The 57,671-nt window shown below is 65.5% G+C and carries 46 protein-coding genes and 1 tRNA gene (1 of these 47 running past the window's edge); 19 read left to right on the forward strand and 28 right to left on the reverse strand.

Features of this window, described 5'->3' with window-relative positions; translation table 11 throughout:
* Nucleotides 1-176: 176 nt before the first annotated feature.
* A complete protein-coding gene (locus tag J7I89_RS20685) occupies nucleotides 177-1,169 on the reverse strand; it encodes a putative protein N(5)-glutamine methyltransferase (protein WP_251045655.1) in 993 nt (330 codons plus the stop codon).
* 223 nt (nucleotides 1,170-1,392) lie between these two features.
* Between J7I89_RS20685 and J7I89_RS20690 the strand changes: the two genes are divergently transcribed.
* Together J7I89_RS20690 and J7I89_RS20695 are read left to right on the forward strand one after the other, a co-directional pair.
* The gene (locus J7I89_RS20690) at nucleotides 1,393-2,463 is read left to right on the forward strand and encodes a beta-propeller fold lactonase family protein (RefSeq protein WP_214974193.1); all 1,071 of its coding nucleotides are present in this window, start codon (nucleotides 1,393-1,395) and stop codon (nucleotides 2,461-2,463) included.
* 188 nt (nucleotides 2,464-2,651) lie between these two features.
* Complete coding sequence (locus tag J7I89_RS20695; RefSeq protein ID WP_214974201.1) at nucleotides 2,652-5,549, forward strand: alpha-amylase family glycosyl hydrolase; 2,898 nt, start codon at nucleotides 2,652-2,654, stop codon at nucleotides 5,547-5,549.
* 3 nt (nucleotides 5,550-5,552) lie between these two features.
* On the opposite strand, the gene malQ is transcribed toward J7I89_RS20695, so the two are convergent.
* Nucleotides 5,553-7,805 carry a 4-alpha-glucanotransferase gene (gene malQ, locus J7I89_RS20700; protein WP_214974203.1) on the reverse strand — a complete coding sequence of 751 codons (2,253 nt, stop codon included), beginning with the start codon at nucleotides 7,803-7,805 and terminating at the stop codon, nucleotides 5,553-5,555.
* 191 nt (nucleotides 7,806-7,996) lie between these two features.
* Here malQ and J7I89_RS20705 point away from each other — a divergent pair, with 191 nt between their 5' ends.
* Both J7I89_RS20705 and J7I89_RS20710 read left to right on the forward strand, forming a co-directional pair.
* Nucleotides 7,997-8,377 carry a hypothetical protein gene (locus tag J7I89_RS20705; protein WP_214974205.1) on the forward strand — a complete coding sequence of 127 codons (381 nt, stop codon included), beginning with the start codon at nucleotides 7,997-7,999 and terminating at the stop codon, nucleotides 8,375-8,377.
* 969 nt (nucleotides 8,378-9,346) lie between these two features.
* A complete protein-coding gene (locus tag J7I89_RS20710; RefSeq protein ID WP_214974207.1) occupies nucleotides 9,347-9,661 on the forward strand; it encodes a hypothetical protein in 315 nt (104 codons plus the stop codon).
* A 34-nt stretch (nucleotides 9,662-9,695) separates the two neighbouring features.
* Here the strand turns inward: J7I89_RS20710 and J7I89_RS20715 are convergent, their stop codons facing one another.
* Nucleotides 9,696-10,034 (reverse strand): hypothetical protein, encoded by a 339-nt coding sequence (locus J7I89_RS20715; RefSeq protein ID WP_214974215.1) that lies wholly within the window; start codon nucleotides 10,032-10,034, stop codon nucleotides 9,696-9,698.
* Between the two features lie 274 nt (nucleotides 10,035-10,308).
* On the opposite strand from J7I89_RS20715, the gene J7I89_RS20720 reads away from it, so the two are divergent.
* Nucleotides 10,309-12,927 (forward strand): GH32 C-terminal domain-containing protein, encoded by a 2,619-nt coding sequence (locus tag J7I89_RS20720; RefSeq protein WP_214974217.1) that lies wholly within the window; start codon nucleotides 10,309-10,311, stop codon nucleotides 12,925-12,927.
* Nucleotides 12,928-13,044: 117 nt separating this feature from the next.
* Here J7I89_RS20720 and J7I89_RS20725 read toward each other — a convergent pair whose 3' ends face one another.
* Nucleotides 13,045-13,338, reverse strand: a complete 294-nt coding sequence (locus J7I89_RS20725) for a putative quinol monooxygenase (RefSeq protein WP_214974219.1) — start codon at nucleotides 13,336-13,338, stop codon at nucleotides 13,045-13,047.
* Between the two features lie 64 nt (nucleotides 13,339-13,402).
* Entirely contained in the window at nucleotides 13,403-14,401 is a 999-nt protein-coding gene (locus tag J7I89_RS20730) for a LacI family DNA-binding transcriptional regulator (RefSeq protein ID WP_214974302.1), read from the reverse strand.
* Nucleotides 14,402-14,565: 164 nt separating this feature from the next.
* On the opposite strand from J7I89_RS20730, the gene J7I89_RS20735 reads away from it, so the two are divergent.
* The 5 genes from J7I89_RS20735 (at nucleotide 14,566) to J7I89_RS20755 (ending at nucleotide 19,518) form a co-directional block, all read left to right on the forward strand.
* Nucleotides 14,566-15,684 (forward strand): substrate-binding domain-containing protein, encoded by a 1,119-nt coding sequence (locus J7I89_RS20735; RefSeq protein WP_214974221.1) that lies wholly within the window; start codon nucleotides 14,566-14,568, stop codon nucleotides 15,682-15,684.
* Nucleotides 15,685-15,829: 145 nt separating this feature from the next.
* A complete protein-coding gene (locus tag J7I89_RS20740) occupies nucleotides 15,830-16,876 on the forward strand; it encodes an ABC transporter permease (RefSeq protein ID WP_214974223.1) in 1,047 nt (348 codons plus the stop codon).
* Nucleotides 16,873-17,667 carry an ATP-binding cassette domain-containing protein gene (locus tag J7I89_RS20745; protein WP_214974225.1) on the forward strand — a complete coding sequence of 265 codons (795 nt, stop codon included), beginning with the start codon at nucleotides 16,873-16,875 and terminating at the stop codon, nucleotides 17,665-17,667. The genes J7I89_RS20740 and J7I89_RS20745 overlap by 4 nt, the downstream gene beginning before the upstream one ends.
* A gap of 111 nt (nucleotides 17,668-17,778) precedes the next feature.
* The gene (locus tag J7I89_RS20750; RefSeq protein WP_214974227.1) at nucleotides 17,779-18,738 is read left to right on the forward strand and encodes a carbohydrate kinase; all 960 of its coding nucleotides are present in this window, start codon (nucleotides 17,779-17,781) and stop codon (nucleotides 18,736-18,738) included.
* A gap of 165 nt (nucleotides 18,739-18,903) precedes the next feature.
* Entirely contained in the window at nucleotides 18,904-19,518 is a 615-nt protein-coding gene (locus J7I89_RS20755; protein ID WP_214974235.1) for a hypothetical protein, read from the forward strand.
* Nucleotides 19,519-19,531: 13 nt separating this feature from the next.
* Here the strand turns inward: J7I89_RS20755 and J7I89_RS20760 are convergent, their stop codons facing one another.
* Together J7I89_RS20760 and J7I89_RS20765 are read right to left on the reverse strand one after the other, a co-directional pair.
* Complete coding sequence (locus tag J7I89_RS20760; RefSeq protein WP_214974237.1) at nucleotides 19,532-21,163, reverse strand: amidohydrolase; 1,632 nt, start codon at nucleotides 21,161-21,163, stop codon at nucleotides 19,532-19,534.
* Complete coding sequence (locus tag J7I89_RS20765) at nucleotides 21,153-22,610, reverse strand: APC family permease (RefSeq protein WP_214974239.1); 1,458 nt, start codon at nucleotides 22,608-22,610, stop codon at nucleotides 21,153-21,155. The genes J7I89_RS20760 and J7I89_RS20765 overlap by 11 nt, the downstream gene beginning before the upstream one ends.
* Before the next feature lie 155 nt (nucleotides 22,611-22,765).
* On the opposite strand from J7I89_RS20765, the gene J7I89_RS20770 reads away from it, so the two are divergent.
* Nucleotides 22,766-23,371 (forward strand): TetR/AcrR family transcriptional regulator, encoded by a 606-nt coding sequence (locus J7I89_RS20770; protein ID WP_214974246.1) that lies wholly within the window; start codon nucleotides 22,766-22,768, stop codon nucleotides 23,369-23,371.
* Between the two features lie 11 nt (nucleotides 23,372-23,382).
* Here J7I89_RS20770 and J7I89_RS20775 read toward each other — a convergent pair whose 3' ends face one another.
* The 11 genes from J7I89_RS20775 to J7I89_RS20825 all read right to left on the reverse strand — a co-directional run bounded on the left by J7I89_RS20775 (nucleotide 23,383) and on the right by J7I89_RS20825 (nucleotide 33,320).
* Nucleotides 23,383-23,967, reverse strand: coding sequence for an HhH-GPD-type base excision DNA repair protein (locus J7I89_RS20775; protein ID WP_214974248.1), 585 nt, complete (start codon nucleotides 23,965-23,967; stop codon nucleotides 23,383-23,385).
* Nucleotides 23,968-23,999: 32 nt separating this feature from the next.
* The gene (locus J7I89_RS20780; protein ID WP_214974250.1) at nucleotides 24,000-25,055 is read right to left on the reverse strand and encodes a HoxN/HupN/NixA family nickel/cobalt transporter; all 1,056 of its coding nucleotides are present in this window, start codon (nucleotides 25,053-25,055) and stop codon (nucleotides 24,000-24,002) included.
* The gene (locus J7I89_RS20785) at nucleotides 25,055-25,891 is read right to left on the reverse strand and encodes an urease accessory protein UreD (RefSeq protein ID WP_214974252.1); all 837 of its coding nucleotides are present in this window, start codon (nucleotides 25,889-25,891) and stop codon (nucleotides 25,055-25,057) included. Before J7I89_RS20785 ends, J7I89_RS20780 begins: the two co-directional genes overlap by 1 nt.
* Before the next feature lie 206 nt (nucleotides 25,892-26,097).
* A complete protein-coding gene (gene ureG / locus J7I89_RS20790) occupies nucleotides 26,098-26,715 on the reverse strand; it encodes an urease accessory protein UreG (RefSeq protein WP_214974255.1) in 618 nt (205 codons plus the stop codon).
* A 12-nt stretch (nucleotides 26,716-26,727) separates the two neighbouring features.
* Nucleotides 26,728-27,441, reverse strand: a complete 714-nt coding sequence (locus tag J7I89_RS20795) for an urease accessory protein UreF (protein WP_214974257.1) — start codon at nucleotides 27,439-27,441, stop codon at nucleotides 26,728-26,730.
* Nucleotides 27,422-27,904, reverse strand: coding sequence for an urease accessory protein UreE (gene ureE / locus J7I89_RS20800; RefSeq protein ID WP_214974259.1), 483 nt, complete (start codon nucleotides 27,902-27,904; stop codon nucleotides 27,422-27,424). Before ureE ends, J7I89_RS20795 begins: the two co-directional genes overlap by 20 nt.
* Nucleotides 27,905-27,913: 9 nt before the next feature.
* Nucleotides 27,914-29,671 carry an urease subunit alpha gene (gene ureC, locus J7I89_RS20805; RefSeq protein WP_214974261.1) on the reverse strand — a complete coding sequence of 586 codons (1,758 nt, stop codon included), beginning with the start codon at nucleotides 29,669-29,671 and terminating at the stop codon, nucleotides 27,914-27,916.
* A complete protein-coding gene (locus J7I89_RS20810) occupies nucleotides 29,668-30,015 on the reverse strand; it encodes an urease subunit beta (protein WP_214974263.1) in 348 nt (115 codons plus the stop codon). The genes ureC and J7I89_RS20810 overlap by 4 nt, the downstream gene beginning before the upstream one ends.
* A 9-nt stretch (nucleotides 30,016-30,024) precedes the next feature.
* Nucleotides 30,025-30,327 (reverse strand): urease subunit gamma, encoded by a 303-nt coding sequence (locus J7I89_RS20815; RefSeq protein WP_214974265.1) that lies wholly within the window; start codon nucleotides 30,325-30,327, stop codon nucleotides 30,025-30,027.
* A gap of 103 nt (nucleotides 30,328-30,430) precedes the next feature.
* Nucleotides 30,431-31,435, reverse strand: coding sequence for a LacI family DNA-binding transcriptional regulator (locus J7I89_RS20820; RefSeq protein WP_214974267.1), 1,005 nt, complete (start codon nucleotides 31,433-31,435; stop codon nucleotides 30,431-30,433).
* 358 nt (nucleotides 31,436-31,793) lie between these two features.
* Nucleotides 31,794-33,320, reverse strand: coding sequence for an alpha-N-arabinofuranosidase (locus tag J7I89_RS20825; RefSeq protein WP_214974269.1), 1,527 nt, complete (start codon nucleotides 33,318-33,320; stop codon nucleotides 31,794-31,796).
* Between the two features lie 179 nt (nucleotides 33,321-33,499).
* On the opposite strand from J7I89_RS20825, the gene J7I89_RS20830 reads away from it, so the two are divergent.
* Nucleotides 33,500-34,678, forward strand: a complete 1,179-nt coding sequence (locus J7I89_RS20830) for a S1C family serine protease (protein WP_214974271.1) — start codon at nucleotides 33,500-33,502, stop codon at nucleotides 34,676-34,678.
* A gap of 49 nt (nucleotides 34,679-34,727) precedes the next feature.
* Here the strand turns inward: J7I89_RS20830 and araA are convergent, their stop codons facing one another.
* From araA to J7I89_RS20865, 7 genes are all read right to left on the reverse strand, one after another.
* On the reverse strand, nucleotides 34,728-36,248 hold the full coding sequence (gene araA, locus J7I89_RS20835; protein ID WP_214974273.1) for an L-arabinose isomerase: 1,521 nt from the start codon (nucleotides 36,246-36,248) through the stop codon (nucleotides 34,728-34,730).
* A gap of 97 nt (nucleotides 36,249-36,345) precedes the next feature.
* A complete protein-coding gene (locus J7I89_RS20840; RefSeq protein WP_214974275.1) occupies nucleotides 36,346-37,026 on the reverse strand; it encodes an L-ribulose-5-phosphate 4-epimerase in 681 nt (226 codons plus the stop codon).
* Complete coding sequence (gene araB, locus J7I89_RS20845) at nucleotides 37,023-38,753, reverse strand: ribulokinase (protein ID WP_214974277.1); 1,731 nt, start codon at nucleotides 38,751-38,753, stop codon at nucleotides 37,023-37,025. The genes J7I89_RS20840 and araB overlap by 4 nt, the downstream gene beginning before the upstream one ends.
* A gap of 255 nt (nucleotides 38,754-39,008) precedes the next feature.
* Nucleotides 39,009-41,249 carry an immunoglobulin-like domain-containing protein gene (locus J7I89_RS20850; protein WP_214974278.1) on the reverse strand — a complete coding sequence of 747 codons (2,241 nt, stop codon included), beginning with the start codon at nucleotides 41,247-41,249 and terminating at the stop codon, nucleotides 39,009-39,011.
* Nucleotides 41,250-41,368: 119 nt separating this feature from the next.
* Nucleotides 41,369-43,798, reverse strand: a complete 2,430-nt coding sequence (locus J7I89_RS20855) for a beta-L-arabinofuranosidase domain-containing protein (protein WP_308159992.1) — start codon at nucleotides 43,796-43,798, stop codon at nucleotides 41,369-41,371.
* A complete protein-coding gene (locus J7I89_RS20860) occupies nucleotides 43,779-44,456 on the reverse strand; it encodes a beta-L-arabinofuranosidase domain-containing protein (protein ID WP_214974287.1) in 678 nt (225 codons plus the stop codon). Before J7I89_RS20860 ends, J7I89_RS20855 begins: the two co-directional genes overlap by 20 nt.
* A 105-nt stretch (nucleotides 44,457-44,561) precedes the next feature.
* Nucleotides 44,562-47,105 carry an alpha-L-arabinofuranosidase C-terminal domain-containing protein gene (locus J7I89_RS20865; RefSeq protein WP_214974289.1) on the reverse strand — a complete coding sequence of 848 codons (2,544 nt, stop codon included), beginning with the start codon at nucleotides 47,103-47,105 and terminating at the stop codon, nucleotides 44,562-44,564.
* A 440-nt stretch (nucleotides 47,106-47,545) separates the two neighbouring features.
* On the opposite strand from J7I89_RS20865, the gene J7I89_RS20870 reads away from it, so the two are divergent.
* The 5 genes from J7I89_RS20870 (at nucleotide 47,546) to J7I89_RS20890 (ending at nucleotide 53,859) form a co-directional block, all read left to right on the forward strand.
* Nucleotides 47,546-48,520 (forward strand): ABC transporter substrate-binding protein, encoded by a 975-nt coding sequence (locus J7I89_RS20870; protein WP_308159990.1) that lies wholly within the window; start codon nucleotides 47,546-47,548, stop codon nucleotides 48,518-48,520.
* 93 nt (nucleotides 48,521-48,613) lie between these two features.
* Nucleotides 48,614-50,140: a sugar ABC transporter ATP-binding protein gene (locus J7I89_RS20875; RefSeq protein WP_214974291.1), complete on the forward strand. Its 1,527-nt coding sequence runs from the start codon at nucleotides 48,614-48,616 to the stop codon at nucleotides 50,138-50,140.
* The gene (locus J7I89_RS20880; protein ID WP_104139689.1) at nucleotides 50,137-51,168 is read left to right on the forward strand and encodes an ABC transporter permease; all 1,032 of its coding nucleotides are present in this window, start codon (nucleotides 50,137-50,139) and stop codon (nucleotides 51,166-51,168) included. Before J7I89_RS20875 ends, J7I89_RS20880 begins: the two co-directional genes overlap by 4 nt.
* Nucleotides 51,168-52,184, forward strand: coding sequence for a galactofuranose ABC transporter, permease protein YjfF (yjfF, locus tag J7I89_RS20885; RefSeq protein ID WP_214974292.1), 1,017 nt, complete (start codon nucleotides 51,168-51,170; stop codon nucleotides 52,182-52,184). Before J7I89_RS20880 ends, yjfF begins: the two co-directional genes overlap by 1 nt.
* Nucleotides 52,185-52,401: 217 nt before the next feature.
* On the forward strand, nucleotides 52,402-53,859 hold the full coding sequence (locus tag J7I89_RS20890; RefSeq protein ID WP_214974294.1) for a family 43 glycosylhydrolase: 1,458 nt from the start codon (nucleotides 52,402-52,404) through the stop codon (nucleotides 53,857-53,859).
* Nucleotides 53,860-53,985: 126 nt separating this feature from the next.
* Here J7I89_RS20890 and J7I89_RS20895 read toward each other — a convergent pair whose 3' ends face one another.
* The 3 genes from J7I89_RS20895 to J7I89_RS20905 all read right to left on the reverse strand — a co-directional run bounded on the left by J7I89_RS20895 (nucleotide 53,986) and on the right by J7I89_RS20905 (nucleotide 56,295).
* Nucleotides 53,986-55,011 carry a LacI family DNA-binding transcriptional regulator gene (locus J7I89_RS20895; RefSeq protein WP_251045656.1) on the reverse strand — a complete coding sequence of 342 codons (1,026 nt, stop codon included), beginning with the start codon at nucleotides 55,009-55,011 and terminating at the stop codon, nucleotides 53,986-53,988.
* A 73-nt stretch (nucleotides 55,012-55,084) separates the two neighbouring features.
* Nucleotides 55,085-56,095 carry a LacI family DNA-binding transcriptional regulator gene (locus tag J7I89_RS20900; RefSeq protein ID WP_214974296.1) on the reverse strand — a complete coding sequence of 337 codons (1,011 nt, stop codon included), beginning with the start codon at nucleotides 56,093-56,095 and terminating at the stop codon, nucleotides 55,085-55,087.
* Nucleotides 56,096-56,222: 127 nt separating this feature from the next.
* Nucleotides 56,223-56,295 (reverse strand) — tRNA-Lys (locus J7I89_RS20905).
* A 235-nt stretch (nucleotides 56,296-56,530) separates the two neighbouring features.
* Between J7I89_RS20905 and J7I89_RS20910 the strand changes: the two genes are divergently transcribed.
* Both J7I89_RS20910 and J7I89_RS20915 read left to right on the forward strand, forming a co-directional pair.
* Complete coding sequence (locus J7I89_RS20910) at nucleotides 56,531-57,190, forward strand: hypothetical protein (RefSeq protein WP_056631802.1); 660 nt, start codon at nucleotides 56,531-56,533, stop codon at nucleotides 57,188-57,190.
* A 256-nt stretch (nucleotides 57,191-57,446) separates the two neighbouring features.
* A protein-coding gene (locus J7I89_RS20915; RefSeq protein ID WP_214974298.1) for a DUF47 domain-containing protein crosses the window boundary here: on the forward strand, nucleotides 57,447-57,671 show its 5' end (the start). Its footprint extends 393 nt past the window's final position; only the first 225 of its 618 coding nucleotides appear in the window; it begins with the start codon at nucleotides 57,447-57,449; its stop codon lies off the right edge, out of view.

Genomic DNA, 57,671 nt, shown 5'->3' on the forward strand with positions numbered 1-57,671 from the left:
CCCTCCTCTGCACCCACCACCACCACCTCATCCACAAAGAACAATGGACCATCCACATACGATCAGGCATCCCCTGGTTCATCCCGCCACCCCACATCGACCCCAAACAAACACCCCGCCGCAACCACCACCACCGAACATGAACCCCGGAACCCACAGTCGGCTGCCGCGCCAGGCTACCGCCGCCCGATGACCACGGTCGCGTCCAGTTCCTCCGAACGGACGATGCGGGGCGTCAGGCCGCCCTGGGCCATGGCCGCCGCGGTCTGCCGGGCCTGACGGCGGCTCGTTTCAATGAGCAGGTGCCCGCCCGTCCGGAGCCATGCAGGGGCCTGCGCGATTACCCTTCGCTGGACGTCGAGCCCATCGGTCCCTCCATCGAGCGAGACTCGCGGCTCGTGCACCCGGGCCTCGTGGGGCATGCTGCTGATGGATGTAGTGGGCACGTATGGCGCGTTGACTGCCAGAATGTCAACGCGGCTTCTCAGCCTGGCCGGCAGCGCCGAGTAAAGGTCGCCTTCATGGACGTGGCCGCCTGCCGGGACAACGTTCCCGCGGGCGCAGCGCACCGCGGAGGGATCGACGTCTGCGGCATGCAACTCAATTCCCGTGACTGCCGCGGCCAACGCGGTACCCACCGCGCCCGAGCCACAGCAGAGATCGACGACAATCCGCTCCTGTCGCGCCGTGTATAGCGTGGACCTAGCCCCGACTCCCGCCGCCCCGGTCGTTCCTGCCGCGTCGGCTGGGGAGGCGGCTCCCGCATTGACCGAGGGGACGGCCTGAAACGCAGTCGACGGGCCGGGCTGCTCTACTGGCGCCACATCGTGCGCCCTTGGCTGATGGACGGCTGAATGTTGGACGGCGCCATCCGGCCCGGCGTCGAACGCCGCAAGCAGCGCTGCCGCCTCGCTAACAAGGAATTCCGTGCGCCGGCGCGGTACGAAGACCCCCGCATCCACCGCGATCCGCAGTCCGCAGAACTCGGCCCAGCCAAGGATATGTTCGAGGGGAAATCCGCCAACCCGGCGGTCGACCGCCGCGGCCAACTCACCTGGGGCAAAGGGGGCGGCTAAGAGGAGATCGGCCTCGTCTTCGGCGAAGACACAGCCCGCGGCGCGGAGCCGGGCGATAACAGCGGAACGGGTCAGGGAGGGGTGAACGGGCATGGATGCGTCCTTCGGTTGAACGATGGGCGCTCCGTGCATCGACTAGCCCCGGCGGTCCGGCCGGCAGCGGGCAGGGAGAACCCAGGCTGGCATTGCGTGAATCGTTCTCACCTCCCGGAGTCCTCAAAACGGCGTCTTCAGAACAGTTCAGGGCCTCAAGTAAGCCCGTCGAAAGTCCATGTTATCTGACGCCAATCCCGGCAATTCTTGGCAGGATGGGACGATGACCCGCAGCGACAATCACACGCTCATCTGGACCGGCTCGTACACCGCGGACAGTGGGGGCCACGGGGCCGGCATCGGAGCCGTCTCGGCTAATCCTGATGCGACACTCACCTGGCTGGGCACGGCTGCAAAGGCGGACTCGCCGTCGTTCATTGCGGTGCACCCGTCGCTTCCCGTGGTCTACGCCGTAGGCGAGACCGCCAAAACCGTCCAGGCCTATCGCCGACGGGGAGAATTCGGGCTCGAAGCGGCTGGGGAGCCGTGGGCCGCCGGCGAGGCTGCATGCCACGTTGCCGTCGATCCAGGGGGCAGGTTCCTGATAGTTGCCTGTTGGGGCGATGGCCAGGTGTTGCTCTACGAACTGGACGCCGACGGCGGCATGACGGCCCGCTATTCGGCGGAGCCGTCTGTGGACCCGCGCGGTGACGCAGAGACCGACGACGGCGGCCGTCCGAGCCGCGCCCACGCCAGCCTGATGCTGGCCGACGGCAGGATCATGACCACGGATCTGGGCCATGACCTGCTGCGTGTGTGGAACTACGTTCCCGGGGCCGGACTTGCTGCGGACCACGAGGTGATGCTTCCGAAGGGCAGCGGCCCTCGGCACCTGGTGCAGCATCCCGGCGGAACGGTGTTCGTGGTGTCCGAGTATTCGATCGAGGTCTTCGCTGTACGGGCGGCATCCGATACCGGGGGGTTCGAACTGGTCGGACGGGGACCGGCAACGACCGGCGGCGCGCAGGAGGGTGACTCCGCGGCCGAAATTGCACTCGCTCCCGACGGCAGGCACGCCTACGTGGGTGTGCGCGGCTCCAACCGGATCAGCGTGCTCCAAGTGGAGGACGGCACAACCGACGGCACAACCGGGCAGCTCCGGCCGCTCGGGGACTTCGCCAGCGGCGGAGATTGGCCGCGGCACCACCTGGTCCGCAATGGCTGGCTTCACGTGGCCCACGAGCGCTCCCACGATGTGACCACATTCCGCCTGGATCCTGATACCGGGCTGCCAGGGGACGTGCGCCACCGGCTCGTTGCGGGTTCCCCCACGGCCTTGGTTGTGGCAAGCTAAGCCAGAAATCGACAAGCCCAATACAGGATTCGTCATTCGCAATACACCTGCTTGACCGCAGGCGTATTGCCGCGTTTCCGCTGCCTGGACATGTCGACCGGCAAGACTGTCAGACCCGACAACCAGACTAGGCACTCCGGGACACATCAGCCCGGATGAGCAGCGTCGCTTCGCGGAAGGCCCCAGCCATGTTCCCTAATCCCCTCTGGAAGTCCTTGCGCCGCGGCGCCGGTGCCTGCGCCGAAAGCGACCCCAGCCGCAGACTAAGCCGCGGCCGCCAAAATCCCTCCAGCGGCAAAGCCGCCCAAACAGCCTCCTTTCGCACGGCCGCGGCGGCGTCTGCTCTCGTCCTTCTGGCTGGCGCCGCTCTTCCCGCCCAAGCCGTGGCCGGAACGCAAAGCCCCGGGTCGCCGTCGGGCACGTATTCCCCGTCCAAGGCCGGGTCGCCGTCGGGCGCTCATTCCCTGCGTGCGCCGGTGACTGACGAGAACTTCTACTTCGTCATGGCGGACCGGTTCAGCAACGGGAACACGGCCAATGACGACGGCGGCCTCGGCCCGGATCCGATGGTGTCCGGGTTCGATCCGCAGCGCAAGGGTTTCTACAACGGCGGCGACCTGAACGGGCTGCTGGACAAGATCGACTACATCCAGGGCCTCGGGACCACGTCCATCTGGCTGACGCCCAGCTTCAAGAACAAGGCCGTTCAACCGGAGGACAACTCGGCCGGCTACCACGGGTACTGGGTCACGGACTTCACCCAGATCGACCCCCACCTGGGCACCAACGCGGAGCTGAAGGCGCTCATCGACGAGGCCCATTCGCGCGGGATGAAGGTGTACTTCGACATCATCACCAACCACACGGCGGACGTCATCGGGTACAAGGAAGGCGCCCGCACCGGCTACGTGTCCAAGGACAAGGAGCCCTACCGCACAGCCGCCGGGGATGTCTTCGATGACCGCGACCACGCCGGCCAGGCGGACTTCCCGGAACTGGACGCAGAGCAATCCTTCCCCTACACGCCGGTGCTTGATGAGGCGGAGAAGAACCTGAAGGTTCCCGCCTGGTTGAACGATCCCACGCTGTACCACAACCGCGGGGACACCACCTTTACGGGTGAGAACTCCTACTACGGCGATTTCTTCGGCCTGGACGACCTGTTCACCGAACACCCCAAGGTGGTGGACGGCATGAAGGACGTCTATCAGACGTGGATCCGGGACTTCGGCGTTGACGGCTTCCGGATCGACACGATGAAGCACGTGAATGACGAGTTCTGGCAGGAGTTCGGCCCCGACGTCCTCAGCTACGCGAAGGAGCAGGGCAAGGACGAATTCTTCATGTTCGGCGAAGTCTTCGACACATCCAAGAGCTTCACTTCGCAGTTCACGACGCGCAACAGCATGCAGGCCGTGCTGGACTTCCCGTTCCAGGACGCCTCCCGCAATTTCGCGTCCCGAAGCCAGGACGCCAGGCAGCTCGAGGCCTTCTTCGCCGGGGACGACTGGTACACCGATGCCGACTCCAACGTGTACCAACTGCCCACCTTCCTGGGCAACCACGACATGGGCAGGATCGGCAGCTTCATCAGCTCGGACAACCCGGACGCGAATGACGCCGAACGCGTGGCCCGCGACGAACTGGCACACGAGCTGATGTACTTCTCCCGCGGCAACCCGGTGGTCTACTACGGCGACGAGCAGGGCTTCACCGGCCCCGGCGGGGATCAGGATGCGCGCCAAACGCTCTTCGCCAGCAAGGTGCCGGAATATCTCGACGACAACCTGCTCGGCACCGACGCCACGCATGGCACCGACAACTTCAACACCGGGCACCCGCTGTACGGCAAGATCAGTGAACTGGCGCAGCTGACCAAGGACCATCCGGCCCTTCGCGACGGCGCCCACCAGCACCGGTACGCGGCCGACGGCCCCGGCATCTACGCGTTTTCCCGAACTGATGCGAAGGACCAACGGGAGTACGTGGTGGCACTGAACAACAGCGAACAGCCCCGGACGGCGACCGTCCCCACGTACATCGCGAAACGCAACTACAGCCTCGTCTATGGCGACGCAGCTGCCGAATCCAAGACCTCAGCGGACGGCAAGCTGACCGTTACGGTTCCGCCGCTGTCAGCGGTTGTCTACCAGTCATCGGGCCGGATTCCGAAAGCCAAAGCGGCGCCCGCGGTCTCACTTCAGGCCCCTGTCTCCGCGGCGGCCAGCGCCACCTCCCAGGGTGATAACGGCAGGATGCAGGTGACGGCCGACGTCGGCGGTACTTCGTTCTACGAGGTGACGTTCGAGGCGAAGAAGGCTGGCGGGCAGTGGGAGCCTATCGGCACGGATGACACCGCCCCGTACCGCGTCTTCCACGATGTTGCAGGACTCAATCCGGGTGCCACGGTGGAGTACCGTGCCGTGGCACTGGATAACGCGGGCCACACATCGGTCAGCAGCGCACGGGCCGCAACGGTTCCGGCACCCGTGCTCACCATCCAGCAACCGGAAGAAGGCAGCACCGTCCAAAGGAACGTGGAAGTGGTTGCCACGGCGGATCCGGAAAAGGCCAGCCATGTGGTGGGCTTTGAACGGAGCGTGGCCGGGGGTCCCTGGACGGCCGTCCGTGAGGGCGATGACTCCTCGCCCGCCTACACAGTGACGGACGATCTCGCCCCGTTGAACCTGGCCGACGGCACAGAGGTGCGCTACCGGGCAACGACGGCCGGCCCCGGATTCAACGTGGTTAGCGGCGTGCGGACCGTGCTGGTCGGAGCCGCACCGCAGCCTGAATCCGTCACAGTGGCGGGCAGCCTCAACACCGAAATGGGTTGCCCGGAAGACTGGCAGCCCGCGTGCGAGTCCGCATTCATGACGCTGGACCCGGTCAGCCGCACCTGGAATCTGACCGCGGATCTTCCCGCGGGCCAATACGAATTCAAGGCGGCCATCAACGGTTCCTGGGACGAGAACTACGGCCAGGACGGCGCGCCCAACGGGCCCAACATCCAGTTGAATCACGACGGCGGTCCGGTCACCTTCCGGTACGACCACACCACTCACGTGATTACTGCAGAGAGCTGAGGCCTAGCCGCGGAGCGACTTGTCCACCGCGGCCAGGAGCGAGTTGAACCGCTCGTTTTCCTCCAGGCTGTCGATCAGAACGGACTCACCGTCGGAATCTGCCAGCGGCACCTGCCAGTTGGGGTACTGGGCCGACGTGGTTCCGGGCTGGTTCTGCACCCGGCGCTCACCCACGGCGTCCACAAGCGCCACACCGAGCAGGACGGACGGGGACTGCGCGAGCAAGCGGTGCAGTGCCTCGATCCGTTCTTGCTCGGTGCCCGGTTCGTCGGCGGGGAGGAGGCCGCGGTGCCGGAGCAGGGCCATCATTTTCTCCAGCTTGGCGTTGTGTTCCCGCCGTTCTTCCTCCGCGGACCGTTCCAGCAGGCCCAGCCCGTTTCGCAGGGTGACGTGATCCCCGGCGAGATAGCCCGCCGTCGGCGGGAGGTCATGCGTGTTGACGCTGGAGAGCGCCTGCACACGGTACCGTTCCGGCGGAAGCGGGGCATCGCCGTCGTTCTCAAACCACAGAATGGAGGTGCCCAGAATGCCCCGTGCAGCGAGGTAATCGCGGACCCACGGCTCGAAAGTGCCCAGATCCTCCCCGATCACCACGGCTCCGGCGCGCTGGGCCTCCAGCGCGAGGATGCCAATCATGGCGTCGTGGTCCAGGCGGACGTAGGCACCGTCCGTAGGCGAGTTGCCCGCAGGTACCCACCAGAGCCGGAAGAAACCCAGGATGTGGTCCACCCGGATGCCGCCCGAATGCTGCAGCACGGTTGCCAGCATCTCCCGGAACGGCTTGTAGCCCGCTTCGGCCAGGCGGGTGGGATGCCAGGGCGGCTGGTGCCAGTCCTGCCCCAGCTGGTTGTACATGTCCGGCGGCGCCCCCACGCTGACGCCCGATGCGAGGACCCCGCGCAGCGTCCAGGCGTCGGAGCTTTGGAGGTCCGCCCCGACGGCCAGGTCATGGACGACGCCGAGACGCATCCCTGCACGAGTGGCCGTCGCCTGGGCGGATTCGAGCTGCTCGTCGCACAGCCACTGCAGCCACCGGTGGAAGTCGATCCGTTCCGAGAGTTCGTTCCTCAGCCTCTCGAGCAGCGGCGAGCCCAGGGCCGCCGCAGGGTCGGCCCAAAACGGGTCATCGGCGTCGAGGTCCTCCCGGACGGCGCACCAGAGGGCGAAGTCGTCCAGGCCCGCACCGGCAGTGCGGCAAAAGTCCTCAAACGCCTGCTGGCGCGACGGCGAACGGCGTGCTTTATAGAGCAGTTCCAGCGCTGCCAGCTTGGCGGCGTACACCCTGTCCCGGTCCAGCCGAGAGGTGTCCTTGTTCAGCTGTCGCGCCTGTTTCCTGAGGCTGTGGATGACTCCCTGCACCTTCGGTTTCAGGTAGGCCAGCTCCGGAATCGCCTCGATCCTCAGGTAGAGCGGGTTGAAGAAGCGCCGCGTGGACGGCGAGTACGGGGAGGGCTCCATCGGCGGCACAGGTTCCGCCGCATGCAGGGGGTTCACCAGCACGTAGTCGGCGCCGTGGGCACCTGCGAGCGCGGCCAGTTCGGCGAGGTCCGCGAAGTCGCCGATGCCCCAGGACCTCTTGGAGCGCACGGAGTAAAGCTGGGTGGCCAGACCCCAGCCGCGGCGCTCCTCCAACGCAGCGGCCGTGGACAGCCGTGCCGGAACCACCACCAGCGTGGCCTCCGCAACCTTGCCATCCGACTCAGCCCGCAGCGTGTGCCACCCCAGACCGGTGTTGTCCGGCATATCGAACGTTGCCCTGCCGATGGTCACGCCATCCACGACGCGCGGCTCCACCAGGATGTCCTCCTGCGGGGCGACGAGCTCCCGCCCGTCCTCCGTGGAGACAGTCACCCGGACAGGGGAACCGTGCCGGACATGGACCGGCACCAGCGCCGGGGAGCCTTCCTGGACCACGACGGCGGGAGGCAGCATCCGCCGCCAGGGCGCCAGCTCTGCTTCGGCCAGTGCCGCCTCGATGAACTGGTCGGTGTGGGCCTGCACGCCCAGGGCGGCCAGTACGCGGACCAGCGTGGCAGGCGCAACTTCATGCGGAAGTCCGTCCCAGCCCTGGTACGACGTCTCCACGCCGTGGACTTCCGAGAGCCAATGCAGCAACTCGGTGCTGACGGATTCGGCCGGCCCGGCACCAGGGTGTGCAGGTTCCACTTGTCCAGGTGCGGCGCCTGGAACCTTCTGGTTCGCGGCTGGATCGGCGGGTGTTCCGGAGGATGCCTCGTGCTGGCTGGGAGCCTTCATTAATGTCCGCCTCGTCTGCTGTGATCGGCCCGAAATTACAGTGCTGCCCGTTGCGGCCGGCCGCCTCTCAGCGTGGGGCGCAACTGTTGGTTCCGATTATTGCAGGGCGACGCCGGGCGGGGTCCAGAGCTACGGGCCATGACGCGCGCATGGCCGCCAAGCAAACTTGGGCAGATGATTAGCTAGGACGCATGGAATCAACATTTGTCCGTTACCAGGCAACCGCGCCCAATGGCCGTGGCAGCTACCCGGGCATCTTCGCCCTGGCTAATGGTTTAGAAAACAGCGGCAAGCTCAGCAGCGAAGACTGGGCTTCCTGGCGGTGCGCAAACAATCATTACGACGCCGCATATGTGGACCCATCGACTGTAGATGAATCAATCTACGACCGTGCAATCAACCCTTTAGCGCAGTCATGGTTCAAGAGCACAGCCACTCATCTCTTGGTCGGCCTGGATTTTTACACCGATCTTCTGCGCCGCTATGACGTTGAATGGCAGGTGCTTTATTCGGATGATCCAGGAATCCTCCTGTACGAAGACGACGTCCAGATAGTCGTCACGCCTCGTTAGCAGGAATGCGTTTGGGGGAGCCATTGCGGGCCGCTGCTGCCGTTCAGCGTAATCTGTGGGCATGACGTCTCTGGCGGCACGATACGAGGCTGGCGAGTGGACCGAGGTGTGGGCGGAGATACGACGTCTGGGGCCCTTGCCAACATCGCGTCGGGCCGAAGTTCAGGAAGTAGCTCATTCGACCATGAGGAGGGCCCGTACACACATCGAACACATCGTGGAGGGTCTCATCCGCCTCGGATTCGAGCCTGCCTCCTCAGATGTTCCCGTGATCGCCCCGCCGCCGTGCGACGTGTTCGACCGGATCGGGAAATTGGAAGACTCACTGGGGCCGCTTCCCGAAGCCCTCAAAGCGAGCATGTGCGAAATTGGAGGCGTGTGCCTGTTGGGCGACTGCCCGCCGCTTGCCCTCCACTATCACGGTGGCCCTCCGTCACGAGCTGCCTCCATGCCTCCAGGCGCGGACTACCCTGATCCTTTATGCCTGCCCGCCGTCGACTTGTCGGAGTTGCCGGACGATCAGGGATTACCCTCGTGGAATACCTCCGCATCTCTGTCAGGTGGGGAGGGCTACCTGGTTATTCGTTCGCCTCTGCGGGCCGGCCCAAAGATCTCGAGCGGCACATGTCACATCCGCAGTTCTAAATTTGGCACTTATGTCTGCCTGAACTGGCACCCGGCTGCTTGGGCACATTTATCACCATCAGCTACGTCGCAGGAAGCGCAACGATACGGGTACGAATTTCAGTATTGCGTGAGCGTTCGTGCCAGCGGAACAACAATAGGGACATGGCGTTCCCTTCCAGGTATCGCGAGAGAAGCAGCAACCGGCGATTCTCCATGTTTGTCGTGGTCGGTGCCGCTTTGATAGCCACTGCCGGCGGTTGCACTTCCTCCTCCAGCTGGGAGCCGCCATGTTTACCGCCCGTTTATTCGGTGAACCCATCGAGCGCCAAACCAGGAGAGACGGTGACAGTCACAGCGCCTGATGCGGACTGCAATCCCCGCTACGGTGCGAATGCCCGCATCCAAGTCATCGTTACCGACGGCAAAGGGATCGAGGTTATCAACACAACGACCCCAATGACCGACGCCGGCGGATTCACCTACACATTCGACGTCCCTGATCACATGGCAGCTGGAGACGCGGCAGTGACCGCCATGCCGTACAACATCGACTGGTGCGACGACACCGGAAGGAATAACCGGGCCGCCGGAGAAACGGTGAAATCTAGAGCGGCATCATGTGCAATGCCCGTGGAGTCACTCAGCATCACGCGCTAAACGATTCGGCGCGGCCTCAACAAGCCGGCGCGGCTCAAGATGCCGTGCAGGCCTTCCGGAGCTCGGCGACGGACTCGCTGGGAACCTGGTCTCCGGCCTGGGCAATCTCCTTGAGCGGGCTCGTGATCTCGGCCGGAACGCCGGCGGTTTCGGCGCCTGCCACGAGTCCGGTCAGTGCTGCCTTGTCCGACGCGCTGACCAGTCCGTCCTCCAGCAAGGCGCAGATCTGGCCCTTCACCTGCTCGGCCGCGGCGTTGGCTACCCCGGTTGCCGCCGAGCTGGCCGCATTCTGTACGGCTTCCTGGGCCTGGCCGCAGCCCGCCAGAAGTACCAGCGCGGGGAGCAAGGACAGTGCGAGGAAGATTCGTTTCATGCTTCCACCCTAACAACCGGCTGACGGCACGCTTCGCAGGCCGACCACGGGGCCGGCGGGGACGCATGCCTAAGCTGACAACGGTATCGAGGTGCCACTTGCCGTCATGGGGCCGCGGAAAGGCTCCGACGCCGCCAGATGGCACCACGGAATTGGACCGTTGACTTGTCTCGTGGACATCACCTAGCGTTCCACTCACTGACAACGTTGTCTGCGGAAGACACGCGCGATGAAGGGCGATTTCAGCGATATGCTCACAAGAAATTCACGAACAATGCAGGCATGTACTGCGCTGGCCATGGCGGGTCTCAGCCTGGCCGCGGCGCTGGCAGGAGCAGCACCGGCTCCGGCAACCGGAACTCTAGGAGACGAGCAGTACCGTCCGGCGATCCACTACACGCCGAAACAGAACTGGATGAACGATCCCAACGGGATGGTCTACTACAAGGGCATCTACCACCTGTACTACCAGCACAATCCGTCGGGAAACACGTGGGGAAACATGTCCTGGGGCCACGCCACGTCCACGGACCTGGTGCACTGGAAGGAGCAGCCGCTGGCCATCCCCACGGATGACCAGCAGGACATCTTCTCCGGGAGCGTGGTGGTGGACAAGCATAACTCGTCCGGATTCGGAACGGCCGAGAAACCTCCCATGGTGGCAATCTTCACCAGCGCCTACAAGGACGCCTCACCGTACCGGGGGCTGCAGGCGCAGTCGCTGGCGTACAGCCTGGACGACGGGCAGACCTGGACCAAGTACGGCGCCAATCCGGTACTCAACCGCAATTCGGCGAACTTCCGCGACCCCAAGGTGTTCTGGTACGACTCCCCCGGAGGTGGCGGCTACTGGGTGATGACCGCCGTCGAGGCTACGGAGCACAAGGTGCTGCTCTACAAGTCCAGCAACCTCAAGGACTGGACGCCGCTCAGCGAATTCGGTCCGGCCAACGCCACGGGCGGGCTGTGGGAATGCCCCGATCTTTTCCCCCTCGCGGTCGACGGCGATCCATCGAACATCAAATGGGTCATGGTGGTGAACATCAACCCCGGCGGCGTGGCCGGAGGGTCGGCAGGCCAGTATTTCGTGGGCAAGTTCGACGGCACCACCTTCACTTCCGAGAGCACGAAGGCCAGCGACGCGCTGCCCGCCGGCACTCCCCTTGCGGGCTTCAACGACGGCACCTACAACGGCTGGACCGTCAAAAACGAACCCGGCAACGGGAAGAACGGGCCGTTCGGGGAGGTCCCCGCGGCCGGAACCCTGGCAGGGCAGAACGCCGTCACCGGTTTCGCCGGCAGCGGCCTGATCAACTCCTTTAACGACGGCGACTGGCCGCTCGGCTCCATGAACTCCCCGGAATTCACGGTGGACAGCGACTACCTCAACTTCCTGGTGGGCGGCGGCCAGCATCCGCGCGTCTCGGACAAGCTGGACAACACGCCGCCGCCAGGGGATCTGCTGTTCAACGGCTTCGAAGTCCCCGACGGTTCCACGATGGCCGACGCCGGCTGGACAGGCACCGGCGACCTCGCCCCCGCGTTCCAGCCCGCCACCGCCGGCGGTGACTTCTTCATCGGCGCCAAGCGCCTCAACACGTTCGAATCGGGTGGAGCTCCCGGCGACGACAGGCAGGGAACCATGACGTCGCCGTCGTTCCTCCTTTCCCGGAACTTCATGAGCATGCTGGTGGGCGGAGGGCACCGCTCCGCGGACTCCGGCCAGGTCCTCGAGGTCCAGCTGCTGGTGAACGGCAATGTGGTGCGCAGCCTCGCGGGCGACGATGCCGGCGCCCTCAACTGGAAGGGCTGGGATGTGTCGGAATTTGCCGGGGAGGAGGCACAACTGCGGATCGCGGACCAGGCAACCGGAGGCTGGGGACACCTCACCCTGGACCACGTCATGCTCACGGACCAGGACGCCGTTCCCCGCTCGGACGAGACCACGGTGAACCTCGTGGTCGACGGCCAGGTGGTCCGGACGGCCACCGGTGCGAACAGCGAAGTCCTGGACTGGGCATCCTGGAATGTCGCGGAGTTCAAAGGGCAGCGGGCCAGCATCAGGGTGGTGGACAACAACCGGTTCGGCTGGGGCCACATTCTTGCCGATGAGTTCGTGGCATCACCCCGGCCGGCAACGCCCCGGGTTCAGACCTACGACTGGCTGGACTACGGCAGGGACTATTACGCCTCGGTTTCGTTCGGCAACATGCCCCAGGACAAGCGCATCATGCTCGGCTGGATGAACAACTGGGACTACGCCAACAGCATTCCGACAACACCGTGGCGCAGCGCCATGTCCCTGCCCAGAGAGGTTGCGCTGACCCAGACGGCAAGCGGTCCGCAACTGACGCAGAAGGCCACCCAGCAGGTGGACGGCCTCGGCAAAGGCGTGAGCTATGCAGAAAAGCGGGCACGGAACATTGCCCCGGGCACCCATGCGCTGCCGTCGGCCGCCTTCGGGCAGGTGCAACGGATCGACGTGACCCTGGCTCCCGGCACGGCGTCGAAGGCGGGAATCACGGTCCTGGGGAACGGCAGCACCTCAACCGTCATCGGCTATGACAAGGCAACGGGAGAGCTGTACGTGGACCGGAGCAACTCCGGGAACACCGGCTTCCACCCGCTCTTCGCCTCGGTGGACTCGGCACCCGTCACGGTGGACGCAAACGGCAACGTGACCCTGCGCATCTACGTTGACAGGTCGTCCGTGGAGGTCTTCGCCCAGAACGGGCTCCAGACCATCACAGACCAGGTTTTTCCCGCGCAGGGGGCAAACCAGGTGGCGCTCTTCGCCGAGGGCGGCACCGCACAGCTGAAGTCGCTGACCGTCACACCGCTGAACGATTCCATGTTCGGGACGGCGGAAAAACCTACTAAGAACCGAGGCTAGGTCCCCGGCAGGTCACCGGAAGCACCGGTTCCTGGGACCCCAGCGAAAGGGCCGGTGCCCACATGAATCATGCGGGCACCGGCCCTCATCGTTGTCGGGCGCAGCCTGAGGTGCGGGTCAGTGAACCGGCTGGAGCCAGGTCAGCACCGAGCCGTCCTCCTCGATGTGATTCGCCAGCTCCTCGTTGAAGGTGGCTCCGTAATCCGCACTGATGTGTTCTTGGAATGCCGCGGCATCTTCATATACCTCGAACACGAAGTACTCCCGAGGATTGTTTTCCCGCGTGTAGGGCAGGAACAGCTTGTTGCCGGGCTCCCTGCGCACCTGCTCGGTCAGTTCGCGCATCATTTCCGCTACGCGGGCTTCGCTGCCGGGTTTCACGGTGAATTCGGCGTACAGCGTTTTGGTCATGGGATTCCCCTCTTGTGGTTCGATATGGGCAGGTTGAACAGTTAGTGTCTGGCCGGGATGCGGCTCAGTGCAGCGGCCGGATCTCGCCGGATCCGCGCTGAATGAGTTCGGTGGGAACGACGTACGTCTGCGGGGCGCGGTCATCGCCGTCGATCCTGGCCAGAAGCCGCTCGGCCGCGAGCTTTCCGATTCGCTCGGGGTGCTGGGCGATAACGGTGATGCCAGGGTCCATCATGTCCGCAAGGGTGAAGTCATCGAATCCCACGAGCGCCACCTTCCTGCTGGCGCCGAGCTCCTTCAGTGCTCGCATGACCCCGAATGTAACGAGGTTCTGGCTGGAGAAGATGGCCGTGGGCGGATTCTCGGAGCTGAGCAGCTCAACGGCCGCCCGGTGTGCAGACTCCTCGTCGTGCAGGCCCTCGAGCACGGGAACGGCGGACGTCGCGATGCCTGCCCTCCCAAGTTCCTCGATAAAGCCCCGCCGGCGTTCGCGGGCTGTCTGAATGTCCGTCCGATCACCGAGATAGGCAAGCTTTGTGTGCCCTTGCGCCATCAGATGGGCGGCGGCCCTGGCGGCTCCGATGGCGTTGTCCGTCACCACGGCATCTGCCTCGATACCCACCGGTTCACGATCGATAAAGACCATGGGCAGGTCCCGTGAGTGCTCCGGAATAACGTAGGACTGGCTCTTGGCAATCGGAGTCAGGACCAGACCGTCAACGCGGCGGCCAAGGAACGCGGCAACCAGGGCCTTCTCGCGTTCGGGGTCGTCGTCGAGGCTGGCGGCAAAGACCGCTATGCCGCGGACCGCCAAGGTGTCCTCAAGCGCCCGGTGGATCTCACCGCTGAACGGGTTGGCAACGCTGGGCAGCAGGAGACCGATGGAGAGGGTCTGACGCCCTGCCCGGCGAAGGCTTCCCGCCGCCATGTCCAGCTGGTAACTGAGCTGCTGGGAGGCGCTGAGGACCCGCTGGCGGGTAGCCTCCGAAACGCCGGCCTCATCGTTCATCACCCGTGAGACGGTCTTGATGCCAACTCCGGCGAGGGCGGCGACGTGGCGCATAGTGGGCCGATTCTTCGCTCCGTCAGGCTGGTAACGATTAGACATCGTTGTCATTATTTGGTCCTTCATCATCGAATTTCTCTTGACTGTACCTTGTGATCTTGATTACATGATGCATGACATCGTTGTCAGGCACCAGAAGTGCCACGAAACCAGGAGATTCAATGTTGAGTTCCAAAGCCCCGCGGACAGTCACCCACCGACTGCTTGCCATCGGTGCAGTCCTGACCCTCGGCACGCTCAGCCTCACCGCTTGCGGCGGGAGTTCCCCAACCACCTCGTCAGCCGGAAGCTCTTCGGCCGAGAAGGTCGGCGTGTCCCTGATTGTCAAGACCACTTCAAACCCGTTCTTCGTTTCCATGCAGGACGGCGCAAAGAAGGCCGCCGAAACAGACGGTGTGGACCTCAAGCTCGCAGCCGGAAAGGCTGACGGCGATGAAGAAACCCAGATCCAGGCAATCGAGAACGCCATCTCCAAGGGCGACAAGGGCATCCTCATCACGCCCAACGGCCCCTCTGTGGTTGATGCCCTGAAGAAGGCGAAGGACGCCGGCCTGTTCGTCATCGCCCTCGACACTCCCCCGGACCCCGCAGACGCCGCCGATATCACGTTCGCCACCGACAACTTCGCCGCTGGTGAACTGATCGGCAAGTGGACCGCCGCCCAGCTCGGTGGGAAAAAGGCCACCATCGCGCTGCTGGACCTGTTCGACGACAAGGTCGTCTCCGTGGACTACAACCGGGACCAGGGCTTCCTCACCGGATTGGGCATCGACACCGCGGACAAGAAGAAGAACGGCGACGAAGCCAAGACCGGCAAGTACACCGGCGGCAAGGGCGGCGACTACGAAATCGTGGGCAGCCAGGCAAGCCAGGGTGCTGAGGACGGCGGCCGCACCGCGATGGAGACCCTCCTTGCCAAGAACCCGAACGTCAATGTGGTCTACACCATCAACGAGCCAGCTGCGGCCGGCGCCTTCGAGGCGCTGAAGTCTGCCGGCAAGGAAAAGGACGTGCTGGTGGTCTCGGTGGACGGCGGCTGCTCGGGCGTCAACAACGTCAAGGCCGGCGTGATCGGCGCCACTGCCCAGCAGTACCCGGTGAAGATGGCGGAACTGGGCGTCAAGGCCATCGTTGAGCTGGCCAAGACCGGCAAGAAGCCGGCCAACTCACCAGGACTGGACTTCTACAACACCGGCGTCGAGCTCGTCACGGATAAGGCCGCCGATGGCGTCAAGAGCATCACCACGACCGAGGCCTCCAAGATCTGCTGGGGCAAGTAGCCACCGTTGACCTCGCACCGCGGGAAGGCGCTGAATATGCAGTACCTTCCCGCGGTTCACAGCAGGAGAATCCGCGGCAGAAATAGCAGCAGCCGCACCCCCAGCCGAACCAGCCCCAGCAGGACCTTGAAGTTCAGGAGCAACAGTGACCCAGCAACAGACCGCAGGCCCGCCCGCCGCAGGGCATGCAGACCCGGCCGAGGAATTCCTCGACCGCCAGACCCCGCTCAGCCGAATCCGCAATATCCTCCACCGCTATCCCGCACTCAGCCCGGCCATTGTCCTGCTTGTTGCGGTGGTGGTCTTCGGGCTCCTCAATGAGAGGTTCCTGCGGGTCGAGAACCTGTCCCTGATCACCCAACAGGTCTCGGTGGTAGGAACCCTCGCAATCGCTCAGACCCTCATCATCCTCACCGCCGGCATCGATCTCTCAGTGGGCGCCGTCATGATCCTCGCGTCCATGGTGGTGGCACAGTTGGCCGTCGGCAGCGGCGCGCCCGCTCCGCTCGCTCTCCTCCTCGGCCTCGTCGTGGGTCTGGCAGCGGGGGCGCTGAACGGTTTCCTGGTCACTAGGTTCCGGCTCCCCCCGTTCATCGTCACGCTCGGAACGCTGAACATCTTTATCGCCCTGACGCTTCTCTACTCCGGCGGCTCCACAGTCCGTGGCTCCAGCATGCCCGGCCTGCTGACATGGATGGGCAGCACGTTCCCGGTCGGCCCCGTGCGGATCTCCACCGGCGTGGTCATGATGCTCCTGCTCTACATCGCCGTCGCGTTCATCCTCGGAAAGACCGCCTGGGGCCGACACGTCTACGCGGTGGGCGATGACAAGGAAGCGGCCCGCCTGGCCGGCATCCCGGTGAACCGTGTCCTGATGAGCGTTTACCTCGCAGCGGGGGCCGTGCTGGCCGTTGGCGCGTGGATCCAGATCGGCCGCACGAACGCAGCCAGCCCCAACGCCGGCGTGGACCTGAACCTCGACTCCATCACCGCCGTCGTCATCGGCGGAACCAGCCTCTTTGGCGGACGCGGCTCCATCTGGGGCTCCCTCCTCGGGGCGCTGATTGTCGGGGTGTTCCGCAACGGCCTGTCCCTGGCCGGTCTGGATGTGCTCTACCAGACCCTCGCCGTGGGCGTCCTCATCATCCTCGCTGTGTCCATCGACCAGTGGATCCGAAAGGTGAAATCATGACCGCCACAGAATTCCAGCCGGCCAAGACCGAGGTCCGCCAGCCGATCCTGCAGGCCAGGAACCTCGTCAAGACTTTCGGCCGCGTCGTGGGTCTGGACGGTGTCAGCCTCGACCTGTACCCGGGCGAAGTCCTGGCGATCATCGGCGACAACGGCGCCGGAAAATCCACACTCATCAAGTGCCTCACGGGGGCCGAGATCCCTGACTCCGGTGAGCTGAAGGTCTCCGGCCAGCCGGTCCACTTCAAACGCCCGCAGGACGCCCGCGTCCACGGCATCGAAACGGTCTATCAGAACCTTGCAGTGTCGCCGGCACTCGACGTCGCCTCCAATCTGTTCCTGGGGCGGGAAGAGCGGCTTCCCGGCCCGCTCGGAAAAATTTTCCGCGTCCTTGACACCAAGGGCATGCGCCGCAAGGCCAAGGAGGAGCTGACCCGGCTCGGCATCTCCACGCTCCAGGACGTGACGGTGCCGGTGGAAAACCTGTCCGGCGGCCAGCGTCAGGCTGTGGCCGTGGCCCGCGCCGCAGCATTCGGTTCCAAGGTGGTTGTGCTCGACGAGCCGACGGCGGCCCTCGGCGTGCGGGAATCAAACCAGGTCCTGCAGCTGGTCCGGGACCTCCGGGACAGGGGCCTGCCCGTCATCCTGATCAGCCACAACATGCCGCACGTGTTTGACGTGGCGGACCGGATCCACATCCAGCGCCTCGGCAAGTGCGCGGCCACCATCACGCCCGAATCGCACAGCATGACCGATGCGGTGGCGATCATGACAGGTGCCGCCACCGCCTAGCCGGCCGCTGTATTAACGCACCACCGTTTTACCGCACCACCGTTTTACCCTCCCCAGCTCCGTCCGCGGGCCTTAGAAAGGTCCGCGGACGGCTCCGTGAAAGGCCCTGCCATGCTCAAGACCCATTCCAGCGCAGTTCCCCAGGCAACCCCCGAGGTCATCGTCATCGGCGAAGCGCTGGTCGACGTCGTCACCTCCCCCGAAGGCACCGTCGAACATCCCGGAGGGTCGCCGGCGAACGTCGCGTACGGGCTTGGACGACTCGGCGTCCGTGCCGCCCTCCTGACATCAATCGGCGACGACGACCGCGGCGCAGCGATCGAGGCGCACCTGAGCAGCGCCGGCGTCGTGCTCCTGCCGGGCTCCAGGACACCGGGCCGGACGGCGTCCGCCACTGCCACTCTCGCCGCCGACGGCTCCGCCCGGTACGACTTCGACATCAGTTGGGAACTCCCTCCGGTGGCCCCGGCGTTCCTTCCCAAGGTGCTCCACACCGGCTCGATCGCCACGTTCCTGGCGCCCGGTGCCGCCGCGGTCAAGGCACTCCTGGAGCAGTCGCACCGGGAATGCATGGTCACCTACGATCCCAACGTCCGTCCTGCGCTGCTGGGCAGCCAGGCCGAGGCCAGGGCCATCTTCGAGGAGCTGATTCCCCTGACGGACGTGGTCAAGCTCAGCGACGAGGACGCACAGTGGCTGTACCCGGGCCTGCAGCTCGAGGACGCCGCCGCGAGGATTCTCGACCTGGGCGCCGGGCTTGCCGTGGTCACCCGCGGTTCCGAGGGGTCGCTGCTGGCCACCCCCGCCACGCAGCTGCACATCCCGGCCATCAGATCGGTGGTGGCTGACACCATCGGCGCCGGCGACTCCTACATGGCGGCGCTGATCTACGGTCTGCTCGCACGCGGGACCGACGGGTTGGCTCCCGCCGTGCTGGAAACCCTCGGACGCATGGCGTCCAAGGCCGCGGCCATCACGGTGCGCCGGCCGGGCGCCAACCCGCCCACGGCTGAGGAGCTGCTCGCGGACCTGCCGGAAGGCGCGGCCGCTCCTGCCGCCGTCGTCGCGTGATCCAGGCACCAGCACCTGCTTCTTGATCTTTCCGCCGCAGTGCCCTAGTGTCCCCAGCTACCAAGGAATCCAAGCGATCACCATTCGGTGACGCGGCCCGGCTGGTGTGACGCTGCGCGGCTGGGCGGCGGCTCGCGACGATCCTGCGCCACCGGGGAGCCGATCATGCCCGAGAAAGAATCTGCACAAGAATCGCCCGACGCCGGTCCCGCCCTCCATCACACTGCGCCTCTGGTAGCGATCGGCTTAACGTGCGGGATTGCCTGGGCCGCAGGATTCCGCGGCTATATGGTCGAACTCGCCGGCCCGGCATCCACATTCGGGTGGTGGGGGACGTTCGGTGCGATCCTCCTGCCCGGGGCCGCTGTCGGCGGGCTCCTGGGCTGGGCGGAAGCACTCCGGCGTGCAGGCGGCCGGCCAGGGTGGCGCTGGCTCGCCCTTGCGCCACTCGTGTTTGCCATCGCGCCGTTGCTCATGCCCGGCGCGGTTGGCGCCCTACTCACGCAAGGCCTCGGTGGAGGCGCAATCGCGGTCGCCCTGATGGCGATCGGCGGGGGCTACGCCTTGTCCCGCCGGGGGCCGCCCTGGGCAAGGCTCCTCTGTGGACTCGTCGGTGCAGCTCTCGCCGCGGCACTGGCACTGGCGGGGCCGGGAATAGCCGGCCCCGCGCTTGCCATCACCGAGCCGCGCGGCGCCTGGGTTGCCGTGCTGGCTGCGTCGTTCATCATGGTGCTTGCTCTCGCCTCGTCGATTCCGCACCGGGCGACGCACCCCCGGTGACTTTGGCCGCGTCCTACCGGGCAGCCCCCACCGCCAGGTGCTGCACCCGTCCGTCCACGAACGTGGCCAGTACATGCGCGGCAGCCAGGTCATCCGGGGCAACCGACAGCGGATCGACGTCGAACACCGTGAAATCCGCGCGCTTGCCCACGGTGACGGAACCGGAGACGGCCCACTCCCCTGCCGCCCTGGCAGCGTGCGAGGTGTAGCCTTCGAGCGCCTGCAGTGCCGTGAGGGCCTGGCCCGGAACCACCGGCTGTTCGCCCGGGCGGCCGGACCGCCGTCGTAATTGCGCGTCCGCCAGGATGGGCAGCGGTTCGAACGGTGCGATCGGCCAGTCGGAGCCGAGCCCCAGGGTGGTTCCCGCGGCGCGGAGGTCCGCGCAGCGCCAGGCGTTGTTCGCGCGTTCCGGTCCCAGCCGCGTGGACCAGTTGTCGCTGTGGTCGGCGCGGGAGTAGTGGGTGCAGTGCGTCGGTTGCATGCTGGCCGCCAGTCCCGAGCGGGAGAACCTCTCGATGAGGGCGTCCGGGACGGTTTCGAGGTGTTCGATCCGGTGCACCACGGTTGGCCCGCCGGGAGGCACGGCCTCGAAGGCGTCCAGGACTGCGGCCACTCCAGCGTCGCCGATAGCATGCGTGGCCGTGGGAATCCCGCGGCCGGCGAAGAAGCGCACCGCCGCCGCGTACTCCTCCGGGCGGGGCCAGAACGGGGCCATCGACTCCCCGTAGGCATCGGGTTCAAACAGCCACGCCGTGCCGTTGTCCACCGTGCCGTCAACGAACAACTTGATGCCGGCCACCTCCCAGCGCTTTCCACTTAGTCCGATCTGCTCCGCGAGCCGGTGCCAGTCTTCCTCGTCGCTGCCGGGCATGCACCACGGTGAGATCCGCAGGCGCAGCGGCAGGCCGCCTACCATGTCATCTTCGAGGGCACGGTAGAGCTCCAGCGAGCCCTCCCCGCAGTCCATCACATGCGCCCCCGTCAGCCCGGACCGGGAAAACTGCGTGAAGAGTTCCGCCAGCCTCGCCTTCCGCTCGGCGAAGGACTCCTCCGGCATCACCTGCGCAACGAGCTCGACGGCGGCGGCCTCCAGCAGGAGCCCCGTGGGCCTGCCGCTGCCGTCGCACACCACCTCCGACGCCTGGTCGAACTTCCGCGGACCGGTGACCCCCGCGATTTCGAGGGCGCGGGAACTGGCCAGCGCAGAATGCCCGTCAAACAGGCGGATCAGGCACGGCCGTCCGGAGACGACGTCGTCAATCAGCTCTCGGTGGGCGGCGGCGGATCCGAACACATTGGGGTCCAGGCCCCAGCCACGCACCCAGCCCCCGGAGGGAGTTGCTGCCGCTTCGGCGCGCAACAGTGCGCGCACCTGAGCAAGGCCGTTTGCGCCGGACAGGTCGCAGCCGCGTGTCAGCTCCAGGCCAAGGACCGGGTGGATGTGGCAGTCCACCAGGCCGGGAGTCAGCACGGCGGCACCGAAGTCGATGACCTCCGCGGCCGGCCAGTTTTCGGCATCCGAACGGCTTCCGACGGCGGCAATCACGCCGCCCTGGACCGCCACGGCCTGGGGCGCGGGGCTCCCGGGCGACCGGCCGTCCATCGTGTGGACGGTGTCGGCGAGGATGATCAAATCAGGATTCATGGGTTTCGAAGCTGCCAATCTGCGCGAAGGTGTCGGGACGGTGGCGGCGCACCCAGCGGGCGGCCAGGAGACCGGCAATGAAGACAAGGGGCGTCACCAGGATGAGGATGGTGTTGGTCAGCGCATCGGCGAACGTGAGCAGCTCGATGTTCAGGCCGATCAGCAGCACCACGCCGAAGAGCAGGATGGCCGATGCCAGGCTCAGCGGCACCAGCAGTTTGTGCGTGGCTGCAGCCGGATTGCGGCGCAGGTAGATGAACGCCGCGACTGAAACCAGGCCCTGCAGCCCGACGATGCCGAAGATCCCCGGCGTGTTCACCCAGATCAGCAGCTGCTGGTAGGGGTCGGCGTTGAGCAGGGCGCAGATGGTGATGACAACGGCGGCCAGGATCGTCTGCAGCTGGCCGGCCCGGTGCGGGGACTGGAACCTGGCGTGGGTACGGCCGAGGAATGCTGGCAGCACGCCGTCGCGGGCCAGCATGTAGACGTAGCGGTTGATCGCGTTGTGGAAGGCCAGCTGCGAGGCGTAGACGCTGGTGACGATCAGGACATACATCACCACTTCGGCCCACGGGCCAACATAGTGGTTGATGGTCTGGAAGAACATCCCGCCGGCCAGGTCATCCGCGGCTTCCACGGCGCGGTCTTCGCCGTAGGCCTGGACCACGGTCCAGACGATGAAGGCGTAGAAAACGGACATGAAGCCGACGGCGATGTACATGGCCCGCGGCACGGATCTGTCCGGGTTGCGGGCCTCGGAGCGGTACAGCACGGTGGACTCGAACCCCATGAAGGCGGCGAAGCAGATGCCAAGGATCGCCAGGACGCCCGGCCCGAACGCATGCTCCGGGCTGAAGGAACCCACGCTGATCCCGTGGGCTCCGCCGCTGCCAAGGATGCCCACTCCCATCACGGCCAGTATTCCGGTTTCGGCGACCAGGAGCACGCCGAGCACCTTCGCGCCGACGTCGATCCCCCGGTAGCCGAGGAACCACACCGCTGCGACGGCGGCGAGCGCGATGGCCGGCCAGGGCACCTCGAGCCCGAACAGCACCTTGAACATGTCGTGCGTCTGGACCGCGAAGAGACCGTAGACGCCGATCTGGAGGCAGTTGTAGGAGACGATCGCCAGGATGGCGGAGGCCAGCCCCACGGTCTTGCCCATGGCCAGTGAAATGTACGTGTAGAAGCCGCCGGATGCCTTGACGTGGCGGGTCATGGCCATGAAGCCGATGGCGAAGAGGGTGAGCACGATGCCGGCCAGGAGGTAGCCGGCCGGGGCGCCGATCCCGCCCACGCCGATGGCTACGGGCGCCACGCCCGCCATGACGGTGAGCGGCGCTGCTGCCGAGATGACGAGGAAGGCGATGCCGCCCGTTCCCAGCGCATTGCGTTTGAGGGCGCCGTCCGCGGACGACGTCGGTGGTCTGGTTTGGGTATCCGGCACTAGTCCGTCCTTTCTTGGGAGCCCCGCTAAACGAAAGGCTTTCGTTTATTATGGAGGCGTGTGGCGCAGAGCACAATAGTTTTCGCAAAACGGCGTCGCGGAGTCCCGCCGACTAGGCTGGGCAAGACGTACAAGAGCTGCAGTCAGGAGAACCCATGGGGCGCCCGCTCCTCCCGCTGATATCCGTGGAGGCCCTCACCACGGCCGCCCTGGAGCTGGTTGATGAGAGCGGGGACTTCAGCTTCCCGAAACTGGCGAAGAAGATCGGCGTCAGCCAGTCCTCCATCTACAACCACGTCAGCGGCAGGGACGAGATCCTGGAGCTCCTGCGCCACCGGATCATCACCGAAGAGCCGTATCCGCCGGTGGACCACAGCGACTGGGAAGCTGCCCTGCGGGTCCTAATCCGCGCCTACCGTGACGCGTTTGCCCGCCATCCGCGGCTGGCACCGCTGCTGGTGCTGCAGTCCATCACCGATCCGGACGTCATCGGCCTCTATGAGGACCTCGCGTTGGCCCTCGAGGGCGCGGGATTCCGGGGACGGGACGTGGTGGCGGCCATCTCCACGATCGACAGCTTTGCCCTCGGAGCGGCACTGGACCTGGCGGCACCGGAAGTTGTCTGGGACCCGCCGGCGGAGGGCTATCCCACGCTCAAGCGCGCGCTCGGCAATGCCGGACCGCCGGAGGAACGGGGCGGGCACGCCTTCGACTTCGGCCTGGACGTGATTATCGGCGGACTGCGGGCGAAGCTGGCTTAGCTAACGCAGCTTCACTGCCCGGCGTCCTTCGCAGCTTTGGCGGCGGCCTTGGCGGCCTGCTTGCTGGCGCGCACCTTGCTCAGCGACTCCGGATCCACGATGTCGGCAACAGACAGGAACGAGTCCTCCTGGCCGTAGTGGCCGGCTGCCTCGCGCCAGCCTTCTGCCTGGAGTCCGCACTGCTTGCCAAGGAGCGCTAGGAAGATCTTCGCTTTCTGCTCGCCGAATCCAGGTAATGCCTTGAGCCGGCGCAGCACCTCCTGGCCGTCGGGGTCACCCTGGGTCCAGATGGCGGTGGCGTCCCCGTTCCAGTCCTGGTGCACGGTTTCGGCGAGGGCCTGGACACGTCCGGCCATGGATCCCGGGAAACGGTGCACGGCGGGCCGCTCCTTGAACACCTCCACGAAGCCCTGGGGGTCGTAGCCGGCGATGGCGGCGGGTTCCATGGATCCGATGCGCGTCCGGATTTTTTCCGGACCGGCAAATGCCGACTCCATGGTCACCTGCTGGTCAAGCAGCATTCCGGTGAGCAGCGCAAACGCGTCATCGCTGAGCAATCTATCGGCAGCGGGGTCCCCTGTGATGTGCAGTTCCATGCGTCCTATCCTCCCACCCGCTCCGGCCCGGGTCAGGGGTTGCCCCTCAGCCGACCCCGCAAGGACGCGGCTCCCCACAGCGCCAGGAAGACAGCCACGAGTAGCAGCCCGGCGTCACCCAGATCGATGGACGCCAGCCACCCCGTCACGGGATCGTCTAGGCCGAACGCCGCATCGAAAAGGCCTCCGAGGGTGATGACGGAGATGAAGAGCGCCGACAACGACGAAATGCCCGTAACCACGGCGTTGAAGCCAAGCTTTCGGCTGGGGTTGTGAATAGCGGACTTGTACATCCGCATCATGGCCACGCCGTTCAATGAATCGCAGAACGTCATGGACGCCGCGAAAGCGAACGGCAACGCCATCAGGGCCAGCGGCGACACTCCGGCGAGGGAGGCCGCCGTCGTCATGACCAGAAGGCCGATGGTGGTGGCAGTGTCGAACCCCAGCCCGAACAGGAAGCCGATTGCATAGATGTTGCGCGGGTGCTGGACCCGGGATAGCGGCTTGGCCAACAGCCGTGCAATGAAGCCCTTCGCCTCGAGGTCTTCGATGGAGATGCTCGCACCCGTCCTGGAACTGCGGTACAGCTGTGCCGTCCGCACGAACGCGGAGCCGTTGAAGATGCCCATCAACAGCAGGAACAGCCCGGAAACCGCGCTCCCGATGAGCCCCAGTACGAGGTTCCCGGTTGTGCCCTCCTCCATGAGGCGCCCGACGGCAGCTGCCCCGGAAACCACGAGGACGCCTGCCAGGACCACCACCGAGCTGTGCCCCAGGCTGAACGCGAAACCAACGCTGACAGGGTCCCGCCGCTGGGCTACGAACTTTCGCGTGGAATTGTCGATCGCAGCGATGTGGTCCCAGTCATAGCTGTGTTTCACGCCGGCGAGATAGGCGGTCAGCACGAGTCCAAAAGCCAGCGGCTGCCCTCCGCCCGCGGCACCTGCCAGCAAAAGTACGACGGCGGCGGCGTGCAGTGCGGCAACCGCACCGAAGGTGACCAGCAGGCGGGTCCGCAGCGGCAACCGCTCACGCTCCCGGTACAGTGCGGCCATCTGGCCGGTTACTTGGCCCAGGGCGGACATCAGTACTTCCTCAGGTTCAGGGGATCCTGCCCGTGCCAGCGCTTCCGCAGCAACGCCGCGCAGGCACTCAGCAGGCGGTTGAGCTCCTCGGTGCTGTTGGAAAGCGATCTTAGGACCAACCCGGTGGTTCCGGCTAGGGTCGAAGTGAGCGAAACACCGGCATAGGCGTCGTGGCCTTCGGTGACGGCATGGAGTTCATCAGCAAGCGCCTGGTCAACGCGCGGATCCACGACAATCAGCGACCCCAGATGGCTGAAGCCCTCCATGAATGCCATGCCCGTGACGTCGTGGCCCGACGGGCGGATCAGCACGTTATCGAGTGCCAGCAGCCCTGAATCGGCCCCGGAGCCGGATTCGACACGGATTTCGGTCCGCAGCCGCAGTTCCTCGTACCGGAAGGATGATCCGTCCGGCGACCAGCCGGGGGTCACGACCTCGGCAATGATGAGGCTCGACGACGGCCGCACCGTGATGCGCGTGTCCTGCCGGTAGCTGGCCTCGCGGTAGGCGATGAGCTGGTCAGGGGCGAGTTCGAGCTGCGCCCCCTCCCCCAGCCGCAGGGTCATTCGCTGCTCGGCAAAGGACCCCGGAGTCCGGTAGATTTTCGTCGCCGACTGAGTCGTCAGCAGCAGCTTCGCCCCGCCCCCCACCTCAACGTCGATCACATAAAGGTCAGCCCCAAGATAAGCTCCGCCAGGATTTACAAGGACATAACAGACCTGCCCCGAATCATCCAAGTAATGCGGCCGAAGGATCCTCAAGGCGCCACGGTGGTACTGATGCGCGGCCACTGACCTACCCGCGCGCTGCTCGATGCGCAAGGCAAGCTCCCCCATCGGTGACTTAGCCGCTGAGGCGGCGAGGCCGGGTTTGTGGGCCGCGGCGTGGTGGGCACCGCGATGGGCCCCCTGCTGCGAGGGCCCCGACTCGAGCTTGCGAGAGTTGGGAGCGGCTGGGGACGGGCACGGCCCCAAATCCGGCGAAGCCGCCGGACCCAGCCCGGAGGCCGGTGGGGTGACGACTTGAGGTGCCGCCGTCGTGCTCATCGCGCCAGATCGAGCATCAGGACGTCCCGCCGCACCCATTCGATGACAGCGTCGAGCCCTTCGTCCGTTTTCAGGTTGGTGAAGCAGAAGAGCTTGGTGCCCCTGAACTCACGGGAGTCGCGCTCCATGACGGCGAGGTCCGCGCCCACGTGCGGTGCGAGGTCGGTCTTGTTGATGATGAAGAGATCGGACTTGATCATGCCCTGCCCGGCTTTCCGGGGGATCTTCTCACCCTGGGCGACGTCGATGATGTAGATCGAAAAGTCGACCAGCTCGGGGCTGAACGTGGCGGAGAGGTTGTCGCCGCCGGACTCCACGAAGATCACCTGCAGATCCGGGTGGCGTTTCTTGAGCTCCTCGATGGCCGCGGTGTTCATGGAGGTGTCCTCGCGGATGGCCGTGTGCGGGCAGCCGCCGGTTTCGACGCCGATGATCCGGTCCTCGGGCAGGATTCCGTTGGCAGCCAGGATCTTGGCGTCCTCGATGGTGTAGATGTCGTTGGTGATGGCGGCCATGGAAATTTCGCCGCTCATGTGGCGGGTGAGCCGTTCCACGAGCTGGGTCTTTCCGGCGCCAACCGGTCCGCCGACGCCGATCTTGATGGGTTCAGACATACTTTCCTCCTGCTAACTCATGAACATGCGGGCACGTTGACGCTCGTGCCGCATCTGCGAAATTTCCAGCCCGGGGCTGACGGCGCCGAAGTCGTCCGGCGTGAGGTGACCGACCCTCTCGACGGCGGCAGCAACGCCGTCGGACGCTTTCCGCAACAGCCGCTGGCCGGCGTTCTGCCCCAGCGGGATGGCGCGGACCGCGTTCTGCGTCAGCGACGTGACGGCGGCAAAAAGGTACGCGGCGAGCGCCTCCGGCAGAGGCACCCCCAGTGAACGGGCGACGACGGCGAACGCCAGCGGCTGATGGCCGGCGGAACGGCCCGCGGTCACCAGTTCCCGGTACGCCGCGAGCTCCGGAGACGGGAAGACCTCGTCACCGATTTCCAGCAGCCGCGTGCCCATCTTGATGCTGGCCTCCCGCAACTGCCGCGGCAGGAGCTGCGCCGTCAGCATCGAATCCAGCTCGGCCACGGGAACACCCTCATAAAGGAAGCGGATGGCCAGTCCGTCAGAGTACGTCAGCTGCTGAGAAATAAAAGCACCCAGCCACACCCCAAAAGACCCCTCATCATGGACCAGCCCGCGCTCAATGTAGGTCTCAAACCCCAGCGAGTGCGCAAACGCCCCGGTAGGAAGCGCGGAGTCAGTGAGCTGCTGCAGGGCGAGCTGATAGCCAGGCGCAGCTGAAGCCAAAGGCGCCGCGGAGTTAGTGGCTGTGTTCAGCATGGCGGAAGGGGACTGGCATGACGCGTTCCTGGCGGTCGTACGGCACTCCGACGTGTTTGAGGTAGTCCTCTACGGTGTGGTCGTACTGGCACACCATGACCTCGGCCCCATATTGGGAGGACGCGTCGAAGAACTGGGCCTGCAGGTGACGGTTGCCCAGCGAGTGCGCCACGGTTCCCATCTCGTGGATGGTCCGCGGTGCGATCACCAGGACGTCGGTGGGCAGCACGGACACCACGATCACGTTGGTCTCGGCCAGATGGAGGACGTCGCCGTCCCGAAGGTCCGCCGACCCCGCGGGGAGCCGGATGCCCAGTTCCTTGCCGTGGTCTGTGGTGACGCGCTGGATCCGTTTGACCAGCTGGGCGCTGGGCAGCACCACTTTCTCCTTGTGGAGCCCGAAGTAGGGGTCCTGGCCGGCGGGCTGATCGTGCAGGTTGCCCAGGATCTTCTCGATGATCATGTGGTTCTCCTAGAAGAGGAAGTAGCGCTGGGCCATCGGCAGCACATCCGAAGGTTCGCAGGTGACGTCCTCGCCGTCCACTGTCACCTTGTATGTCTCCGGATCCACCTGGATGTCCGGGGTGGCATCGTTGTACTTCAAGTCGGCCTTCGTGAGCGAGCGGATCCCCGAGACCGGCCGGATGACCTTCTCCAGCCCAAGCTCCGCCGGCACGCCGGCGTCAATCGCGGCCTGGGACAGGAAGGTGATGGAGGACTGCTGCAGGGCCTTGCCGAACGTGGCGAACATGGGACGCATGGTGCGCGGCTGCGGCGTGGGGATGGAAGCGTTGGCGTCGCCCATCAGCGCGTAGGCGATCTGGCCGCCCTTGAGCACCAGTTCGGGCTTCACGCCAAAGAACGCCGGATCCCACAGCACCAGGTCCGCGAACTTGCCCTCCTCGACGGAGCCGATGGTTTCGGCCATGCCCTGCGCGATGGCCGGGTTGATGGTGTACTTCGCCACGTACCGCTTGAGGCGGAAGTTGTCGCTCTCAGCACCGGCGCCAAGAGCAGATCCGTGCGTGCCGGCTGCACTGTCCCCCCGGGGGTCCTTCAGCAGGCCGCGCTGCTTCTTCATCTTGTCCGCCACCTGCCAGGTGCGGGTGATCACCTCGCCCACGCGGCCCATGGCCTGCGAATCGGAGGAGGTGATGGCGAAGATGCCCATATCCTGCAGCACGTCCTCTGCGGCGATGGTTTCGGCCCTGATGCGGGAGTCGGCGAAGGCCACGTCCTCCGGGATATCCGGGTTCAGGTGGTGGCACACCATGAGCATGTCCAGGTGCTCTTCGATGGTGTTGCGCGTGTACGGCAGCGTGGGATTCGTGGAGGCGGGCAGGACGTTGGGCAGCCCGGCGATCTTGATGATGTCCGGCGCGTGGCCGCCGCCGGCACCCTCGGTGTGGAAGGTGTGGATGACCCGGCCGCCGATGGCCCGGATGGTGTCCTCCACGAAACCGCACTCGTTCAGGGTGTCGGTATGGATGGCCACCTGGACGTCGTATTCGTCGGCAACCTTCAGGGAGGTGTCGATCGAGGCCGTCGTGGAGCCCCAGTCCTCGTGGACCTTCAGCCCCACCGCCCCGGCCCGGATCTGCTCGGCCAGCGGCTCGACGGCGGACGCGTGCCCCTTGCCCAACAGGCCGATGTTGATGGGGAGCCCTTCGGCGGCCTGCAGCATGCGCTGGATGTGCCACTTTCCGGGAGTGACGGTGGTGGCCTTGGTGCCTTCCGCCGGGCCTGTGCCGCCGCCCACCATGGTGGTCACGCCGCTGCACAGCGCCGCCGGCACCTGGTCCGCGGAGATGAAATGGATGTGGGTGTCCACGCCGCCGGCGGTGAGGATCTTGCGCTCCCCCGCGATGATTTCGGTGCTGGCACCGATCACAATGTCCACGCCGTCGGCGATCTGCGGATTGCCGGCCTTCCCGATCCTGAAAATGTGGCCGTCCTTCAGGGCGACGTCCGCCTTGTAGATGCCGGTGTAGTCCAGCACCACCACATTGGTGATCACGGTGTCGGGGACGTCCTCGTCGCGGGTGACCTGGCCGTTCTGGCCCATGCCGTCGCGGATGACCTTGCCGCCGCCGAACACCACTTCCTCGCCGTACACGGTGAGGTCCTTTTCAATCTCGAGGAACAGGTCGGTGTCCGCCAGGCGGATGGCGTCACCCGTCGTCGGGCCGTACAGGTCCGCATACTGCCTGCGGGACAATTCGAAACTCACTGTGTTCCCCCTGCGTTTTCCGGTGCGGACTGCGCCGCCCCAAGGCTTCCGTTCACCGCGTTGCTCAGCCCGAAGACCTCCCGGCTTCCGGCGAGTGCGATCAGCCGGACGGTCTTGCTGTCGCCGGGTTCGAAGCGGGCGGCGGTGCCCGCTGGGATGTCCAGGCGGCACCCGTAGGCGGCCCGTCGGTCGAACTCGAGCGCGCGGTTGGCTTCGGCGAAGTGGTAGTGCGAACCCACCTGCACGGGGCGGTCACCGGTGTTAACGACGACGACGTCGATCGCCTCGCGGCCCGCGTTGACCACCACGGGCTCAGCCCGCAGGACGTACTCTCCCGGAATCATGGCATTCCCCTATCGGATGGGATCGTGGACGGTGACGAGCTTGGTGCCGTCGGGGAAGGTGGCCTCGACCTGGACGTCGTGGATCATTTCCGGCACGCCTTCCATGACGTCATCGCGGCTCAGCAGGGTGGTGCCGTAGCTCATCAGGTCGGCCACGCTCCGTCCGTCCCGCGCCCCTTCGATCAGTTCGTAGCTGATGATGGCCACCGCCTCCGGAAAGTTCAGCTTGAGCCCGCGCGACTGGCGGCGGCGTGCGAGGTCGGCGGCGACCACGATCATGAGCTTTTCCTGCTCGCGGGGCAGCAGATGCATTCCAGGAATCCCTTTCTACGGCGGGCACCGCGGCGGCATGCAGGAGCTGCGGTGTGTCCCCAGCGTAGGCGGCGGACGTTTCCGCGAGATTTCGGAGAGCTGCTCAGGGTGCCGAGGCGCGGATCCTCAGCTCAAACTCCACTTCGACGTGCACGCCTTCGTCCGCTGTCTCCGCACCCTCGATCCGATCGATCAACAGCTCAATGGACCGTTCGGCAATCTCGCCCATGCCAGGCGCAACAGTGGTGAGCGACGGCGACGCGAACCGTGCCTCGTCGATGTCGTCAAAACCGGCCACGGCGACGTCCGCCGGCACGTTGACGCCGCGGATCTGCAGCTCGTGCATAGCACCCAGCGCCAGGGCGTCGTTCAGTCCGAAGACGGCATCGAATTCCGCTCCGCTGTCCAGCAGCTTCCCGACGGCGGATGCGCCGCCATCACGCCGCCACTCCGCCGGCACAATGAGCGACGGGTCAAAATCCACTCCTGCGGCGGCGAGCGCCTCCCGATAACCGTTCAGGCGCAGGCCCGGGCTTCCGGCGGAATCCTCCGCCGACGCTCCAATCACTGCTATCCGACGGCGGCCTCCCGCCAGGAGATGGGCGGTGAGCGCCGTGGCAGCTCCGACATTCTTCATGGTGACGAGGTCGAACCGGGGATCTTCGATGTGCTCCCCGAGGATCACCAGCGGCTTGCTTCCGCGCCGGTGGGCCACGGCGTCGGCTCCGAGCGCCAGAGGCGTGAAAAGCAGCCCGTCCGTGAGCTGGCGGAAAGTACCCTGCAGCGCGCTGAGCTCGTTTGCCTCCTCTGCTGCAGACTGCTCCACGAGCACGCGGTAGCCCCGGGCCGAGGCAACGGTCATGAGCCGTGAGGCGAGCTCCGCGTAGTACGGCACGGAAAGGTCCGACAGGACAAGCCCCAGCATCCGGGACTTCCCGGACCGGAGGCTCCGCGCCGTCAGGTTGGCCTCGTAGCCAAGCTCGGCGATCGCATCCAGCACCTTCTGCTTGGTGGCCGGCCTGATGAACTCATAGTCGTTGAGCACGTTGGACACCGTTTTAAGGGACACCCCCGCGGCACGGGCAACATCATTCATGGTCACGGCCATCCAAGGCTCCTTCTCGCGGCGGTTCGTCTGGGTACATCGTTGCAGAAAGCGGACCGCCCCGCCCGCAAGAAATTCCCAAGGTGCCTGGCCCACTCTTTGTCCAAGGTCTCTAAGCTCCGTGGCCGGGCAACGGCGCCTGGCCACGGGGATATCGGGGGGAGACCCACGGGGCGGGTCCCCTGGGCAATGCCGGGGGGTGTTTCTAGGGGACCGCCTGGGGACCCTTTACGGGCTGAGCCTGGAAGCAGATCCCCTCCAGCACGCAAGGCAGGGTGAGGGCCGGCAAAAGCCTTACCTCACCCTGTCCGCCGCGAGCTAGTCACGGGCACAAACGCGGGTCCCGACCGGGCGGTGGAGGTCAGGACTCCACGGCCAGCCGGATCATGGTCCACGAAACCGCCGGGAGAACCGCGGTAATGCGGCCGGCGTCGAGCTTCACGCTCACGTTCTCCGCGGGCAGCACTGAAGTGGAGTCATCCGCCGTCGCGTGCCAGTACGGATCCTTGTTGGCGAAGGTAACGGCCTCGACCAGCCGCGCGTTGCCGAGCCCGGCCACGGCCGCGTCCAGCGACAACGCCTCGGCTGCTGATCGGTTGACGGCGAACACCACTGCCTCGCCGGCCTCGGCATCGAGGGTTGCGACGGCGGAGAGTGCGGCAAAATCCCCGGTCTTGCCGCCGCTGAGCAGCGGGGACTCCACCGCGAGCTGCAGCACGGTGCCCGCTGCGTGCCGGGAGGTCAGTGCGAACGGGTGGAAGGTGGTCTGCTTCCAGGCGCGTCCGCCCGGTTCCGTCATGATCGGGGCGATGACGTTGACCAGCTGGGCAAGGCTTGCCGAGTGGACACGGTCGGTGTGCCGCAGCAGGGTGACCAGCAGGTCGCCGACGACGACGGCGTCCGCCACCGAGTAGCGGTCCTCGAGCAAAGCAGGAGCAACCGGCCAGTCCTTGCCCGAGGGAACCTTGGATTCGTCACGGCTGGCGTGCCAGACGTTCCACTCGTCAAAGGAGATGTTGACCTGCTTCGCGGACTTCTTCACCGACTTCACGTGGTCGATGTGGGAAATGATGTCCCGGATGAAGGAATCCATCCGGTGGCCGGCCGACAGGTGTTCCTGCAAATCGCCGAGGTCTTCGAAGTACTGGTGCGCGGAGACGAGGTCCACGAGTTCGTACGTTTCGGTCAGTACCACCCGCTCCCACTCGCCGAAGGTGTCCATGCCGGGCGCGGAACTGCCGCAGGCCACGAGTTCGAGGTCGGGGTCAACCATGCGCATGGCCCGGGCGGCGTCGGCTGCAATGCGGCCGTACTCCAGGGCGTTCTTGTGGCCGATCTGCCAGGGGCCGTCCATCTCGTTGCCCAGGCACCACATCCTGATGCCGTAGCCCTGCTCGGCGCCGTTGGCCCTGCGCCTGTCCGAGAACGCCGTGCCGCCGTCGATGTTGCAGTATTCCAGCAGGTCCACGGCTTCCTGCGTGCCCCGCGTGCCAAGGTTCACGGCCATCATCGGCTCCACCCCGGCCTTGGCCGACCATTTGGCGAACTCGTCCACACCGACGAGGTTGGGGTCCGTGGAGTGCCAGGCGAGGTCCAGCCTCGCGGGGCGCTCCTCCGAAGGGCCTACGCCGTCCTCCCAGCGGTAGCCGGACACGAAGTTGCCGCCCGGGTAGCGGACCGTGGAGACGCCCAGTTCCCGTGTCAGTTCCAGGACGTCGGTACGGAAGCCGTCCGCGTCCGCCTGCGGGTGGTCGGGCTCGAAGATGCCCGTGTAGACGCAGCGGCCCAGGTGCTCGACGAAGGCGCCGAAAGTCCTTCGCCGGACCGGCCCCACGGTGAAGGCCGGGTCAATGGTGATTTTCGCGGATTTGGCGGCTGGAGTGCCCATCGGTATGTCCTCTTCCTTTTTTCTACAACGTTATAGAAGCTAGTTTGACGGCCGACACTCGCGCCCGTCAAGGCCTCTGGCAACCCGGGCACATACGGGGCTAATTTTTAATCAGCCTCACGTCTTTGATCAGCCTTACGCACAGGCTCCACGCCCGCCCGGAAATGAGAGGAAGTCCAATGAGCCCCCGGCCAGCGACCGCTCATCGCTTGTACCGCACGCTCCGCATACTCGGAGTGGCCGCCGTCCTTGCAGGCGCGGTGTCCGGATGCACCGGGAGTCCGGCCCCGCCGCCGTCGCCGCCCTCCAGCACCTCCGCCCCCGCCTCCCCCGACAGCGCCGCCACCGCCTCCCCAGGCAACACGCCCGGCAGCCCCACGGGCGGCGCCACAGCGGCGAAACCCACCACGGCGCAGCCCACGGCGGGGAAGGCGGCACCGGGCATACCGCAGGGACCCGCGGACATTCCCTCGATCGTCAGCAACGTTCAGCCGTCAGTGGTCACGGTCTTCACCAACGGCGGGCTGGGGAGCGGCGTGGTGTACGCGGAAGACGGGCTCATCCTGACCAACGAGCACGTGGTGCGGGGCAACACTGACGTTGAAGTGGCCTTCGCCGACGGCCGCCGCGTGGCCGGCACCGTGCGGGCCACGGATGCCATCTCCGACCTCGCCCTCGTGGAGGCGAAGCGGACCGGCCTTCCGGTCGCCAAGTTCCAAACCGAGCTGCCCCGGATCGGCGAACTCGCCGTCGTGATCGGTTCGCCGCTGGGATTCGAAAACACAGCGACGGCGGGAATCATCTCGGGCCTCCACCGGGAGATCCCTGGTTCGGCCGCCAGCAGCCAGTCCCTCGTGGACCTGATCCAGACTGATGCCGCCATCAGCCCCGGAAACTCCGGCGGCGCGCTGGTGAACAGTAGGGGTGAGGTGATCGGAATCAGCGAGGCCTATATTCCGCCGCAGGCGGGTGCGGTGGCCCTTGGCTTTGCCATCCCGGCCGCCACCGCCGTCAAGGTGGCGGACCAGCTCCGCGCGGACGGCACGGCCGACCACTCCTTCATTGGCCTGACGCTGGGGGACATCACCCCGCAGATCGCTGAGCGGCTGGGCCTGCCTGACACGCGCGGCGCTCTGGCCCTCTCGGTCCCGGACGGCGGGCCGGCCGCCAAGGCCGGCATCCGGCCCGGCGATGTCCTCGTGAAGCTCGACGGCGAAGAGCTCGCCTCGCCCGAGGACCTGCTCGCCGCCCTGCGGAGCAGGAGTCCGGGACAGACCGTGACCGTCGAGTTCCGCCGGGGAACGGAAACCCAGGAGGTCAAGGTCGAGCTCGTTTCGCGCGCTTCCCAGGCGGGCTGAGCGCGAAACGGACCGCCCCCAGTGCCAAATGCCCGCGAGCCAGATGCCGCTACAGCCCGCCTGCCAGCTTGTAGTACGCGGCATTCCAGTTCAGTTCCTTCTTGAACTGCTTGATGGTGGTGCCTTCGTCGATGGTGAGCAGCTCGGTTTGGGCGATCTCGGCGAAGTCTTCGAACACGTCCATTCCGACGGCGGTCGAGAGGACGGTGTGGTGCGCGGCGCCGGCAGTGAGCCAGGCTGCGGCGGAGGTGGCGAAGTCCGGTTTGGGCGACCAGAGGGCGCGGGCGACGGGCAGGTTGGGCAGCGGTTCGTCGAGGTCCACGACGTCCACGGCGTTGGCCACGAGGCGGAAGCGGTCGCGCATGTCGGACAGCGCCACGACGACGCCGGCGCCGGCGTCGGCGTCGAACACCATCCGGACGGGGTCTTCCTTGCCGCCGATGCCCAGCGGGTGGATTTCGACGCGCGGCTTCGTGGCGGTCAGGGAGGGGCAGACCTCCAGCATGTGCGCACCCAGGATCTTCTCCTGGCCGGGGGTGAGGTGGTAGGTGTAGTCCTCCATGAGGGAGGCGCCGCCGGGCAGGCCGGCGCCCATGACCTTGGCGGCGCGGACCAGGATGGCGGTCTTCCAGTCGCCTTCGGCGCCGAAACCGTAGCCGTCGGCCATGAGCCGCTGGACGGCCATGCCGGGCAGCTGGCGCAGTTCGCCGAGGTCCTCGAAGGAGGTGGTGAACGCGGCCGAGCCGTTGGCGTCGAGGAAGCTGCGCAGCCCCAGTTCGATGCGGGCGCTGTAGCGCAGCGATTCGTGCCGGGCACCGCCCGCCTTCAGTTCCGGGACCACCTCATAAAGGCGCTCGTATTCCGCCACCAGAGCGTCGACGTCGGACTCGGCGGCGCCGTGCACGGCGTCGGCGAGTTCGTTGACGGACCAGGTGTTCACGGAGACGCCGAAGCGGAGCTCGGCTTCGGTCTTGTCGCCTTCGGTGACCGCGACGTTGCGCATGTTGTCCCCGAAGCGGGTCAGTTTCAGGGTCCGGACGGCGGCCCAGCCGGCGGAGGCGCGCTGCCAGGCACCCACCTGGCGGGCCACCTCGGGGTTGGAGGCGTGCCCCACGACGGTCTTGCGCGGGATGCCGAGGCGGGACTGGATGTAGCCGAATTCGCGGTCGCCGTGCGCGGCCTGGTTGAGGTTCATGAAGTCGAAGTCGATGTCCGCCCAGGGCAGTTCCACGTTGGCCTGGGTGTGCAGGTGCAGCAGCGGCTTGCGGAGCAGGTCCAGGCCCTGGATCCACATCTTCGCCGGGCTGAAGGTGTGCATCCACGCGGTCACGCCGATCACGGCGTCGTCCGAGTTGGCTTCGAGCGCGGTGCGCCGGATGGCGTCCGAGTCGGTCAGCACGGGCTTCCAGACGAGCTTCACGGGCACGTCGGAGGAGGCGTTAAGGGCGGCGGCGATCTCCTGGGACTGCGCGGCGACCTGCTTCAGGACGTCCTCGCCGTAGAGGTGCTGGCTGCCGGTGAGGAACCAGACCTCGTAGTGCTCAAGGGAGGTGTTGTTGGCGTGGGGCATGGTGGTTCTCCTGGGAAACTCTGGGATGAAAGGGAAGCGGCGGGGCCCGGCGTTGGGTTTAGCGGCCGGTTGTTGGGCCGAGCGGCCGGGGCTGGGTTTAGCGGCCGTACACGTTCTGGTAGCGGTCGTAGAGCGACTCGATCTGGCTCTGGTCGATGGGCAGTGGCTCGCCGAGCTGCCGGGCAATGTGCACGGTCCGGGCCACTTCCTCGCACATCACGGCAGCCTTGACCGCCGAACGGGCGTCCTTGCCGATGGTGAACGGGCCGTGGTTCTGCATCAGGACCGCCGGGGAGTTAGAGGCCTGCAGGGTCTCCACGATGCCGCGGCCGATCGAGTCGTCCCCGATCAGCGCGAACGGGCCCACCGGGATGGTGCCGCCGAATTCGTCGCCCATCATGGTCAGCACGCACGGGATCGCCTCGCCGCGGGCCGCCCACGCCGTGGCGTAGGTCGAGTGAGTATGCACCACTCCCCCGACGTCGGGCATGTGCCGGTAGACGTAGGCGTGCGCGGCGGTGTCCGACGACGGCGTGAGGGCCGGGTTCTCCCACTCACCGTCCGCGGGGACGCCGTAGAGGTCGGTCACCACCATGCTTTCCGGGGTGAGGTCCGCATAGGAGACACCCGAGGGCTTGATCACCATCAGATCGTGGCCGGGGACACGGGCTGAGACGTTCCCGGCGGTCCAGACCACCAGTTCGTAGCGGGTCAGCTCGGCGTGCAGGGCGCAGACCTCGGCCCGGATGCGGGAAATGGTTTCCAGGAGCGCACTCATGCGGAGACCTCCTCTGCGAGCAGGGACGTGGCCGCCTGGCGCTGGATGGCCTTGAGCCGGTGCATGACGTCGTTGGTTCCTCTGCCGAAGTAATCGTGCAGTGTGCGGTACTCCCGGAAAAGCTCGTCGTACGCGGCAGCGTTCTCCGGGACCGGGGTGTACACGGCGCCCGGGGCGGAGCCCATGGCGTCCGCGGCTGCCCGGATGTCCGGGTACCTGCCGGCGGCGACGGCGGCGTGGATGGCCGAGCCCAGCGCCGGTCCCTGGGTGGAGCCGATGGTGGAGAGCTGCAGCCCGGTGATGTCGGCGTAGATCTGCATCAGGAGCTTGTTCTTCAGCAGCCCGCCGGCGACGATGAACTCCTTCACCGGCACGCCGGAGTCGCGGAAGGCGTCCACGATGGTGCGGGTGCCGAAGGCCGTGGCCTCCAGGAGTGCCCGGTACGTGTCTTCGGGGCGGGTGGCCAGGGTCTGGCCCACCACCACACCGGACAGCTCGTGGTCCACCAGCACCGAGCGGTTGCCGGAGTGCCAGTCCAGGGCGATCAGGCCGTGCTCACCGATCGCCTGGCCGGAAGCCAGCTCGGTGAGGTATTCGTGGATGCCCAGCCCCGCAGCGGCCGCGGCCTGGTGGTATTCCGGCGGAACGCCGTACTTCGTGAACCAGCCGAAGATGTCCCCCACGCCGGACTGGCCGGCTTCGTAGCCCCAGAGTCCGTCGACGATTCCGCCGTCGACCACTCCGCACATGCCGGGCACTTCGCGCAGTTCCGTCCCGTTCATGACGTGGCAGGTGGACGTGCCCATGATGGCCACGAGCTGGCCCGGTTCCACCGCCTTGGCCGCCGGTGCGGTGACGTGGGCGTCCACGTTGCCCACGGCCACAGCGATCCCTTCCGGCAGCCCGGTCCAGGCAGCGGCCTCGGCGGTCAGGAAGCCCGCGGCGTCGCCGAGCCGGCCGATGGTGTGGTCCAGCTTGGCGCTCACGAAGTCCTTGAACTGCGGGTTCAGCGCGGCCAGGAAGTCCTCGGAGGGATACTTCCCGTCCTGGTAGATGCCCTTGTACCCGGCCGTGCAGGCGTTGCGGACGTAGTTGCCGCATAGCTGCCAGACAATCCAGTCCGCGGCCTCCACCCAATGGTCCATTTCCGTATAGGCTTCCGGGTCTTCCTCCAGCAGCTGGAGCCCCTTGGCGAACTCCCATTCGGAGGAGATCAGCCCGCCGTAGCGCGGCAGCCAGGTCTCGCCCAGTTCCGCGGCCAGGGCGTTGATCCGGTCCGCCTGCCCCTGCGCGGCGTGGTGGCGCCACAGCTTGACGTAGGCGTGCGGCCGGTTGGCGAAGCCGGGCACTTCATTCAGCGGCGTGCCGTCAGCCTTCACCGGCACCATGGTGCACGCGGTGAAGTCAGTGGCGATCCCGACCACGGCTGACGGGTCGATCCCGGCGTCCGCGATCGCCGCCGGCACAGCGTTCCGGAGCACGTCCCGGTAGTCGTTCGGCACCTGAAGTGCCCAGTCGCCGGGAAGGCGGGTGCCGCCGTCGGCCGCAACATCGGCCGGAAGCGCCTCGGTGACCACCGCATGCGGATAGTCGAACACCCCGCTGCCGAGTTCCTTGCCGTCGCGGACCCGGACCACCACGGCGCGGCCCGACAGGGTGCCGTAGTCCACCCCGATGACGTAGTTTTCGCTGCCGGGGTTGAAACCGGTGTCATCACTGGATTGCATGCTAAAAACCTCCATCCGGGAGGTGCTGGCCCCTATGCCCGGTATCGAAAACGTAAAAGATTCTCTTAGATTGTGAACGCTAACATATCTACGCGTCAAGCATTGGCGGCGCCCAATTTTAAGGCGCTCAGGCCGCGCTGTTCCCTCCGCCCACCCCGTCGCACCAATGGGGCAGGGGCCCCGCCCTGCTGGGCGGAGCCCCTGCCCTTCCAGGCATCTGGGTCCTTCTTGCGTCAGGTACTTCCCCGTGCCGCCTTAGCCGAGCTGGCTGTGAAGGCGCTCCAGCTCCGTCTTGGTAACGGGCAGGACAGTGCCGTGGCGCGGCGCACGAGGCAGTTCGTAGTTGCTCGCGAGCTTCCAGTCGGGGTTCTCGAGACTGGTACTTTCCAGGGGGATGTAGCCGCGGCCGCCAAACTCATCCACGAAGAGGTAATACTTCTCTTCGGTGTTTGATTTGAAGACGGTCGGCCCCTCCACGCCGCCGGTCCCGGCGTTCTTGCCGATGCAGTTGGCCATCAGGGACCAGTTGCGCGGGTTCGTGGCCGGCAGATCGACGGCCAGCAGATCGGTGGACTTCTCCTGCATGATGTCGAGGCAACCGGAGACCCGGGCCTCGTCCTTGGTGAACCGGTAATAGGTGTTGCCCTCCTTGATAACTGTGGAGTCGATGACCGAATCACCCGGGTCGTTCCAGACCTTGGCTTCGCTGAACGTCCGGAAGTCGCGCGTGGTGGAGTACATCATCTTGTTGTGGGTGCCGCCGGAGTGGTTGGGGTCGTTGTCGGCGTAGATCTTGGAAGCCCAGTAGACGACGTAGGCCCCGATTTTCTCGTCGTAGTGGGCTTCCGGCGCCCAGGTGTTCCCTGCCGTGTCCGGAGAGACCTTCACGTGCCGCTGCCCGGACCAGTTCACAAGGTCCGTTGACTCCCAGACTTCCAGGTACCGGCTGCCTTGGCGCTGGGAGGCGTCCCACGAGGTTCCGCTGCCGATGGAGAGGTCGGTGGCGATCATGTAGAACTTGTCGCCTTCCGGAGAGCGGATGACGAAGGGGTCCCGCAGGCCCTTTGTGCCAAGACCGGATTTCACCACGGGCTGTCCGCCGTTGAGTTCGTCCCACTTGAGCGCGTCATTGCCCCGGCTGGCGGCCATGAAGATGTTCTCTCCGGCGATGTCGTTGCCGGTGAAATACGCGAAGGCGTATCCTTCCTTGGCCTCCGCCTTGGGCAGCGGAAGGACGGCGACGCGAAAAGTCCTCTTCGTCTTGGCCTTGCCGTAGCTGACGAACGCGTGGAGGTTGAGCCGGGCAGGCTCGCTGCCGTAGGCCGGCCGCGTGACCTCGCCGGTGGCGGTGATGACGGACTCGTCTCCCGATGCCCAAACCACGCTGGTCCCGTGCCGGCCGTTCGTGGGCAGGGTGATGTTGCCGCGGATTCCCCCGGCATCCCACACGTTCAGGGCGGCTGCGGCCTCGCTGACTTTCTGCTCGCCGCTGATGTCTTCGAGGACGGTTACGGTGAAGGTCTTCGAAGCCGATGCCTCACCGGAAGTGGCCGTGGCCGTCAGCGTCACGGCCGCGTTTCCCGTCCCGTAAGCGGGACGCGTGACGGCGCCCTTGGACGAGACTGTCCCTTCGTTCGAGGACGACCAGGTGTAGGCCGACCCGTTGGGCCCGGTGAGGGGCAGGGCCAGGTCGGCGGTAACGGCGCTGGTGTCCCCGAGCGAGAGATCCTGCAGATCGAGGGCCACCTTCTCTTCCGGGGAGACGTAGCCGAGCTCGCGCACTTCAGCCGCCGAGAGGGCACGGTTGTAGATGCGGAAGTCGCGGACCTGCCCCTTCAGGTACTTGTCTCCGCTGTAGACCGATCGTCCCAGGTAGTTGGCCGTTGTGCTTCCGCCGCCGATGCTGCCGGGGGTGATGGTGACTCCGCTCCTGCGGGCCACTTCGACGCCGTCCTCGTACAGGACGGCGGTGCCGCCGGCGAGGGTGTAGGTGATGGTCTTCCAGGCGCCTCGCGCCAGGTCCCTGCCGGCATTGGCAGTCTGCTCCGTTGACCAGTTACCGCTGGCGATCGAGGTGCGGTACGAGTTGCCGGTGGTGAACAGATAGCCGTTTCCGGTGCCGTTGCTGGTATTGCCGAGTCCCCAAATGAAATAGGGGGTGGCCTGATCCGAAGCGAGCTTCACGTCCGTCGAGACGGTGATGGAGTCGAGGCCCCGCATGACGTCGTTGGGAAGGCGGACATGGGCGTTGGTGCCGCCGAGCTGCAGGCCTTCATCACCCAGGCGGCTGGCGTCGCCGCTGATCGCGCCGTTGCGTCCGTTTCCGGAGGTGTCTTCGGCAACGGTTCCGGTCGGTTCGGTCAGGTTGTATTTGAGGACCAGGCCGTCGTCAATGGCGGCCTGGGCGGGGGCGCCGGCGGCGAGGCCACCAAGAACAAGGGCAGCCGCTGTAAGGACTGCCGGCCCGGTGCGGGATCTAAGTGGAATTAGGGGCATGGATGATGCTTTCGTTAGGGCGGCAACGGCGCCGCGGTTGACGGGTCTTGGGGGCAGGCCCTGGGGCCTTGGGAAGCCGCAGCTGCGCGGCCCGGTTCAGGAGATTATGAGATCAGTAGTCAGGAGGTCAGCCTGACGATGAGGGCCTGCGCACCGCTCACCAGGATGTCCTGGAGGGCCTGGTTGTCCAGGCTGCGCCCGGCGAAGTCGAGGTACTGCTTCAGGTACCGCACAGCCTTTGCAGTGGATTTCTCCGCGAGTGCTTTCCGGGCGGCTTCCAGCCGGGCGCCGAGCATCGCGTGCGCCTCGGCTGTCATGGTGCCGGCGGTGCGGGCTGCATCCGCAACGGCCTGGAGGTCATCGATCTCGCCGGCCGGAGTCGTGAAGGCTGCGCGCTGGGCACACCGGTAGATGCGGTCGGCGTCAGCTTGGGAAAGGGCGCCCTCGATGATCCACGTGCTGTTCACCTGGGCGACGCGCTTCAGCAGTTCAGGCTTGTTCACGAAGGAAGCGGCGTCCCAGACGTCGTCGAGCAGGGTGGTCTTGTTGGCCCGTGCGGGGTTGGTCACGCCGGAATCCACGCCGCCAAACACGACTTTCGGCTCATTGCGCCGGAAGTATGAGTGGAATGCGTCCGCCGTTCCTTCGAGGAAGGGCGCCAGCTCAACGCCGGACAGGGTGAAGTGCAGTGGCTTGCCGGCAACCGGCTGCACGGCCGGGGCGAGGTCTCCGTTGAGCTTGGCCGTAGCGTACAGACTGAACGGCAGGAAGGTAGTGCGGCTGTCCCGTGCCACCAGGTGCACAGGTCCGTACATCAACGTCTGGACTCTCGGGTCGTCCAGGGCCCTTTCGGCACGGAGCGTGAACGGCATGTCAATCTCTACAGAGTCGCCGCTCTTCCACGCCCTGGGAATGTTGAGGTAGGTGCCGGGTACCGCCTGTCCGTCGACTGGGGTTCCGTTGACGCGGACGGTGAAGCCTGCCGTCGCCCATGCCGGAACTCTCAGCCGCAGTTCGAACTGGCCGTCGCCGGCGACCGTAAGTTTCGACCGCTGCTCGAGCGGATATGTGGTCTCCTGCGTCACTGTTAGGTTCTTGTCCGCCCAGTTGAGCTCGGAGGGAATATAGAGGTTCACGTACAGTGCGCTGTTGTCCTCGGCAGTGAAGTACACCGAATCCTGGTACTTCGTGGCCGACTCCATGCCGGTGCCTTCGCAGCAGGTGGTCCCGTTCTTCGGGGTGAAGTCGCGGACTGCGCCAGGCTGAAGGCCGATGAAGTAGGTCGCAAGCGGCAGCTCCGCGCTGTCCTGGTCCTGCTTCGAGCCAAGCACCTGGTTCAGGAGCGCGCGTTCGTAGTAGTCCATGTATGCGGGGTTCTGCTCCTTGAAGAACAGTTCGCGGGAGAGCTTGAGCATGTTGTAGGCGCAGCAGGTTTCGGCGTCCGTGTCATGCAGCGTGCTCGCAATCTGGTTGGGCGCCTTCCAGAATTCGGTCTGGCTTGTTCCGCCGATGCTGTAGGTTCGCGTGCCTGCGATCATGCCCCAGAAGTTGCGGGCGGACCTGAGGTACCTCTCATCGGCGGTCTTGTTGTACATGAGCATCAGCCCGGTGAAGATCGGGATGTGCTGGTTGGCGTGGAGGCCGGTGAGGACGTCCTTGTTGGCGGCACACGCGTCGATGAGGGAGTCGAGATCGAAGTATTTGGCGAGTTCCAGGTGCTCCGGTTTGCGGGAGTGCCCGTGGGTCTCAAGGATGGCTTCCACGATGCCGCCGAACTCGCCGCTGGAGAAGATCCCCCACATGCGCTGGCGGACGGCCGGGGTGAGCCTGCTGAGCCGCGAGTGCATCCAGTCACAGAGGCCGACCGCCAGGTCAAGGGCCTTCGGTTCCTTCGTGGCCGTGTACGCATCCAGCAGGCCTTTGAGGATCTTGTGCGCGGTGTAGTACGGGGCCCAGACACGGTAGTAGTCAGGGGTGGTCCTGCTCTCGAGTTCGATGAACTGCGTTTCGGGGTAGGCCGCGAGGAACCCGGGGTGGCTGGGCAGGCCCCAGGTGCGCCGCAGGGTGGCGTGACGGCCCTTTCCGGACGCGTCGGCCAGTGTCGACCCGCTGGTCTCGCTGCAGGCGATGGAAATGACGTCCCCGCCGCCTGCCGAGGTGGCGGACGCGCGCGTCCCGGCCAGCTCTCCGATCTGCCCCGCGGTCAGCGCCGCTGACCAGATGTTGACGTCCTGGTACCCGCCCGCGTAAGTCGGGTCGTTGTACTGGGAACGGCCCAGCCACACGTTGCCCAGGCTCCCCAGCATCGCGGGGGTCAAGGTCATGGCGGAGTTTTGGCCGACGCGCTGGCCATTGACGTACAGTGTGCCCGTCCCGCCGTCGAGCGTGACCGCAACATGGCTCCATTCGTTGACCGGCAACGGCGAGGAACCCACGATCGTCTGTTCGCCGCCCGCGAAGTTCCGCGTGATGGCGAACCGGGGAAGCCCGCTGCCGTCGCGCGGCGTCAGGAAGGCGTAGGTCCTGGTGTCATTTCCGAAGTCGAATATCCGCGCCCGGTTTCGCTGCCGCTGTGGGGCGCACCCATGCTGCGAACGTCATACTGTGAAGCCCGTCGACCGATCCCGGAGGCAGCTGACCGTAGAGATAGGACCCCCGGGCCAGCTCGACGGCGGAAGCGGAAACCCGGCCGGTTGTTGCCTGGACGGAGGGATCCTGCGAGAGCGACTGCCGGCATTCGTGGAGCGAGGAGACCAGGTTCTGCAGCTTCGTCCCGAACACCTCCTCCCCGGTGCTGGCATAGGCCTGGGCCAGCATGGACATATGGTGCCCGGTGAAATGACCCCTCAGGTTCCCGTTCGCTTCGCCGTCGAGGCCTTCCCACCCGCCGGCCGGCAGGGGCGTTACGCCGGCAATCGGCCGGAGGCCGGCGTTGGCCCGGAAAACATTGATGTAGCGGCGTTCGTCGTAGCCCCGGGCGAAGTTGAGGATCAAGTCGCGCTTCCGGGCGAAGACTCCGGGGCCCAGCGCGACGTCTGAAAGTTTGAAGGGGCGAAGGGCAAGCGCGGCGGTAACGCCGCCGGTGGCTGGCAGGGGCCCCTGTGCGGCGGCTGCCGTGGCCGCGGTTGCAAGCGAGGGGAGCCATGGAAGCGCCGCTGCGGCCGCTCCAAGCCTGAGGATATTGCGCCTGGATACTGGATTCGTCATTGGATCTCCGATACGTTGTCGCGGGCTGCCGCGGAAGTAGGGCAAGACAGGTGGCCCGGCCGGCTCGCCAGCCGGGCCACCTGTGGTCAAGCCCGGGTTACGTTCCTATTTGCGTGTGCTGCCGTCGGTAAGCCGGATGAAGGTCACCGAATTGGGCTCGAAGGTGTAGGTGAACTTCGGCCCTGCCCCGTTGAAAGCGCTCGCCGCGGAGGCGAGGTTCTGCCCGTCCGCAGTCTCGGTGAGCGTCGTCACGGCAGCGGTGGCGGCAATGTTGGCTGCGCCTGTGACGCTGACGTCCACGGGAGTCCGCTCAGCCGAGGTGTTGACCACCTTGACGATGGTGTCGCCTGATTTTGCGTCCTTGGTGACCACGGAGTAGATGGGATCGGCCGGCGTATCGTCCACCGTGCCCCACAGGACGTTGTCCAGGTACAGCTTGGCGGTGCGCCCGGTGACCTCGATGCGGATGTCGTATTCGTGTCCGGTTTGGATCACAGTGTTCTTTTCCAGGACATTCGTCTTGCCGCCGTTGACGGCTTTCTCGACGACGGACTTCGAGTTGTTCCAGCCGCCCAGGTTCCACCAGAAGTAGTTTCCGGTGTCCTTGACTCCGAAGGAGACGAGGAACCCTTCCGAGCCCGCCAGCTTTGTTGCCTTGGTGTTGAGCGTGTAGTTGCTCCAGTCGGCATTTCCGGCCGTCACCATGGTGTTCTGGGCGGTGGTGCTTGACTGCACGTAGGCGCCGTCCTGGATGGACCAGGATCCGGTGCCGTTGCCGGTCCACGCCGCAGCCGTTCCGGAGAAGTCATCGCTGAACAGTGTTGCGCCGTCGTTGCCGGTCACCTGGACGTCGTCATAGCGGGCGGACGTGGCCCAGGTGGACAGCCCGATCTTGCCTGCAATCGGAGCCACGGTCGAGGCCGGGTTTTCCTGGGTGCTCGGCACCACCTGCGTGCCGACGTTGTTCATGAACAGCTTCTGGACCTCGTAGTTGGGGGTGGTCCGGACGGACGTTCCGTTGAAGAACATCATGTCCGGGCTCCACTGCGTGTTGGCCTCATTCGCGATCAGCGGCGCGTAGGACGCCATCTTGACCACATCTGCGTTCCGCTCGAGGCCGGTCATGTACGAAGCTTCCGCGAGGGCGTTGAAGGGTTTGTTTCCACGGGAGGCGTACTCGCCAAGGAAGACCTTGTAGCTGTTGCGGTCGTAGGAGTCGTAGCGGTGGTTGTTGTTCAGGAACCAGGACGGTTCGTTGTAATAGTGCTCGTCGACGAGGTCGACGCCCGTGTCAGCGTTGAACTTGGCGAGGTCGTCGAATTCGGGACCCTGGCTGAACGGCCCCGTGTTTCCGATGATCTTGATCTCGGGGTGGGCGGCCCTGACGGCGTTGTAGAACTGGGTGAAGTATTGCTTGAACTCGGGCTTGTACTCCTCGTTGCCCAGGCCGATGCGGTCCAGGTTGTAGGGCTCAGGGTGGCCGTATGCGATGCGCTTTGCGCCCCACTCGGTGCTGGCGTCGCCGTTGGCGAATTCGATGAGGTCGAGCGTGTCCTGGATGTAGCGGTCAAGGGTGGCCTGGTCGGGAGCGGACTTGTTGTCTCCACAGCCCGTGACACCCACGGGAACCACCGGCACAGGGACTGCGCCCATGTCCTCTGCCCACTGGAAGTACTCCATGTAGCCGAGGCCGTACGTCTGGTTGTAGCCCCAGAAGTTCCGGTTCGCCGGGCGCTGCTCCACCGGCCCGATGGTGTCCTTCCACTGGTACGTGCGGGCGCGCGTGTAGTTGGGGGCTGAATAGGTGTCATAGCTTCCGGTGTTGACGATGCAGCCGCCCGGGAAGCGCAGGAATCCGGGCTTCAGGTCTGCGATCTTTTCGGCGAGGTCCTTACGAAGGCCGTTTGCCCTGCCGTTCCACGTGTCCTGGGGAAACAGCGAAATCATGTCGAGCCGGACCGTTCCGGTTCCCTGAACGACTGTCGCCAGCCGGCCCGCTCCGGTGGAGGACTTGGGCGACAACGTCAGATGGTACTTGGCCCAGTTGTCACCCTTGATTTTGATCGTGGCGGTGGCCAGACGGGTGCCTTCCGGTGTCTCCAGCGTTACGGCAAGGCTTGTACCGGCGGGGTTGGACGTGCGTGCCCAGACTGAGTAGTTGTATTTCTTGTGCGCCTCGAGCTTCTGCCCGGCGTTCCAGCCGCTGTTGCGGACGCCGACACCGGCGGCGCCGCCTGCGCCGGCGCTGACGGCGTCGATCTGCAGGTAGTTCCGGTTGTTCTCGTTCAGGCGATTGCCGTCATTGACGACGGCGACTGTTCCGTCGCTGCCCCGCCTGAGAGTTTCCCAGGCGGTCATGGGCGTGTAGGTGCGGTTGTCCCCGGAGTTGAATTCAAACGACCGGTTCTGGACGAGTTCGGCGTAAATGCCGCCGTCGGCGCCCTGGTTGATGTCCTCGTAGAAGGCCCCGTACATGGTGGGATCGATCGAAGGCCCGGTCTCGGCGGCATTGATGTTGATGGTTCGGTTGGTTGCTGTCTCTGCATTGGCGCCCAGCGCCGGGGCCAGTGACAGCATCGCTGCTGCCAGTGATCCGGCAAGCGCCATGGTGCAGGCCCGCTTTGCGGGACTTGGGGATTTCGATGGCATGGAAGAGATGGCCTTTCTCCATTGAACGGTCCGCCGGCTCGCCGGCGCAGCTCAGGCAAGGCGGCCGCCGACAGTTTCGCAGGATGCAAAACCGTCCCCGGGCGTGGCCGCCGGTGAATGGGTAAACAAAAGCTGTTAACGCTAACAAAGTGCGCGTCGGGAAAAGTATTCGACATCTTTGCAGTGTTGTAAAGGGCCTTGACAACAGCGGCAGCCGAGTGGATCACGCCCGGGGCACCCTTCCGGGATTCCAATTGGCCCGCCCTCCGTCGGCGCGGCCGGCCGGCCAGTCAGCCAAGTCGCCAATTTGTGACCCTGGCTACTTGACGACATTCTTTGTTAGCGTTCACAATGAGTCGCAGAGCGCATCAGCTCACTTGCAGCAATGGCGGTGTTCGAATTCTCCCGCCTGCATGTAACTACGCTTCCGGGAGGATGTTGTGTTTAAGAAATCCCTAATTGCGGTTGCCGCCGCATCAATGCTCACGCTGACAGCCTGCGGCGGAACCGGCAGTGCTGCCGGCAACGCGGGCAGTGACAAGATCACCATGGGCTTTGCCCAGGTCGGCGCCGAAAGCGGGTGGCGCACCGCAAACACCAAGTCCGTACAGGAATCCGCCAAGAAAGCGGGGGTCGATCTGAAGTTCTCAGATGCCCAGCAAAAGCAAGAGAACCAGATCAAGGCGATCCGTTCCTACATCCAGCAGAAAGTCGACGTCATTGCGTTCTCCCCCGTGGTGGAGTCCGGCTGGGACACGGTACTGAAGGAGGCCAAGACGGCGAAGATTCCCGTCATCCTCACCGACCGGGCGGTCGACTCCTCTGACAAGACCCTGTACAAGACGTTCCTCGGTTCTGACTTCGTTGAGGAGGGCAAGAAGGCGGGAGCCTGGCTCGTGGAGGATTCGAAGGCAGCCGCCGACACCGTCAACATCGTCGAAATTCAGGGCACCACCGGATCCGCTCCGGCGAACGACAGGAAAGAAGGGTTCGAGGAAGCCATCAAGGCCAATCCGAAGCTGAAGATCATCGCCTCGCAGAGTGGGGACTTCACCCGCAGCGGCGGCAAGCAGGTCATGGAGGCCTTCCTCAAGAACAACCCGGACATCGACGTTGTCTTCGCGCACAATGACGACGAGGGCCTGGGTGCCATCGAGGCCATCGAAGCGGCCGGCAAAGTTCCCGGCAAGGACATCAAGATCGTCACCATCGACGCGGTGAAGGACGGCATGACCGCCCTGAGCAACGGCAAGATCAACTACATCGTCGAATGCAGCCCGATGCTCGGCGACCAGCTCATGGACCTTGCCAAGAAGGTTATCGCCGGCGAGACCGTCCCGGAACGGGTGGTCACCGAGGAAACCACCTTCACCCAGGAGCAGGCAAAGCAGGTCCTTGCCAGCCGCCCCTACTGAGTCCCGGCGCCCTGAACGCCCGTGCGGCGGCGGATCACCGCCGCCGCTCGGCCGCCCGCCGCACGGCAGACCTAGCACAGAAAAGATACGAGGATGAACGAAATCGTTCCGGTCGTCGAGATGACCGACATAGCTATTGGATTTCCAGGAGTTAAGGCGCTCGACGGAGTCAACTTCCGCCTCTTCCAAGGTGAAGTCCACGCCCTCATGGGAGAGAACGGCGCCGGCAAGTCCACGCTGATCAAGGCCCTGACAGGCGTGTACACCATTGATTCCGGCACGATAACCGTACTCGGCGAGCACAAGCAGTTCTCAACGCCGGCAGCATCCCAGGCCGCCGGCATCAGCACTGTCTACCAGGAGGTCAACCTCTGCCCCAACCTGACCGTTGAAGAAAACGTGCTGCTGGGACGGGAACCGCGCCGCCGCGGCTCCATTGACTGGAAGGGCGTCCGGTCCCGGACCCGGGAGGTCCTCGCAGAGCTGCACCTGAACCATGTTGATCCCGGATCCCTGCTGTCCTCGCATTCCATCGCGGTCCAGCAACTCATCGCCATTGCCAGGTCGGTGGAGATCAACGCCAAGGTCCTCATCCTGGATGAACCAACGTCGAGCCTCGATGCCGATGAAGTCAACCAGCTCTTCCGCGTCATCCGGGACCTCCGCGACCGCGGCGTAGCCATCCTGTTCGTCTCCCACTTCCTCGAGCAGGTCTACGAGATCTCCGACCGCATGACGGTGCTCCGCAACGGAAAGCTCGTGGGCGAATACCTGACCCGCGACCTCTCCCGCATGGGCCTGATTTCCAAGATGATCGGCAAGGAAATGGAGGCACTCGCCGAGCTGGACCAGGCCCCTGCCCGGACACGTGCCAGGACAGGCTCCGAGGTGACGCCGTTCGTTGAGGCCCGCGGGCTCGGGAGGAAGGGATCGGTGTCGAACGTGGACCTGTCCATCTACCCCGGAGAGGTCGTTGGCCTCGCGGGCCTGCTGGGAGCAGGCCGGACCGAGATCGCCAGGCTCTTTTTCGGTGCCGACAAGGCCGATGAAGGTTCCATAAGGGTTAAGGGCGTCAGCCAAAGGATCCGCTCCCCGCGGGCCGCGATCGATAAGCGCATCGGGTTCTGTTCCGAGGACCGCAAGGAGGAAGGCCTCATCGGAGACCTGTCCGTCCGCGACAATCTCATGCTGGCCATGCAGGCCAGCAAAGGCTGGGCGCGCCGGATCCCACGCCGGGTCCAGGACGAGCTGGTGGCTGAGTACATCGCCACCCTCGATATCCGCCCGGCAAATCCCGACGCCCTGATCCGCAACCTCAGCGGCGGGAACCAGCAGAAGGTCCTGCTCGCCCGCTGGCTGATCACTTCCCCCGAACTGCTGATCCTCGATGAGCCAACCAGGGGAATCGACATCGGGGCGAAGACCCAGATCCAAAAGCTCGTCAACAAACTCGCGACCGAAGGGATGTCCATCCTCTTCATCTCCTCGGAGCTCGAAGAGGTCCTGCGCCTGAGCGACCGCGTCGCCGTCATCAAGGACAGGGAAATGGTCGCCGAAATCAAGAATGACGACGTCTCAGTGGAAGACGTCATGACGGTCATCGCCGGAGGAACGCAGTGAAATCCCTTATGAAGAACCGCCTTGCCTGGCCGGTGATCGCGCTGGCAGCGCTGCTGCTGCTGAACCAGATTTTCCGGCCCGACTTCCTGAGTCTGAGGATGCAGGACGGACACCTCTACGGCAGCATCATCGACATCATGCGCAACGGCGCCCCGACGATCCTCATTGCCCTGGGGATGACCCTGGTCATCGCCACCCGGGGCATTGACCTCTCGGTCGGCGCGGTGGTAGCCATCGCCGGAGCGGCATCGTGCGCCTACATCGCCGCTTCCCCGGAACCTGCCTCGCCGGTAACGGCAGCCATGGCCGTACTCATCGCCGTGTTGGCGGGCCTTCTCCTGGGCGTGTGGAACGGGTTCCTGGTCTCAACGGTCGGCGTGCAGCCCATCATTGCGACTCTGGTGCTGATGACCGCCGGACGGGGCATCGCCCAGCTCATCACGGGCGGCCAGATCGTCTCCGTATCGAATGACCATTACAAGTCAATCGGTGCCGGGTACCTGTTCACCCTTCCCGTCTCCATCCTGATCACCGCGGCAGTCTTCGTCCTGGCAGCCGTCCTCACCCGGCGCACGGCGCTGGGAATCCTCATCGAAGCCGTGGGCATCAACCCGGTGGCCAGCCGCCTGGCCGGGCTGCGCTCGCGGAACATCATCTGGATCGTTTACGTCTTCAGCGCGGTGTGCGCCGCCATCGCCGGCCTGATGATCAGCTCCAATGTCACCGCAGCTGACGCGAACAATGCCGGCCTCTACATTGAAATGGACGCGATCCTTGCCGTCGTCATCGGCGGCACTTCACTCGCCGGCGGGCGGTACACCCTGGCCGGGACCGTGATCGGGGCCTTCATCATCCAGACCCTGACCACCACCGTCTACACGCTCGGAATCCCGCCGGAAGTGACGCTGGTGTTCAAGGCCCTCGTCGTCATTACCGTATGTCTCCTGCAGGCGCCCAAGGCACGGAATCTGCTGCGGAGCCTCAAAGCCGCACCCAAGCCCGGCACAAAGGAAAAGGTCGCAATCTGATGTCCTCCCTGTCCACCCTGACGCCACTGACAGTCAAGGAACCGTCGCCCCTCCGCAGCCGCATGCGCGGAGGTGCCCGCTACGCGCCGACCCTCGCGACCCTGGGGCTCTTCATCGCCATGTTCGCCGTCGGTGCGGGCATGTACCCGAGCTTCCTCTCCGGCCAGGTGTTCCTGAACCTCTTCATCGACAACACCTTCCTGATCGTGCTCGCCGTCGGCATGACGTTTGTGATTCTGACAGGGGGCATCGACCTGTCGGTCGGAGCCGTCGTCGCACTGTCGATGATGGTCAGCGCCACACTTCTCCAGCAGGGCTGGAATCCGGCCGCCGTCATCTTCCTTGTCCTGGTCATCGGTGGCGGGCTGGGCCTCCTCATGGGACTGATCATCCAGTACTTTGACATCCAGCCCTTCATCGTCACCCTCGCCGGCATGTTTCTCGCCCGCGGCCTCTGCTACGTCATCAGCCTCGACTCGATCCCCGTCACCGAGGGATTCTTCACCAGCGTGGCCCAGGCCCAGATCCCGCTTCCCGGGGACCTCTTCGTCTCGCCCGGCGTCCTCCTGGCGCTGGCCATCGTCGCCGCAGCCTTCTTCATCCTCCACCACACCCGCTTTGGCCGGACCGTCTACGCCATCGGCGGCAATGAGCACTCAGCGATGCTCATGGGGCTGCCGGTAACGAGGACAAAAGTCCTGGTCTACGCACTCAGCGGCCTCTGCTCCGCCATCGCCGGAGTCCTGTTCTCGTTCTACAGCCTCTCCGGCTACAGCCTCGCAGCGCAGGGAATGGAACTTGATGCCATCGCCGCCGTCGTCATTGGCGGCACCCTGCTGACGGGCGGAACGGGCTACGTCCTGGGATCCGTCGTGGGAGTCCTGGTGCTGGGAATCGTCCAGACCTTCATCGCCTACGACGGAACCCTCAGTTCCTGGTGGACAAAGATCGTCATCGGCGGACTGCTCCTCGTCTTCATCCTGCTGCAGCGGCTCTTCGCAAGGAAGACGGCCTAAGCGGCCCGGCGCCGCCGGCTTCCCAACTCGTCACACCCGATTCATCAGCGCCAAAACCATTTCACAAATCGCGACGCCCGGCCCGGGACCCTGCACGCCTTGTGCCGCAGCCCCACTCCGGTGCTTCATCAATGACCCCTTCTCCGCTGCCGCGCGGCCTCGCACGAGGCCGTCCGCGCCCACGCGTAGAAGGGAATCCAGGAAGGACGCTCTTACTATGAATGCTCCCCTCAACCGGCAGTTTTCGCGCCGCTCGTTCCTCGGCTCGGGAACCGCCGCAGCCGCTACCGTGATACTGGCCGGCGCGGGTGCGGGAACCCTGGTGACGGCCCCGGCGGCCGCCGCCGCTCCCGCCCTTACGACGCCGGTCATCAACCCGATCGTTCCGCAGCGGGCTGACCCCTGGCTCATGAAGCACACCGACGGCAGGTACTACTTCACCGGCTCCGTGCCTGAATACGACCGGATCATCCTCCGCTCCTCATCCACCATCTCCGGGCTGGGCAGCTCCTCGGAGGCCGTGGTGTGGACGCGGCCCGCCACCGGGACCATGGGAGGCTACATCTGGGCACCGGAGCTGCATCACTTTGACGGGAAGTGGCACATCTACTTCGCCGCCGGGGACAGCACCGACGTTTTCCGGGTGCGGATCTACGTGATATCCACGGCCGCGGCTGACCCGACGACCGCGGTGTGGGAACCGCCGGTCCGCGTGTACACGCACGCCGACACTTTTTCCCTGGACGCCACCACCTTCGAGCACGCCGGCACGCGGTACCTGCTCTGGGCGCAGAGCGATACAGGCGTGAATTCGAGCCTGTTCGTCGCCTCCATGTCATCTCCCTCCACCTTGTCCAGCGCTCCGGTCCGCATCGCTGTCCCCACGCTGGACTGGGAAACCAGGGGGTACAAAGTCAACGAAGGGCCCGCCGTGATCAAGCGGAACGGCCGGATCTTTGTGTCCTTCTCAGCCAGTGCGACAGACGCCAACTACTGCGTGGGCCTCCTGACCGCGGACGAAAACGCGGACCTGCTCAATGCGGCGTCCTGGACGAAGACCCCGACGCCGGTATTCAGCACCTCGGAGGGGTCAAAGCAGTACGGGCCGGGGCACAACTCCTTCACGGTCGACGAAGCGGGCAATGACGTTCTCGTGTACCACGCCAGGTCCTACCGCGACCCGATCGGCAACCCGCTCTTTGATCCCAACAGGCATGCCCGCGTTCAGCGGCTGCACTGGAAGGCAGACGGAACACCCGATTTTGGCGTTCCGGTCGGGGACGGGGAGCTCCCCGTGCGATTGGAATCAGCCGCCGCCCCCGGCGCCTATCTCGTTCACGACGGGACAATCGTCACAGCCTCGTCGGCGCCGTCGCTGGGGGCGTCCCAGTTCCGCATTGCCCCCGGCTATGCCAAGAAGAACTCCGTGGTCATCGAACCGGTCCTGACCAAGGGACGTTACCTTCGGATCCAAAGCTCAACCGTCGCCATCGCGTCCACCGCCGGATCGTCGTCGGCATTCATCCAGCGGGGGGGACTTTCGGATCCGGCAGGAGTCTCCTTCGAGTCAGTCGACCTTCCCGGTTCCTATCTGCTGCTCCGGCAGGGCGTCCTGACCGTAGCCACGGCAGGCAAGAACGACAGGGCCACGGCCACCTTCTTCCTGGACTCATAGCCGCACGGTACGGCCGTCGTCAGCATCTCCTGCAGGGCCCGGTAAGCCTCCCGGCTGCCGGGCCCTTGCGTGTGCCACTTGAGAGGTGTGCACGGGCCTCAGCCACGGGCTCAGCGTGCGGCGTGTTCAGCGTGCGGCGCGTGGCGGCGCCGTCGTCGAACGAACCACAAGCCTCGGGTTGACCACCGACGACGCACCTGAATGGCCGTTGGCCATATCGAAGAGGAGCATCTGCATGCACCGGGCTCCGAGTTCCTTGAAACCCTGGTTGACAGTGGTCAGGGGCGGCACAAGATAAGCGGCCTCGGGCTGGTCATCGTAGCCAACGAGGCTGATGTCCTGCGGGACGCGCAGCCCGGCTTCGCTAAAGGCACGCAGGGCTCCCAGTGCCATCTGGTCGTTGGCCGCGAACAGCGCGGTGACATTTCCTACGGCCGCAAGTTCAAGCCCGGCGCGGTAACCGCTTTCGGCGCTCCAGTTGCCTCGGATCAGCACGGAGTCGGAAAGTTCCGCCTGGGCGAGGGTACGACGCCAGCCGTCGATGCGGGCGGCGGCGTCAATCCAGTCCGGCGGCCCGGAAACATGGGCGATGGCTGTATGGCCAAGGTCCACCAGATGCTGCACGGCAAGGCTGGCTCCCATCCGCTGGTTCACCGCGGCGACACTCAGCCGCTCGTCGACGCCGAAGCCCACCGCTACCAGCGGGACGGCCATGCTGATGGTGCTGAGCGATTCGAACATGGCCTCGTGCGGCACGATCACGACGATGCCGTCCACCGACTGCATCATGAAGTATTCGAGGGCGTCCTTGATCGCGGCGGGCGTGACTTCACTGAGGCTGGCCACGCTGACGAAATAGCCCTTGTCGCGGGCTGCCTGCTGCACTCCAAGCAGCGTATTGGCCGGACCGTAATGGGACATGTCGCTTCCCAGGACGCCTATGGTCTGGGACCGCCGGGTGACCAGGCTGCGCGCTGCGGTGTTCCGGCGGTAGCCCAATTCTCCGATGGCCTTTTCGACGCGTTCGCGGGTTTGCGGGCTGACGTTCGGATGGGCGTTGAGGACCCGCGAGACCGTCTGGTGTGAAACGCCGGCCAGCCTGGCCACGTCCTCCATTACGGGGGGACGCCTGGTCTCTGATCCTACTGACATTCCTCCCCCTAAGTTAGCGCTAACAATTAGTTTACCAGCTATGCCGAAATCAGGCTGCGGGAAAACCGGGGTCTCAGGCAGGGGCGGAGGTGCTCTGCCGCACCACCAGTTCGGGCGCCACCACGGTACTGCTTACGCTTTCGCCGTCCCCGATGGCGGTCAGCATGATGTCTATGCAGCGCCGGCCGAGTTCCTCGAAGTCCTGGCGGACGGTGGTGAGCGGCGGGTTGAAGTAGCCCGATTCCGGCTGGTCATCGAACCCGACCACGGAGACGTCGTCGGGCACGCGGACGCCGGCCTCATTGAACGCGCGCAGCAGGCCCAGCGCCATCTGGTCGTTTCCCACGAAAACGGCCGTGGCCGAGCGTTCTGCGGCCAGCTTCCTGCCAATCTCGTAGCCGCTGCCGGCGCTCCAGTCCCCCGTCATCAGGAGATCGTCGTCAAGGCCTGCGGAACGCAGGGCGGCGCTCCAGGCCTCGGCCCTCGCCACGCCGTCGATCCAGTCCTGCGGCCCGGCGATGTGCCCTATCCGCCGGTGGCCCAGTTCAATCAGATGCCCGACGGCGAGTTCGGCTCCCCGCGCCTGGTCCACCATGGCGCCGCTCACCGCGTCATTTCCCAGCGACCCCACCGCCACCACCGGGACCCCGAGCTTCAGGTCCGCGAGGGCCAGCAGCGTGTCGGAGTGCGGCACGCTCACCACGATGCCGTCGACGGACTGGTCCATGAAGTGCCTGACGGCATCGAAAATCGACTCACGGCTGACGGACTTCAGCGCCGCGATACTGACAAAATAGCCGGCGTTCCGGGCCGCCTGTTCAACCCCCAGCAGCGTGTTGGAGGGTCCGTACTGCGAGAGCTCGCTGGCCAGGACGCCGATGGTCTGGGAGCGCCGGGTGACCAGGCTCCGCGCCGCAGTGTTGCGCCGGTACCCCAACTCGGCGATGGCTGCCTCCACGCGTTCGCGCGTGGCCTTGCTGACATTGGGGTGGTTGTTGATCACCCTGGAGACGGTCTGGTGCGAGACTCCGGCGCGCTCCGCCACGTCCTCAAGCCGCGGCAGCCGCGCGTTGCTTTTAGTCATGGGGCTATTGTGCGCGACGCCGCGCCGCAACACGAATGCCGCACTGGCCCGGGGGCAGCAGGCACGCAAAAAAGTCCCCGGTTCCTGTTGCCAGGAACCGGGGACTTTCCACTCTTCGCTAAAAGAGTGGGCCCTGTGGGGATCGAACCCACGACCCACGGATTAAAAGTCCGATGCTCTACCAACTGAGCTAAAGGCCCAAACTGACCGTCGAAATGCCTGCCTCAGCGGCCTGCACAGCGGGTGTCAGTTCCAGTCCATTTCTGGACGTTAATACTGTACCCCAGTCCGGGGGTTGTCTTTCGCACGCGGCCTCCCGCCGCCGTCGTTCCGCTCGTTTCCCGGCCTGGCCACGGCGCAAACCGCGCGGCCCCGCGGAGCGAAGGCTCCGAAGGCGCGCTCGATTCCCGCACGGACCAGGAGTAGCGTGGGACCATGAGCGAGAAAGCAGGAACCAGCGGCCCGGGCGGGGCGGAGCGGCACCACAAACCAAAGCCTTTTGCGCCCATTGATTTCGAGCCATTCGCAGGCGGTGCGGATCCGGCACGCGTGTCCGAAGCGGCACACCTTGCCGCCCAGGCGCTGGTGCGCCACGGGCGGGACAGCGACGATCCCGTCATCACCAAACGCCTGGTGAAGCTCGCCGACGAACAGGGCCTCGAGGCCATCGCCGAAATGTGGGCCGAAAGCCCGGCGCGCTCACTTCCCGGTGCGCTGTGGAGGCTGTATGCCCTCCGCGCAGCGACCGTCCAGGACCCGGAGCGCATTTCCGTCTACTTCAAGGCGGGCAAGGACACGGCGCAGGTGTCCAACGTGGTTGCCGGAGCGGCCGAACCGCCGGGCGCCGACGAAATGAAGACCATGGCTGACGCCATTCTGTCCGGAGCGTTCGACGGCGACTTCGACGTTGCGCTGGAGCGTTCGGCCGCGTTTTGCCGCGTGGTTGCGCTGGGACAGGCCACCCTCGCGGACGGTGCCGACCACAGCAACGAGGTCCACGCCCGCAAGCTGACGCGCAACTCGCACCTCCTGGTGAAAACCGCCGAAGACCTCGAACACGCCGCCAACGCCTGGCGGCTGGGCGAGCTCGACTGACCCATTGGGCCCGATCTGTCAATGTTGACTTGGAAGGGCCAAAGTAGAACACTGAAACTGGTGCCGAGCCGCGAAACCCCCGGGCTTCAACATTTAGCCGCCTAGAGCGGCCTACCGCCGAGAGGCGTATCCGGTTCGGCACCATTTTCATGCCCGGTTGCCGCTGCCGGTAAAGTACTGACTAGCTGCGGGGCAGGACGTCAAGTCACACAATCCGCAGTGCCCAGCCCTGACGATCCTCCGGAGACCGGTACTAATGAAGCTGCGCCTTTTTCCGCAGGAGCCCGCGGGGCTGAACCTTCTCTCGCAGCTGGCACAGCAGATCGTCCTGGCCAGCGCCACCATGGCGGAGATCCTGGGAGCACCGGCCACTGAGCATGACCGGCTTGTCGAGGACATGCACAACCACGAGGCCAAATCCGCTGAGCTGCACTTCGCCCTGCTGACCCACATGCGCACCAGCTTCGTGAACCCGCTGCCC

Source organism: Arthrobacter sp. ISL-5 (assembly GCF_018613835.1).
In the GTDB taxonomy this organism is placed as follows: Bacteria; Actinomycetota; Actinomycetes; order Actinomycetales; family Micrococcaceae; genus Arthrobacter.

Coding starts and splice junctions, on each gene's coding strand:
- J7I89_RS20685 (WP_251045655.1), bottom strand. CDS start 1,169: ATGCCCGTTCACCCCTCCCTGACCCGTTCCGCTGTTATCGCCCGGCTC.
- J7I89_RS20690 (WP_214974193.1), top strand. CDS start 1,393: ATGACCCGCAGCGACAATCACACGCTCATCTGGACCGGCTCGTACACC.
- J7I89_RS20695 (WP_214974201.1), top strand. CDS start 2,652: ATGTTCCCTAATCCCCTCTGGAAGTCCTTGCGCCGCGGCGCCGGTGCC.
- malQ (WP_214974203.1), bottom strand. CDS start 7,805: ATGAAGGCTCCCAGCCAGCACGAGGCATCCTCCGGAACACCCGCCGAT.
- J7I89_RS20705 (WP_214974205.1), top strand. CDS start 7,997: ATGGAATCAACATTTGTCCGTTACCAGGCAACCGCGCCCAATGGCCGT.
- J7I89_RS20715 (WP_214974215.1), bottom strand. CDS start 10,034: ATGAAACGAATCTTCCTCGCACTGTCCTTGCTCCCCGCGCTGGTACTT.
- J7I89_RS20720 (WP_214974217.1), top strand. CDS start 10,309: ATGCAGGCATGTACTGCGCTGGCCATGGCGGGTCTCAGCCTGGCCGCG.
- J7I89_RS20725 (WP_214974219.1), bottom strand. CDS start 13,338: ATGACCAAAACGCTGTACGCCGAATTCACCGTGAAACCCGGCAGCGAA.
- J7I89_RS20730 (WP_214974302.1), bottom strand. CDS start 14,401: ATGCGCCACGTCGCCGCCCTCGCCGGAGTTGGCATCAAGACCGTCTCA.
- J7I89_RS20735 (WP_214974221.1), top strand. CDS start 14,566: ATGTTGAGTTCCAAAGCCCCGCGGACAGTCACCCACCGACTGCTTGCC.
- J7I89_RS20745 (WP_214974225.1), top strand. CDS start 16,873: ATGACCGCCACAGAATTCCAGCCGGCCAAGACCGAGGTCCGCCAGCCG.
- J7I89_RS20750 (WP_214974227.1), top strand. CDS start 17,779: ATGCTCAAGACCCATTCCAGCGCAGTTCCCCAGGCAACCCCCGAGGTC.
- J7I89_RS20755 (WP_214974235.1), top strand. CDS start 18,904: ATGCCCGAGAAAGAATCTGCACAAGAATCGCCCGACGCCGGTCCCGCC.
- J7I89_RS20760 (WP_214974237.1), bottom strand. CDS start 21,163: ATGAATCCTGATTTGATCATCCTCGCCGACACCGTCCACACGATGGAC.
- J7I89_RS20770 (WP_214974246.1), top strand. CDS start 22,766: ATGGGGCGCCCGCTCCTCCCGCTGATATCCGTGGAGGCCCTCACCACG.
- J7I89_RS20775 (WP_214974248.1), bottom strand. CDS start 23,967: ATGGAACTGCACATCACAGGGGACCCCGCTGCCGATAGATTGCTCAGC.
- J7I89_RS20780 (WP_214974250.1), bottom strand. CDS start 25,055: ATGTCCGCCCTGGGCCAAGTAACCGGCCAGATGGCCGCACTGTACCGG.
- J7I89_RS20785 (WP_214974252.1), bottom strand. CDS start 25,891: ATGGGGGAGCTTGCCTTGCGCATCGAGCAGCGCGCGGGTAGGTCAGTG.
- ureG (WP_214974255.1), bottom strand. CDS start 26,715: ATGTCTGAACCCATCAAGATCGGCGTCGGCGGACCGGTTGGCGCCGGA.
- J7I89_RS20795 (WP_214974257.1), bottom strand. CDS start 27,441: ATGCTGAACACAGCCACTAACTCCGCGGCGCCTTTGGCTTCAGCTGCG.
- ureE (WP_214974259.1), bottom strand. CDS start 27,904: ATGATCATCGAGAAGATCCTGGGCAACCTGCACGATCAGCCCGCCGGC.
- J7I89_RS20810 (WP_214974263.1), bottom strand. CDS start 30,015: ATGATTCCGGGAGAGTACGTCCTGCGGGCTGAGCCCGTGGTGGTCAAC.
- J7I89_RS20815 (WP_214974265.1), bottom strand. CDS start 30,327: ATGCATCTGCTGCCCCGCGAGCAGGAAAAGCTCATGATCGTGGTCGCC.
- J7I89_RS20820 (WP_214974267.1), bottom strand. CDS start 31,435: ATGGCCGTGACCATGAATGATGTTGCCCGTGCCGCGGGGGTGTCCCTT.
- J7I89_RS20825 (WP_214974269.1), bottom strand. CDS start 33,320: ATGGGCACTCCAGCCGCCAAATCCGCGAAAATCACCATTGACCCGGCC.
- J7I89_RS20830 (WP_214974271.1), top strand. CDS start 33,500: ATGAGCCCCCGGCCAGCGACCGCTCATCGCTTGTACCGCACGCTCCGC.
- araA (WP_214974273.1), bottom strand. CDS start 36,248: ATGCCCCACGCCAACAACACCTCCCTTGAGCACTACGAGGTCTGGTTC.
- J7I89_RS20840 (WP_214974275.1), bottom strand. CDS start 37,026: ATGAGTGCGCTCCTGGAAACCATTTCCCGCATCCGGGCCGAGGTCTGC.
- araB (WP_214974277.1), bottom strand. CDS start 38,753: ATGCAATCCAGTGATGACACCGGTTTCAACCCCGGCAGCGAAAACTAC.
- J7I89_RS20850 (WP_214974278.1), bottom strand. CDS start 41,249: ATGCCCCTAATTCCACTTAGATCCCGCACCGGGCCGGCAGTCCTTACA.
- J7I89_RS20860 (WP_214974287.1), bottom strand. CDS start 44,456: ATGACGAATCCAGTATCCAGGCGCAATATCCTCAGGCTTGGAGCGGCC.
- J7I89_RS20865 (WP_214974289.1), bottom strand. CDS start 47,105: ATGCCATCGAAATCCCCAAGTCCCGCAAAGCGGGCCTGCACCATGGCG.
- J7I89_RS20875 (WP_214974291.1), top strand. CDS start 48,614: ATGAACGAAATCGTTCCGGTCGTCGAGATGACCGACATAGCTATTGGA.
- yjfF (WP_214974292.1), top strand. CDS start 51,168: ATGTCCTCCCTGTCCACCCTGACGCCACTGACAGTCAAGGAACCGTCG.
- J7I89_RS20890 (WP_214974294.1), top strand. CDS start 52,402: ATGAATGCTCCCCTCAACCGGCAGTTTTCGCGCCGCTCGTTCCTCGGC.
- J7I89_RS20895 (WP_251045656.1), bottom strand. CDS start 55,011: ATGTCAGTAGGATCAGAGACCAGGCGTCCCCCCGTAATGGAGGACGTG.
- J7I89_RS20900 (WP_214974296.1), bottom strand. CDS start 56,095: ATGACTAAAAGCAACGCGCGGCTGCCGCGGCTTGAGGACGTGGCGGAG.
- J7I89_RS20910 (WP_056631802.1), top strand. CDS start 56,531: ATGAGCGAGAAAGCAGGAACCAGCGGCCCGGGCGGGGCGGAGCGGCAC.